General features: G+C 71.7%; 50 protein-coding genes and 1 tRNA gene. 37 read left to right on the top strand and 14 right to left on the bottom strand.

Annotated elements, in window-relative coordinates; translation table 11 throughout:
* Positions 1–107 precede the first annotated feature (107 nt).
* Entirely contained in the window at positions 108–2549 is a 2442-nt protein-coding gene (lon, locus tag ABD385_RS13500) for an endopeptidase La (protein ID WP_344575429.1), read from the top strand.
* Positions 2550–2635: 86 nt separating this feature from the next.
* On the opposite strand, the gene ABD385_RS13495 is transcribed toward lon, so the two are convergent.
* Complete coding sequence (locus ABD385_RS13495) at positions 2636–3496, bottom strand: lysozyme (RefSeq protein WP_344575428.1); 861 nt, start codon at positions 3494–3496, stop codon at positions 2636–2638.
* Positions 3497–3786: 290 nt separating this feature from the next.
* Here ABD385_RS13495 and ABD385_RS13490 point away from each other — a divergent pair, with 290 nt between their 5' ends.
* A complete protein-coding gene (locus ABD385_RS13490) occupies positions 3787–4278 on the top strand; it encodes a MarR family winged helix-turn-helix transcriptional regulator (protein WP_425585397.1) in 492 nt (163 codons plus the stop codon).
* Between the two features lie 57 nt (positions 4279–4335).
* Here the strand turns inward: ABD385_RS13490 and ABD385_RS13485 are convergent, their stop codons facing one another.
* The gene (locus ABD385_RS13485; protein ID WP_344575427.1) at positions 4336–5181 is read right to left on the bottom strand and encodes a hypothetical protein; all 846 of its coding nucleotides are present in this window, start codon (positions 5179–5181) and stop codon (positions 4336–4338) included.
* Positions 5182–5802: 621 nt separating this feature from the next.
* Between ABD385_RS13485 and ABD385_RS13480 the strand changes: the two genes are divergently transcribed.
* The 5 genes from ABD385_RS13480 (at position 5803) to ABD385_RS13460 (ending at position 11706) form a co-directional block, all read left to right on the top strand.
* Positions 5803–8856 carry a sensor histidine kinase gene (locus ABD385_RS13480; RefSeq protein ID WP_344575426.1) on the top strand — a complete coding sequence of 1018 codons (3054 nt, stop codon included), beginning with the start codon at positions 5803–5805 and terminating at the stop codon, positions 8854–8856.
* Entirely contained in the window at positions 8853–9347 is a 495-nt protein-coding gene (locus tag ABD385_RS13475) for a roadblock/LC7 domain-containing protein (protein ID WP_344575425.1), read from the top strand. Before ABD385_RS13480 ends, ABD385_RS13475 begins: the two co-directional genes overlap by 4 nt.
* Positions 9344–9745, top strand: a complete 402-nt coding sequence (locus tag ABD385_RS13470; RefSeq protein ID WP_344575424.1) for a DUF742 domain-containing protein — start codon at positions 9344–9346, stop codon at positions 9743–9745. The genes ABD385_RS13475 and ABD385_RS13470 overlap by 4 nt, the downstream gene beginning before the upstream one ends.
* 88 nt (positions 9746–9833) lie before the next feature.
* Positions 9834–10394, top strand: a complete 561-nt coding sequence (locus tag ABD385_RS13465) for a GTP-binding protein (protein WP_233657105.1) — start codon at positions 9834–9836, stop codon at positions 10392–10394.
* 55 nt (positions 10395–10449) lie between these two features.
* Positions 10450–11706, top strand: coding sequence for a styrene monooxygenase/indole monooxygenase family protein (locus ABD385_RS13460; protein ID WP_344575423.1), 1257 nt, complete (start codon positions 10450–10452; stop codon positions 11704–11706).
* Positions 11707–12029: 323 nt separating this feature from the next.
* Here ABD385_RS13460 and ABD385_RS13455 read toward each other — a convergent pair whose 3' ends face one another.
* The 5 genes from ABD385_RS13455 to ABD385_RS13435 form a co-directional block, all read right to left on the bottom strand.
* Positions 12030–12386: a hypothetical protein gene (locus ABD385_RS13455; RefSeq protein WP_344575422.1), complete on the bottom strand. Its 357-nt coding sequence runs from the start codon at positions 12384–12386 to the stop codon at positions 12030–12032.
* Between the two features lie 990 nt (positions 12387–13376).
* Complete coding sequence (gene tpx / locus ABD385_RS13450) at positions 13377–13877, bottom strand: thiol peroxidase (protein ID WP_344575421.1); 501 nt, start codon at positions 13875–13877, stop codon at positions 13377–13379.
* An 86-nt stretch (positions 13878–13963) separates the two neighbouring features.
* Positions 13964–14230, bottom strand: a complete 267-nt coding sequence (locus ABD385_RS13445; RefSeq protein ID WP_344575420.1) for a hypothetical protein — start codon at positions 14228–14230, stop codon at positions 13964–13966.
* Positions 14231–14240: 10 nt separating this feature from the next.
* Positions 14241–14981 carry a TetR/AcrR family transcriptional regulator gene (locus ABD385_RS13440; RefSeq protein ID WP_344575419.1) on the bottom strand — a complete coding sequence of 247 codons (741 nt, stop codon included), beginning with the start codon at positions 14979–14981 and terminating at the stop codon, positions 14241–14243.
* 73 nt (positions 14982–15054) lie between these two features.
* Positions 15055–16002: an AurF N-oxygenase family protein gene (locus ABD385_RS13435; RefSeq protein WP_425585396.1), complete on the bottom strand. Its 948-nt coding sequence runs from the start codon at positions 16000–16002 to the stop codon at positions 15055–15057.
* Between the two features lie 186 nt (positions 16003–16188).
* Between ABD385_RS13435 and ABD385_RS13430 the strand changes: the two genes are divergently transcribed.
* Positions 16189–17298 (top strand): ferritin-like domain-containing protein, encoded by a 1110-nt coding sequence (locus ABD385_RS13430; RefSeq protein WP_344575418.1) that lies wholly within the window; start codon positions 16189–16191, stop codon positions 17296–17298.
* Positions 17295–17783: an ADP-ribosylglycohydrolase family protein gene (locus ABD385_RS13425; RefSeq protein ID WP_344575665.1), complete on the top strand. Its 489-nt coding sequence runs from the start codon at positions 17295–17297 to the stop codon at positions 17781–17783. Before ABD385_RS13430 ends, ABD385_RS13425 begins: the two co-directional genes overlap by 4 nt.
* A gap of 34 nt (positions 17784–17817) precedes the next feature.
* Here the strand turns inward: ABD385_RS13425 and ABD385_RS13420 are convergent, their stop codons facing one another.
* Complete coding sequence (locus ABD385_RS13420; protein WP_344575417.1) at positions 17818–18717, bottom strand: alpha/beta fold hydrolase; 900 nt, start codon at positions 18715–18717, stop codon at positions 17818–17820.
* A 221-nt stretch (positions 18718–18938) separates the two neighbouring features.
* Between ABD385_RS13420 and ABD385_RS13415 the strand changes: the two genes are divergently transcribed.
* Positions 18939–19364 (top strand): MarR family winged helix-turn-helix transcriptional regulator, encoded by a 426-nt coding sequence (locus ABD385_RS13415; protein ID WP_344575663.1) that lies wholly within the window; start codon positions 18939–18941, stop codon positions 19362–19364.
* Between the two features lie 24 nt (positions 19365–19388).
* Here ABD385_RS13415 and ABD385_RS13410 read toward each other — a convergent pair whose 3' ends face one another.
* The 4 genes from ABD385_RS13410 to ABD385_RS13395 form a co-directional block, all read right to left on the bottom strand.
* Positions 19389–20255: an ABC transporter ATP-binding protein gene (locus ABD385_RS13410; RefSeq protein ID WP_344575416.1), complete on the bottom strand. Its 867-nt coding sequence runs from the start codon at positions 20253–20255 to the stop codon at positions 19389–19391.
* A gap of 128 nt (positions 20256–20383) precedes the next feature.
* Positions 20384–20866 (bottom strand): HD domain-containing protein, encoded by a 483-nt coding sequence (locus ABD385_RS13405; RefSeq protein WP_344575415.1) that lies wholly within the window; start codon positions 20864–20866, stop codon positions 20384–20386.
* Between the two features lie 43 nt (positions 20867–20909).
* Entirely contained in the window at positions 20910–22364 is a 1455-nt protein-coding gene (locus ABD385_RS13400) for a penicillin-binding transpeptidase domain-containing protein (RefSeq protein WP_344575414.1), read from the bottom strand.
* Entirely contained in the window at positions 22361–23758 is a 1398-nt protein-coding gene (locus tag ABD385_RS13395; protein ID WP_344575661.1) for an FtsW/RodA/SpoVE family cell cycle protein, read from the bottom strand. The genes ABD385_RS13400 and ABD385_RS13395 overlap by 4 nt, the downstream gene beginning before the upstream one ends.
* 448 nt (positions 23759–24206) lie before the next feature.
* Here ABD385_RS13395 and ABD385_RS13390 point away from each other — a divergent pair, with 448 nt between their 5' ends.
* Positions 24207–25505 (top strand): cytochrome P450, encoded by a 1299-nt coding sequence (locus ABD385_RS13390; protein ID WP_344575413.1) that lies wholly within the window; start codon positions 24207–24209, stop codon positions 25503–25505.
* Between the two features lie 259 nt (positions 25506–25764).
* Here ABD385_RS13390 and ABD385_RS13385 read toward each other — a convergent pair.
* Positions 25765–25836 (bottom strand) — tRNA-Arg (locus tag ABD385_RS13385).
* A gap of 234 nt (positions 25837–26070) precedes the next feature.
* Between ABD385_RS13385 and ABD385_RS13380 the strand changes: the two genes are divergently transcribed.
* The 25 genes from ABD385_RS13380 (at position 26071) to ABD385_RS13260 (ending at position 52900) form a co-directional block, all read left to right on the top strand.
* Complete coding sequence (locus ABD385_RS13380; RefSeq protein ID WP_344575412.1) at positions 26071–26652, top strand: response regulator; 582 nt, start codon at positions 26071–26073, stop codon at positions 26650–26652.
* 145 nt (positions 26653–26797) lie between these two features.
* The gene (nrtL, locus tag ABD385_RS13375) at positions 26798–27817 is read left to right on the top strand and encodes an ArgS-related anticodon-binding protein NrtL (protein ID WP_344575411.1); all 1020 of its coding nucleotides are present in this window, start codon (positions 26798–26800) and stop codon (positions 27815–27817) included.
* Positions 27818–27932: 115 nt separating this feature from the next.
* Positions 27933–29324 (top strand): diaminopimelate decarboxylase, encoded by a 1392-nt coding sequence (lysA, locus tag ABD385_RS13370; RefSeq protein WP_344575410.1) that lies wholly within the window; start codon positions 27933–27935, stop codon positions 29322–29324.
* A 157-nt stretch (positions 29325–29481) separates the two neighbouring features.
* Complete coding sequence (locus ABD385_RS13365; RefSeq protein WP_344575409.1) at positions 29482–30774, top strand: homoserine dehydrogenase; 1293 nt, start codon at positions 29482–29484, stop codon at positions 30772–30774.
* A gap of 8 nt (positions 30775–30782) precedes the next feature.
* Positions 30783–31868: a threonine synthase gene (thrC, locus tag ABD385_RS13360; protein WP_344575408.1), complete on the top strand. Its 1086-nt coding sequence runs from the start codon at positions 30783–30785 to the stop codon at positions 31866–31868.
* A 348-nt stretch (positions 31869–32216) separates the two neighbouring features.
* The gene (gene thrB / locus ABD385_RS13355; protein ID WP_344575407.1) at positions 32217–33134 is read left to right on the top strand and encodes a homoserine kinase; all 918 of its coding nucleotides are present in this window, start codon (positions 32217–32219) and stop codon (positions 33132–33134) included.
* A gap of 374 nt (positions 33135–33508) precedes the next feature.
* Positions 33509–35536, top strand: coding sequence for a transcription termination factor Rho (gene rho / locus ABD385_RS13350; RefSeq protein WP_344575406.1), 2028 nt, complete (start codon positions 33509–33511; stop codon positions 35534–35536).
* Between the two features lie 369 nt (positions 35537–35905).
* A complete protein-coding gene (locus ABD385_RS13345) occupies positions 35906–37030 on the top strand; it encodes an LCP family protein (RefSeq protein ID WP_344575405.1) in 1125 nt (374 codons plus the stop codon).
* A gap of 152 nt (positions 37031–37182) precedes the next feature.
* Entirely contained in the window at positions 37183–37407 is a 225-nt protein-coding gene (gene rpmE / locus ABD385_RS13340) for a 50S ribosomal protein L31 (RefSeq protein ID WP_344575404.1), read from the top strand.
* A 169-nt stretch (positions 37408–37576) separates the two neighbouring features.
* Positions 37577–38656 (top strand): peptide chain release factor 1, encoded by a 1080-nt coding sequence (prfA, locus tag ABD385_RS13335; RefSeq protein ID WP_344575403.1) that lies wholly within the window; start codon positions 37577–37579, stop codon positions 38654–38656.
* A gap of 36 nt (positions 38657–38692) precedes the next feature.
* The gene (gene prmC, locus ABD385_RS13330) at positions 38693–39538 is read left to right on the top strand and encodes a peptide chain release factor N(5)-glutamine methyltransferase (protein ID WP_344575402.1); all 846 of its coding nucleotides are present in this window, start codon (positions 38693–38695) and stop codon (positions 39536–39538) included.
* Positions 39539–39620: 82 nt separating this feature from the next.
* Positions 39621–40268, top strand: coding sequence for an L-threonylcarbamoyladenylate synthase (locus ABD385_RS13325; protein ID WP_016570918.1), 648 nt, complete (start codon positions 39621–39623; stop codon positions 40266–40268).
* The gene (locus ABD385_RS13320) at positions 40268–40951 is read left to right on the top strand and encodes an arsenate reductase/protein-tyrosine-phosphatase family protein (protein ID WP_344575401.1); all 684 of its coding nucleotides are present in this window, start codon (positions 40268–40270) and stop codon (positions 40949–40951) included. Before ABD385_RS13325 ends, ABD385_RS13320 begins: the two co-directional genes overlap by 1 nt.
* A 235-nt stretch (positions 40952–41186) precedes the next feature.
* The gene (locus tag ABD385_RS13315) at positions 41187–42575 is read left to right on the top strand and encodes a serine hydroxymethyltransferase (protein WP_344575400.1); all 1389 of its coding nucleotides are present in this window, start codon (positions 41187–41189) and stop codon (positions 42573–42575) included.
* Positions 42576–42719: 144 nt separating this feature from the next.
* Positions 42720–44060, top strand: a complete 1341-nt coding sequence (locus tag ABD385_RS13310; protein WP_344575399.1) for an MraY family glycosyltransferase — start codon at positions 42720–42722, stop codon at positions 44058–44060.
* A gap of 288 nt (positions 44061–44348) precedes the next feature.
* Positions 44349–44786, top strand: a complete 438-nt coding sequence (locus ABD385_RS13305) for a Cg1360 family ATP-synthase-associated protein (protein ID WP_016570922.1) — start codon at positions 44349–44351, stop codon at positions 44784–44786.
* A 279-nt stretch (positions 44787–45065) separates the two neighbouring features.
* Positions 45066–45860, top strand: coding sequence for a F0F1 ATP synthase subunit A (gene atpB, locus ABD385_RS13300; protein ID WP_344575659.1), 795 nt, complete (start codon positions 45066–45068; stop codon positions 45858–45860).
* Between the two features lie 77 nt (positions 45861–45937).
* Positions 45938–46207 (top strand): ATP synthase F0 subunit C, encoded by a 270-nt coding sequence (gene atpE, locus ABD385_RS13295; RefSeq protein ID WP_016570924.1) that lies wholly within the window; start codon positions 45938–45940, stop codon positions 46205–46207.
* A 43-nt stretch (positions 46208–46250) separates the two neighbouring features.
* Positions 46251–46817 (top strand): F0F1 ATP synthase subunit B, encoded by a 567-nt coding sequence (locus tag ABD385_RS13290; RefSeq protein ID WP_016570925.1) that lies wholly within the window; start codon positions 46251–46253, stop codon positions 46815–46817.
* On the top strand, positions 46814–47629 hold the full coding sequence (locus tag ABD385_RS13285) for a F0F1 ATP synthase subunit delta (RefSeq protein ID WP_344575398.1): 816 nt from the start codon (positions 46814–46816) through the stop codon (positions 47627–47629). The genes ABD385_RS13290 and ABD385_RS13285 overlap by 4 nt, the downstream gene beginning before the upstream one ends.
* A gap of 208 nt (positions 47630–47837) precedes the next feature.
* A complete protein-coding gene (atpA, locus tag ABD385_RS13280; RefSeq protein ID WP_344575397.1) occupies positions 47838–49430 on the top strand; it encodes a F0F1 ATP synthase subunit alpha in 1593 nt (530 codons plus the stop codon).
* Positions 49431–49450: 20 nt separating this feature from the next.
* Positions 49451–50368 carry a F0F1 ATP synthase subunit gamma gene (locus ABD385_RS13275; RefSeq protein ID WP_344575396.1) on the top strand — a complete coding sequence of 306 codons (918 nt, stop codon included), beginning with the start codon at positions 49451–49453 and terminating at the stop codon, positions 50366–50368.
* A gap of 5 nt (positions 50369–50373) precedes the next feature.
* Positions 50374–51816 (top strand): F0F1 ATP synthase subunit beta, encoded by a 1443-nt coding sequence (gene atpD, locus ABD385_RS13270; protein ID WP_344575395.1) that lies wholly within the window; start codon positions 50374–50376, stop codon positions 51814–51816.
* A gap of 105 nt (positions 51817–51921) precedes the next feature.
* Positions 51922–52305: a F0F1 ATP synthase subunit epsilon gene (locus tag ABD385_RS13265; protein WP_344575394.1), complete on the top strand. Its 384-nt coding sequence runs from the start codon at positions 51922–51924 to the stop codon at positions 52303–52305.
* A 145-nt stretch (positions 52306–52450) separates the two neighbouring features.
* Positions 52451–52900, top strand: a complete 450-nt coding sequence (locus ABD385_RS13260; protein WP_016577952.1) for a DUF2550 domain-containing protein — start codon at positions 52451–52453, stop codon at positions 52898–52900.
* Positions 52901–52961: 61 nt separating this feature from the next.
* Here the strand turns inward: ABD385_RS13260 and ABD385_RS13255 are convergent, their stop codons facing one another.
* The gene (locus tag ABD385_RS13255; protein WP_344575393.1) at positions 52962–54176 is read right to left on the bottom strand and encodes a cytochrome P450 family protein; all 1215 of its coding nucleotides are present in this window, start codon (positions 54174–54176) and stop codon (positions 52962–52964) included.
* Between the two features lie 729 nt (positions 54177–54905).
* On the opposite strand from ABD385_RS13255, the gene ABD385_RS13250 reads away from it, so the two are divergent.
* On the top strand, positions 54906–57321 hold a 2416-nt coding region (locus tag ABD385_RS13250), incomplete at its 3' end, for a type I polyketide synthase (RefSeq protein ID WP_344575392.1).

The raw sequence follows: 57321 nt of genomic DNA, 5'->3' as shown, positions 1-57321 counted from the left end.
CGAGTTGCCCGCAGGTGATCGCTCACAGCGAACACGCCCGGGGGAACAACGCCGCACCCACCGGCATTGAGTGAGTAAAGCTCAACTTGCTTGCCGAAGGGGAGATCATGACTGCTGAGTCCACGGCGTCCACCACGCTGACCCTGCCCGTGCTGCCCCTCGACGACGAGGTCGTCCTGCCCGGCATGGTGGTGCCCCTGGACCTGTCGGATGCCGAGGTGCGGGCCGCGGTGGAGGCCGCCCAGTCCGCCGTCACCTCCGAGGCGTCGGGCGGCAAGCCCAGGGTGCTGCTGGTGCCGCGGATCGACGGGGCGTACGCGGCGATCGGCACGCTCGGGCGGATCGAACAGGTCGGTCGACTGTCCGACGGCGACCCCGGGGCGCTGATCCGCGGCCTGGGGCGGGTGCGGATCGGATCCGGCACCACCGGGCCGGGCGCCGCGCTCTGGGTGGAGGGCACCCCCGTCGAGGAGACCGTCCCCGACCCGCTGCCCGGCTCCGTCGGCGAACTCGTCACCGCGTACAAGGCGCTGGCCACCAGCTGGCTGCGCAAGCGCGGCGCCTGGCAGGTCGTCGACCGCGTCACCGGCATCGACGACGTCCCCACGCTCGCCGACAACGCCGGGTACCTGCCGTTCCTGACCGGCGAGCAGAAGCGCCAACTGCTGGAGACCACCGACCCGGTGGCCCGCCTGAAGTACGCCACCGACGTGCTCCGCTCCCACCTGGCCGAGCAGGACGTCGCCGAGTCCCTCGCCAAGGAGGTCCAGGAGGGCGTCGACAAGCAGCAGCGGGAGTTCCTGCTCCGCCGCCAACTGGAGGCGGTCCGCAAGGAGCTGGCCCAGCTCAACGGCGACCCGGAGGACGAGGGCGACGACTACCGCGCCCGCGTCGAGGCCGCCGACCTGCCGGCGGAGGTCCGCAAGGCCGCCCTGAAGGAGGTCGAGAAGCTGGAGCGGGCCAGCGACCAGAGCCCCGAGGGCTCCTGGATCCGGACCTGGCTGGACACCGTCCTGGAACTGCCGTGGAACGAACGGACCGAGGACGCCTACGACATCGCCGGCGCCAAGCGGGTGCTGGACGCCGACCACGCCGGGCTGGAGGACGTCAAGGAGCGGATCACCGAGTACCTGGCGGTGCGCAAGCGGCGGGCGGAGCGCGGGCCGGGCCCGGAGTCCGCGGGCGCCTCCGGGCGGCGGGCCGGCGGCGCCGTGCTGGCCCTCGTCGGACCGCCCGGCGTCGGCAAGACCTCGCTCGGGGAGTCCGTGGCCCGGGCCATGGGGCGGACGTTCGTCCGGGTCGCCCTCGGCGGCATCCGGGACGAGGCGGAGATCCGCGGCCACCGGCGGACGTACGTGGGCGCGCTGCCCGGGCGGATCGTGCGGGCCATCAAGGAGGCCGGGTCGATGAACCCGGTCGTCCTCCTCGACGAGATCGACAAGGTGGGCTCCGACTACCGGGGCGACCCGTCCGCCGCCCTCCTGGAGGTGCTGGACCCGGCGCAGAACCACACCTTCCGGGACCACTACCTGGAGGTCGAACTGGACCTGTCCGACGTGGTGTTCCTGGCCACCGCCAACGTCCTGGAGGCGATCCCCGCGCCGCTGCTGGACCGGATGGAACTGGTCCGGCTGGACGGCTACACCGAGGACGAGAAGGTCGTCATCGCCCGCGACCACCTGCTGCCGCGCCAACTGGAGCGGGCCGGTCTGGCCCCCGGCGAGGTCGCCGTGACCGACGACGCGCTGCGCAAGCTGGCCGGCGAGTACACCCGCGAGGCCGGCGTGCGGGACCTGGAGCGGTCGGTCGCCCGGCTGTTGCGCAAGGTGGCCGCCCAGCACGAACTGGGCGAGCGGGAGCTGCCGTTCACCGTCGCGCCGGACGGGCTGCGCCCGCTGATCGGGCGCCCGCACCACGTCCCGGAGTCGGCCCAGGACCCGGCCGAGCGGCGGACCGCGGTGCCCGGCGTGGTCACCGGGCTGGCGGTCACCGGCGCCGGCGGCGACGTGCTGTACGTCGAGGCGTCGCTGGCCGACGCGGAGACCGGGGCCTCCGGCCTGACGCTCACCGGGCAGCTGGGCGACGTGATGAAGGAGTCGGCGCACATCGCGCTGTCCTTCCTGCGCTCGCACGGCGCCGAACTGGAGCTTCCGGTGGGCGACCTGAAGGAGCGCGGGGTCCATCTGCACGTGCCGGCCGGTGCCGTCCCCAAGGACGGCCCCAGCGCGGGCATCACGATGACCACCGCACTGGCCTCGCTGCTCTCCGGCCGTCCGGTCCGGCCGGACGTCGCGATGACCGGTGAGGTCTCGCTCACCGGGCGGGTGCTGCCGATCGGCGGCGTCAAGCAGAAGCTGCTGGCGGCGCACCGGGCCGGCCTCACCACGGTGATCCTCCCCCAGCGCAACGCACCGGACCTGGACGACGTCCCGGCCGAGGTCCTCGAAGCGCTCGACGTCCACCCGGTGGCGGACGTCCGGCAGGTGCTGGAGCTGGCCCTGACGCCGGCCGCGAACGGCGCGCGGCCGGTGGTCCCGGTCGCCGCCTAGGGCGTCAGAAACGCCCTAGCCCGGTCCGGCCACCGGTGCGCACGGCCGGCCCGCCCCTGGAGGGACGGGCCGGCCGCGCCGCGGCGTCAGCCGTTGGCCAGCGCCTGGAGCCGGTCGTAGGCCCCGTTGAAGCGGTTGTGGTCACCGACCGTCGGGCCGGTCGAGGTGTACTGCCAGAGGGTGTGGAAGCCCCAGCCGGCCGGGAGTTCGCCGACCGACGAGCCGTAGCGCGGGACCCACAGCGGGTTGGTGCCGCCGAACGCAGCGGAGTTGCCGGTGCACTGCTTCCACCAGCTGGTGGAGGTGTAGATGACGGCGTCCCGCCCGGTGCGCGCCTTGTAGGTGGCGAACCAGTCCTTCATCCAGTTCACCAGCCCGGCCGCGCTCAGCCCGTAACAGGTCGCGCCGTAGGGGTTGTACTCCATGTCCAGTGCGCCGGGCAGCGTCTTGCCGTCCTTGGACCAGCCGCCGCCGTGGTCGACGAAGTAGTTGGCCTGGGCGGCGCCGCTGGAGGTGTCCGGCGTGGCGAAGTGGTAGGAGCCGCGGATCATGCCGGAGTTGTAGGAGCCGTTGTACTGCTGCGCGAAGGACGGGTTGGTGTAGCTGGTGGACTCCGTCGCCTTGACGTAGGCGAACTTCACGCCGGCGTTCCACAGCGTCGACCAGGCGACGTTGCCGTTGTGGCTGCTGACGTCCACGCCCTCGACGGACGCGGTCAGCGAGGGCAGCGGCGGCAGCACGCCGCCCTTGGTGCCCTCGTGCCGGGCGATCTGGGAGCCCGCCCAGTCCAGTTCCGGGTGGCGGGGCTCGGGCGCGCGCGCGGCGGCCGCGGCACCGGCGGTGCCGGGCAGGCCGACGAGGAGGGAGACGGTCGCGAGGAGGGTCCCGGCCACGCTGGCGCGCGAGCGCAGGGAACGGTGGGGGGAGCCGGATCTGAGCACGGGCATTGCGTGCCTCCGTAGATCTCGGTGGATCTCGGTCGGTGACTTTGCGGAGAAGTGACCTTGAGAGGGGGGAGAAACCGGGGCCACACTTGGTGTGGCCATGCCACAAATGACGATACGCGCGTAGACCCCCGTGACAAAAGGGGGTCGGGAGCTGCCGTTGGTCTAATCCTGCGAAATACTGTCCCAACTGCGGGTCCGTCCGGCCGGGAAGGAAAATTTCAGGCGACGGAAACGCACGGGGGCACAACGGGGGAATTGCTGGATGGGACGACGCGGGAAAGGGCGCTGACGTGCACGACACCGGAGCCGGCGGAACCACGGCGGACGGCGAGCCGATGGGAGTGGACCCCGCATTCCTGTCCCTGGAGCGCGAATTGGCGGTGTTCCTGCGCCGCGCCCGGGCCTCCTCCGGCGAACTCGCCCGCGAGGTCCACCCCGACCTCGAACCGGCCGCCTACGGGCTGCTGGTGCGGCTCGCCGACGCCGGCGCCCAGCGCGCCACCGACCTCGCCGCCTTCTTCGGCGTCGGCAAGGCGACCATAAGTCGCCAGTTGAACGCCCTGGAGAAGCTCGGCCTGGTGGCCCGCGCCCCCGACCCGCACGACGGGCGCGCGGTGCTGGTGCGGATCACCGACGAGGGCCGGAACCGCTTCAACCGCGTCCGCACCGCCCGCCGCGCCCGCTACGCCCGCAACCTCGTCTCCTGGGACCGCGCCGAGGTCGCCGAACTCGCCCGCCTGCTGCACCGGCTGAACGCGGAGCAGGAGGGCGAGGAGGGGTAGGGCGCCGGCCCAGGGGCGGTGGGACCCCGCCCCTTAGGCACGGCCGCCGCGTCCGGGTCACGGTGCGACGCGGACCACCGCCGCGTCGTCCCGGACCTTGCCCCGCGGATGCGCGGCGCACTCCGGGTCCGCCGCCTCCAGGGCCCGCACCCGGTCGATCAGGGCCTGCGGCCCGGCCCCGGCGACCAGCGCCGCGCACTCGGCCCAGGAGCCCGCGCGGAAGACCTCCACCCAGCGGCCCGCGCCGTCGCTCAGCGCGGTCAGCCCGCGGACCTCGGCGCGCGGGGTGGTGCCGGTGACAGCGCGGACGGCCACCGACGGATCGGCCGCCGCGGTGAAGAAGCCGCCCTCGGCGTTCCGCAGCGCCTCCACCGCACGGACGTACTCCCGGGCCGCGGCCGCGCGTTCGGTCGAGCCGGGGGGCAGCGCCCGGACCGCCGCGCGCCGGGCGCGGACCGCGGGCGGCTGCGCGTCGAGCCGGGTGTCGCGCACGGGATGCACCGAGCCGTCCGCCTTCTCCAGGAGCAGTACGGAATCGGACAACACCAGGTGTTCCACGACCTCGCGGGACCAACGGGCGGCGACCACCGTCGCCTGCGGCGTGCGGGGGTGAGAAAGGTCACAGGTGGCGCGGTGCGTGTCGGCCGTTCTGGCGAGCGCAGCGGCGAGGACCTCAGTCAGCGTCATGTCGCGGCGTGAAACCGACAGTTCGAGCATTGCGCCCCCGAGCCGTGCGGTGAACCACGGCACGGAATGGACGCAGCCGTCGTCCCCCTCCGGCGGGGTCACCCCGTCCAGCAGCACCAGGGCGCCGCCTTCCCCGGAGGCAGGTAGGGCGACCGACGCGTAGTCCTCGTTGGGGCGTTGGGGATCCCCCGGCTCGGTGGCGAGTTCGATGCGCATGTCGCAAAGTCTGCCGGAGGTGGCTGGAATCGAGCGGTGGCCGACGGTCGTGGCGGGCGGCGGGGTACCGGCGGCCCGGTCGGCCGCGGCGGGCCCGGGCGGCGGCTGCGGGCGGGCATCCTTCCAGGACCGGCACACATCTCCAAACCCGTCCGGGGGTTGCGCGGGGTTGCGGCCGGAGCGGGCGGCGCACGGAAGTTGATGGTCAAACTCCGATTGTTGTTCACTCGTTCAGGTGGCCGGACATGTGTTGCCGAGCCACTGCGCGGCACCGGTGGAATGGTCGTTTCCCGGATCAACCGGGGTGGTCAGGACGTCCGTCGCGACGTGCAGAGCCGGGCTGTTCCCCTTCGCGGAATTGTGCGCTGCCGCGGTCTTCGCGCAGATCCGCCCCGCGAGTGGTGAGCGAATCGGGTCCGCGACGCCAACACGGCGTGGGCAGGCGAGACAGGAATGCGAGCAGCGGTGCGGAAGAAGCGGCTTCGGGGCGGCGCAGGCAAGCCGGGGTCACCGGCCGGATCGGTCTCGGTACCGGGCACGGGCCCCGGTGCGGGACCGGGGACGGCGGGCGGCGCCGGGGACGGCGCGGGACGGCGTCCCGCGCGGGTCCGCAACCGGCTCATGGGAGCCGTCGCGGTGGTCGCGGTGGCGGTGCTGGGGGCCGGCGCCCCCGCCCTGATGACGGCCGTCCACGACGCGGGCGACAGCCAGCACCTGGTCGACCTGGCCGGGGTGAACTCCCAGGCCGTCACCCTCGCGCACACCCTCGCCGACGAGCGCGACGCGATGACCGCGTACGTCGCCGCCGGCCGCACCGGCCGCAACGTCTCCGCGGCCCCCACCGAGTCCCAGCGCGCCCAGGTGGACCGGCAGATCGACGAACTGCGCAGCCAGGCCCAGGGCGTGGCCGGCGACACCGTCGCGTTCGCCGCCGCCGACAAGCTCCTCAAGCAGCTGCCGGAGACCCGCCAGAAGGCGCTCGCCGGGCCGTCCACGGCCGAGCAGGTCTACGACGCCTACAGCGAGGCCGTCCAGGCGCTCGGCACGATCAGCGACGACATCGCCCGCGGCCTGCCCGCCCGGGCCGACGCCGGCGCCGCCGACACCCGCGCCCTGCCCGCCCTCGGCCGGGCCGTCGACCAGGCCGCCGCCTCCCGCGCGCTGCTGCTCGCCGGCCTGAAGGCGGGCGGCGCCCAGCCCCGGCTGACCGCCGCCGCACAGGTCGCGCACGTCCGCGAGCAGGGCGCGCTCGGCGACTTCAACCAGGCCGCCAGCCAGGACGCCCGGGACCGCTACCAGCGCACCGTCAACGGCACCGACGTCGACACCGCCGAGCGCTACCTCACCAAGCTGACCGACCAGCCCTACCTCGACGCCGGGGACATCGCCCTGAGCCGGCGCCGGGTGGAGTCGGCGCTGACGTCCCGCGTCGGCCTGATGCGCGGCGTCGAATCGGCCATCGCCACCGCCGAGGTCCAGCGCCTGGGCCAGCTGCGCGACGACGACGTGACGGACATGGAGATCGTCATCGCCCTGGAGGGGCTGTGCCTCCTGGTCGCCGTCGGCACCGGCATCTGGGCCGCCCGCACCCTCACCCAGCCGCTGGCCGCGCTGCGGATCGGCGCCAAGCGGCTGGCCGCCGACCCCGGCCACGAGGACCCCATCGGCTACAAGGGCCGCAACGACGAGTTCGCCGCCACCGTCCGGTCCGTCAACGCGCTGCACGCCCAGATCGCCGACACCGCCCGGCGCACCGCCGAGATGGAGGGCGAGCGCAAGCGGCTGGTCGGCGGACGGCAGCGGCTGGTCGCCGAGCGGGAGGTCCTCCAGGAGCAGGCCGAAGCGCTCAAGGAAGAGGTCGCCGCGCTCAACGAGCGGTTGGCGGTGCTGCGCACCGGCGTGCACGGCCGGTTCGTCAACCTCTCGCTGCGCACCCTGGGCCTGGTGGAGCGTCAGCTGGCGGTCATCGAGACGCTGGAGGAGTCCGAGCAGGACCCGGAGCGGCTGGACACCCTATTCAAGCTGGACCACTTCGGCGCGCGGATGCGCCGCAACAGCGAGAACCTCCTGGTGCTGGCCGGCGCCGAACAGCACGGCAGCAGCCACACCGGGCCGGTGCCGCTGCTGGACATGCTGCGCGCCGCGGTCAGCGAGATCGAGCGGTACGAGCGGGTCCGCATCACCTCGCTGCCGCCGCACGCCCAGGTCGCCGGGTTCGCCGCCGACGACATCAGCCACCTGGTGGCCGAACTCCTGGAGAACGCCACCGCGTTCTCCCCGCCGGACGCCCACGTCGAACTCTCCGGCTGGCTGCTGGAGAGCGGCGAGCTGATGCTCTCGGTCGAGGACGAGGGCATCGGGATGACCGCAGACCGGCTGGCGGAGGTCAACGAGCGGCTCGCGGACGCCGAGGCCGCCTCGACCTCCGAGACCGTGGACGAGGCGCTGGGCCTGGGCCTGTACGTGGTGGTGCGGCTGGCCGCCCGGCACGGCGCGCGGGTCCAGCTGCGGGACCGCGCGCAGGGCGGCGTCACCGCCGTCGTGGTGCTGCCCGGCTCGATCCTGCCGAACCGTCCGGGGCCGGTGCCCGCCGCCCCCGCGGCGAACCGTGCCGCGGCGGCCGCGCCGACCCTCCCGGGCTCGATCGCGGAGGCCAACTCCAACACCCTGCAGACCCGCACGAACCGGCTTGAGGCGGCCGCACCGCCGGCCGCCGCGGCACCCGCGGCGCCGGTCCCCGCCCCGGCGGCGGACGCCCCGCCCGCCGAGGCCGCGCCGATCGCCGAGGCCGCGCCGGAACCGGAGCCCGCCGACCGGACACCGGCCGGCGGCCGCGGGCTCGCCGGCGACCCGTTCGTCGCGGCGGCCGAGCGGGCCATCGACGCGGCGGGGCTCGGCACCCAGACCGCGGCTGAAGCCGCGCCGGCGACCGCACCGAAGGCACCGAACGCCCCGGCGGAACCGGTCGTACCAGCCGTACCGGCAGCACCGGCCGTACCGGCCCAGTCGCAGGGCCCGGCCACGCCGCCCACCGCCCACGACGCCGCCGCCGACGCCGAACCGAGCCCGTACGGCCCCCAGTCACCCGGCCCGTACGCGGCCGGGACCGTCGCCGGCACCACCGGCGAGCACACCCGTCCCGGGGAGACCACGCCGCCGGCCGAGGGCACGTCCCCGGCCGAGGGCGCCCCGGTCGTCCCGGCCCCCGGCAAGCGGCGGCACGCGGCCCCGGCGCCCGCCGACGCCGATCCCTACGCGATAGGCCCCGACCAGCACACCCGCCCGGCACCGGAGGGGACCCCCGACCGGGCCCCGGAGCCGGTCACCGCCCCGGACCCCGAACCCGCCGACCCGGAACTCCCGGGCCAGGCATCCCCGGCGCAGGCACCCGGTGCGCCCCGGCCGCAGCGCCGGACCACCACCGGGCTGCCCAAGCGCACCCCCAAGAACGTGGCGCAGAAGAAGGCGCCCGCCGCGCCCCGCAAGATGGGCTCCGCCAACGCCGAGGCACTGCGCCGCCGGCTCGGCGGCTTCCAGCAGGGGGCGCGGGACGGCCGCCGCGACGTGGCGGCCGAGATCGCGGATCACACCGCGGAGCAGACCATCCCACAGACGGACACCGACGGAGCGGGGGCCCCGGGAGAAAGCCATATCGGCGAGGAGGCACGCGATTGAAGGCGCAAGCGCCCACTGCGTATGGACACGGGCTGAGCACCCAGGCACGTAACCTGCACTGGCTGTTGGGGAACCTGGTCGACGAGGTGCCCGGCATCCACTCGGTCACGGTGGTCTCCTCCGACGGTCTGATGCTGCTGTCCTCCGACCCCGACCGGGCGGAGGACCTCGCGCCGGACGCCGGCACCGACGGCCCCCTGGGTTCCAGCGCCGACCTCGCGACCATCGTGTCCGGGCTCGGCAGCCTGACCAACGGCGCGGCGAAGCTGATGGACGGCGGAGCGGTCAAGCAGACGATGGTCACGATGGACGAGGGCAGCCTGTTCGTCATGTCGATCAGCGACGGCTCGCTGCTCGGCGTGCACGCCACCCCCGACTGCGACATGAGCGTCATCGCCTACCACATGGCGCTCTTCGTCGGCCGGGCCGGCCACGTCCTCACCCCCGAACTCCGCACCGAACTGCGCAAGTCGATGGAGAACGTCCAGTGAGCAGTACCCCGAAACTCCCCGTGCGCGGCGGGGACCGCAAACCCGCGCGGGTCCGGCCGTATTCGCTGACCGGCGGCCGGACCCGGTTCGGCCACGTGCTCCTCGTCGAGACCTTCGTGGCCGCGCTGGAGGCCCCCGAGGAGCGGCCCGAACTCACCTCGGGCGGCTGGGGGGACCGCGTGATGCCGGAGATGCGCGCGATCGTCGAGCTGTGTCGCCGGATGCGCTCGGTCGCGGAGATCTCCGCGCTGCTCAAGATGCCGCTGGGCGTGGTCCGCGTCCTGCTCAGCGATCTCGCCGACCAGGGAAAGATTCGCGTCTACGGCACCGGGCACGGCACCGGCCGGCCCGAACGCGCGCTGCTCGAAAGGGTGCTGAGTGGACTTCACAGGCTCTGACACGATAGCGACCGGGACGGGGCCGGCCGCCGGCTCCGCGGCACCGGCCGGCCCGGACACCGCCGACGCGGGGTTGCAGAGCTGGCAGATGGACCGGGCGCAGGCGCCGGTCGCCACCAAGATCGTGGTGGCCGGTGGCTTCGGCGTCGGCAAGACCACCTTCGTCGGATCGGTCTCGGAGATCACCCCGCTCCAGACCGAGGCGGTGATGACCGAGGCCAGCGAGGCGACCGACGACCTGACGGCGACGCCGGAGAAGACCACGACCACGGTCGCCATGGACTTCGGCCGGATCACCCTCGACCAGGAACTGGTGCTGTACCTGTTCGGCACGCCGGGTCAGCAGCGCTTCTGGTTCATGTGGGACGACCTGGTGCGCGGCGCGATCGGGGCGATCGTGATGGCCGACACCCGCCGGCTGGAGGACTGCTTCCCGGCGCTGGACTACTTCGAGAGCTGTGGCCTGCCCTACGTCGTCGCGGTCAACCACTTCGAGGGCACCGAGCGGTACGACGTGGCGGACGTCCGGGACGCGCTGACCGTGCCGGAGCAGGTGCCGGTCGTGGTGATGGACGCGCGGCGCCGGTCCACGGTCATCCAGGCGCTGCTCGCGCTGGTCGGTCACGCACTGGACGTCACGCCCGAATAGCCTCCTGTCGCCACCCCTCAGCACCCCGAACAGCAGGAACAGAGAAGAGCCCGCCATGCGGAAGATACTCATCGTCGGAGCCGGCCAGTCCGGTCTCCAACTCGCCCTCGGCCTCCAGTCCCAGGGCTACGAGGTCACCTTGATGTCCAACCGCACCGCCGACGAGATCCGCTCCGGCCGGGTCATGTCGACGCAGTGCATGTTCCACACCGCCCTCCAGCACGAGCGCGACCTGGCCCTGAACTTCTGGGAGAGCCAGGCGCCGCGCATCGAGGGCCTGGGCGTCTCGGTCGCCGCCCCCGGCAGCCACGCCGAGCCCGGCGGCACCCAGCGCGCCATCGACTGGGTGGGCAAGCTCGACGGCTACGCCCAGTCCGTCGACCAGCGCGTGAAGATGGCCGGCTGGATGGAGACCTTCGCGCAGCGCGGCGGCCAGCTCGTCATCCACGGTGCGGCCGTCTCCGACCTGGACTTCTTCGCGCAGCGCTACGACCTGACGCTGGTCTCGGCCGGCAAGGGCGAGCTGGTGTCGATGTTCGGCCGGGACGCCGCCCGCTCGCCGTACGACGCCCCGCAGCGCGCGCTGGCCGTCGCCTACGTGCACGGCATGGGCCCGCGCCCGGAGCACCCGGAGTACGACGCGGTGCGCTGCAACATCGTGCCCGGCGTCGGCGAACTGTTCGTGATGCCGACCCTGACCGTCTCCGGCCGCGCCGACATCCTCTTCTGGGAGGGCATCCCCGGCGGCCCGGTGGACGCCTTCCAGGGCGTGCGGGACCCCCGCGAGCACCTGGCGCTCACGCTGGACCTGATGAAGACGTTCCTGCCGTGGGAGTACGAGCGCAGCGCGGACGTCGAACTGACCGACGCCAACGGCACGCTGGCCGGCCGCTACGCCCCCACCGTCCGCAACCCGATCGGCACGCTGCCCTCCGGCGGCCTGGTCCTGGGCGTCGCGGACGTGGTGGTCGCCAACGACCCGATCACCGGCCAGGGCTCCAACTCGGCGTCCAAGTGCGCCGCGGCCTACCTCTCCGCCATCGTCGAGCACGGCGACCGGCCGTTCGACGCGGACTGGATGCGGGCCACCTTCGACCGCTACTGGGACACCGCCCGGCACGTCACCAAGTGGACCAACGCGATGCTGGCGCCGCCGCCGGAGCACGTGCTGAACCTGCTCGGCGCCGCCGGCCAGCTCCAGCCCGCCGCCGACCGGTTCGCCAACGGCTTCAACGACCCGTCCGACTTCGAGAACTTCTTCTTCGAGCCGGAGAAGACCGGCGCCTACCTGGCGTCGCTGACCGGGGCCTGACCGGCTTCTGACCAGTATTCTCGCGGTCGTTGTCGGTCGTTGTCGGTCGTCATCGGCTCTTGCCGGGCGGCCCGGAGACGGCCCGGGCGGGGTCGCTGACGTCAGCGACCCCGCCAGCGGCAAGTGGGCCTGTGGGCCAGCGAGTTGGCGGTTGCCGGGCCCGCTGTGCTGGTGGCCATGAGCGGCGCCAAGGGCGGCCTGCTCGGGCCGGCCAAGGTGCTGTCGCCAACCCTTCGAGCCCGGTCGCTGAAGACTCAGCGGCACGCAGAGCTACTGGGTAGTGGGGTGCTCGCCCCACTACCCAGTAGCGGCTACCAGAACCGTCAGCCTGCGGGCGTCGCGCAGAGGGCGTACGCCTGCTGCTTGTCGGCGAAGGCGGCCTGGATCTGCCAGCCGGTACCGTCGTCCGTGGGGGCGTTGACCAGCACGTTCAAGGGAACTGACCCGCCGCTGACGGGCTTCGAGGCGGCGGTGTAGCCGCCTCCGACAACGCGGGTTCCCGCAGGGCAGGTTGCCACGCTGATCTCGGAAGGCACCCTCACACGCTTCTCGATCAGGTTCCCCTTCACCACGATGGGCTCGGGCTGACTGCCGGCATGGGCAGCAGGGACGGCGAAGAAGGCTGCAGTGGCCAGCACGGCTCCGCCGAGGGCTCCAGTGAGGTATGCACGCTTGCTCATGATTCGGTTGATCTCCTTTTCCGACTGACGTCAGGAATTGGAACGATCAGCAGGTGATGGCGTCACCTTTGTGCGGGCGAGCGGCCGTCGATCAAGCCACCGGCGGCCATTTCTTGCGCCAGGGAGGTGGGGAGGGGTGCAGAGGTTCTCCCTGACTGCTTCCCGGCCCTGACTCTCCAACCTGAACTGCGATTTCTGGTGTTCAGGGAGCCGAGGGAGGTGCCTGCCAGCGGGGCTCTGGAAGGGCCCGTGCCGAGTGCCTGGCAAGGGTGTCCTCGCCCTACGGATTCAGGTGGCGATCACACCCTTCCGCGGCGCCGGCGTGACGGTGTCGGTGTCGGCAGAGCGGGAACTTCGTGAATCTGCCCGGCTCGCTCGGCTCAACTCCAGGTCGGGGCCATGCCCCCGGGTGTGCGTCGCCCGGCTCAACCCCGGCCCGGCGATCCCGTTCGCCGCCGACGGGGTGTGCTGCATTGGGCAGTGGCCTCCGCAGAGGTGCCGTCCGATAGGTGCGGCCGATTGTGGTGCCCTCGTCATGCAGAGAGTGACCACAGTGATGTGGGGGCTTCCGGCAGTCCCCTCCCGCAGACCTCCCCCGCCTTGTGGGGTGCCCGCGCGGCGGCGGGAGGTGCCGACCTCCATGTGGGCGGCGAGAACACCAAGGCCGTCAGCGAGTACCTGGGGCACGTGGATGCCGGGCTGGCGCTGCGGATCCACGCATCACCTGGTGCCGAGCTGTCAGGAGCGGACGCGGGCAGCGATCGCGCCCGTCTACGGCAAGGCCCAGAATCCGCGTTGACGGCCCAGAGACGGCCCACGGGGCGCAGTAGGCCCGCTGCTTGCCGGGAAATCGCAGGTAGCGGGCCTGCGGGCCCTTCGCCTACTTCTCCGAGCCGGAGAAGACCGGCGCCTACCTGGCGTCGCTGACCGGGGCCTGACCGGCCGGGACCGGGCGCCCGCCCCGCAGGGCGGGGCGGGCGTGATCGGGACCTACTTCAGGACGGCAAGGGCCGCGTCGTAGTCGGGCTCCTCGCTGATCTCCGGCACGAGCTGCGCGTGCAGGACCGTGTCGTTCTCGTCCAGCACGACGACCGCACGGGCGGCGAGCCCGGCGAGCGGGCCGTCCGCGATCGCCACGCCGTACTCGGCGCGGAACTCCGGGCTGCGGAAGAGGGAGAGGCTCTTCACGTTCTCCAGCCCCTCGGCGCCGCAGAAGCGGGCCTGGGCGAAGGGGAGGTCGGCGGAGATGCAGAGCACCACCGTGTTGGCGAGGTCGCCGGCCTTCTCGTTGAACGTGCGCACGGAGGACGCGCAGGTCGGGGTGTCGACGCTGGGGAAGATGTTGAGGACCTTGCGCTTGCCGGCGAAGTCCTTCAGCGACGCGTCCGCCAGCCCGTCGGCGACGAGGGTGAAAGCCGGCGCCTGGCTGCCGGCGCCCGGCAGCTCGCCGTTGACCTGCACCGGGTTGCCCTTCAGCGTGACCTGAGCCATGGGGCTCCTCCTTCGGTAGACATGTGGAAACCCCGTTGATCGTACTGTGGGCGGGGGCGCGGCCGCGGAGAGCGGGGCGCGGACCGTCAACTCCGCTTCTGCCAGGGCCACTTGGGTCCCGTACTGCCGGACCGGCCCGCCGGGTCGTACGCGTACCGCCAGCCGCGGGGCAGCCCCAGGCGGCCGGTGGGTCCGGGGATCCGGCGGTAGACGTGCAGCTCGGGTGGCCGACCGTCGTCGCGGGGCACCGGGATCTCGTAGGTCTTCGGGGGCAGGCCGGTGGGGCCGACCAGGACGGGGAGGACCCGGCCGTCCAGGGGACCGCCGACGAAGAGGGTGTTCTCGCTGCGCACCACCCCAGTCTCACAGCAGGTGGGCGGCCTCGCTCACCACGGGGAGGATCCGACGCGCCAGCTCGCCGGCCGGCCCGTCCGGGGCCTCGCCCTTGAGCGCCGCCCGGATCACCCGCGCGGTCTGTGCGTCCCGGGCCGCGGTCGCGGTCAGCAGCGCGACGAAGTGGTCCACCAGCCACCCCCGCAGCTCGTCGAGGGCGTGCTGCCTGCCCTCGTCGAGCCAGATCAGCGAGGCGGCCTCGACCGCGGTGATCCACATCCGGACCGTGGTCCGCAGCCGCGTACCCGGCGCCGGCTCGCCGAGGTGGTGCAGGATCTGCTCGGCGGCGGCCCGCCGCACCTCGTCCACGATCGCGGAGGTCCGGGACGTCTCCACGACGCTGCCGCCCTGGAGCAGGGCGCTGAATCCGGCGGCGTGCTGGTCGACGAAGGCCAGGTAGCGGTCCAGGGCGTGGCCCAGCCGCTGGGTGAGCGGCCCGGACTCCGGCTCCGCGAAGCACTGCTCCAGCTCGTCGGCCGCGCTGCGCAGCACCGCCTCGTACAACTGCTGCTTGCCGCCGGGGAAGTAGCGGTAGACGAGCGGCCGCGAGACCTCGGCGGCGGTGGCGACGTCGTCCAACGAAACGTCCTCCGGCGCGCGCTGGGCGAACAGCCCCAGCGCGGCGGCGAGCAGCTGGCTGCGGCGCTGCTCCACGCTCAGCCTGCGGTAGGCGGGTCTGGGTACTGCTGGGGCGGTGCCGCTGCCGTTCATGAACAGCAGCGTAACCGCCGGGGTTTCCGCTTCGTACAGGTGCTCGGGGCCCGCGCCGGTGCGGGCGGGACGTTCAGGCCAGCAGCCCCGAGCTGCGCCACAGTCGCCGGCCCACCCCGCGCAACACCCCGATCTCGTCCAGGAAGTCGGTCAGGCGCTTGGCGCCGCTCTGCATGACCTCGCGCCGGTGGCCGCTGGCCTTCACCTGCGCCATGGCCGCCCGCCTGTCCAGGCCGACATTGGTGTAGACCTCGGGGTTGATGAAGGCGATGGCGAAGACCCGGGCGAACTCGCCGGAGGTGACCCGGGTGAACTCCTGCGACCACTTCGGCGCGGTCACCATCTGCCGCCGCAGCTCCTCGCGGGCGTAGCGCACGTGCCGGGCCTCCTCCACCACGTGGATCCGGGTCACGCCCCGCACCAGCGGTTGCACCCGTTCGTCGGGGAAGGTCAGCCGCTGCATCCAGTCGAGGACCTCCTCGCCGAGCAGGGTGGCGGTGAACGAGCCCGGGGTGGTGGAGATCGTCTTGAACAGGCGGCCGAGGTTCAGGTGGACCGGGCTGACCGGGTACCAGGGCGTGTCCCCGCGCGAGATCAGCCGGGCGAACATCTTGGAGTGCCGGCACTCGTCCTCGATCTCGGTGAGGGCGTACCGGACGTGCGCGCTGGTGGCCGGCTTGTCGTAGATGTGCCGGACGAGCAGCTGCATCAGGATGATCTCGAACCAGATGCCGAGCGAGGCCAGTGCGGCGGCCTCGTGCTGGGAGAGCAGGATGCGCTGTTCCTCGCTCATCCGCCGCCACATCGGGGTGTCGTAGAGCGACACCAGCTCCGGCGGCCAGAACCACTTGCCCTCCTCGAAGGGCGCGTCCCAGTCGAGTTCGGCGTCGGGGTCGAAGGAGTGCTTGGCGGAGGAGGCGAGCAGTCGCTCGGCGACCTGCTCGCGGTCCTTGAGCTGCCCGAGGGCGTCCCGCAGGACATCGATGTCCGCCTCGGTCATTGCGGTGGGCGCGCTCGTCATGGCTCTGGCTACACCTCACGGTCGAAGTTACCCGCGGTCACATGCGGCTGCCTCTTATGAGACTGCTTGTCAGCAAGGACGTCAATCCCTCGCGCACGACTTATTGACCCGCCGGTAAGAAGCGTGTGAACCTGCCAACGGCCCGCCCGCCACGAGGCGTTCGGCGGGCGAAGGAGGTGCGGCGCGGTGTCGACCCGAGAGCTGTACGTGCAGGATCCAGGCGACTCCCGATGGACCGTGCCGGCCACCGGCGCGGCCCGTTTCACCTGGGAGTACGACGAAGGGCGCGACCGGCTGCTGGCCCTCTACCAAAAGGGCAAGGACAAGCAGTGGGACGCCGCCACGCGGATCGACTGGGACCTGGAAGTGGACCCCGCGGACCCGCTCGGCACCCCCGACGAGTCCCTGTCGCTCTACGGGACGCCCCACTGGGACCGGATGACGGAGCGCGACCGCGGCGACCTCCGGCAGCGCTACGCCGCCTGGCAGTTCAGCCAGTTCCTGCACGGCGAGCAGGGCGCGATGGTGTGCGCCGCGCGGATCGTGGAGTCCGCCCCGGACCTCGACGCCAAGTTCTACTCGGCCACCCAGACCATGGACGAGGCCCGGCACGCGGAGATCTACGCCCGGTTCCTGAAGGACAAGATCGGGATGCTCTACCCGGTCAACGACAGCCTCAAGGCACTGCTCGACGACACCCTCGCCGACTCCCGCTGGGACATGCCCTACCTCGGCATGCAGGTGCTCATCGAGGGGCTGGCGCTGGCCGCCTTCGGCATGATCCGCGACACCACCACCCGGCCGCTGCCGAAGCAGATCCTCGCCTACGTCATGCAGGACGAGGCCCGGCACGTCGCCTTCGGCCGGATGGCGCTGCGCGACCACTACCGGCAGCTCACCGACGCCGAACTCCGCGAACGCGAGGAGTTCGTCATCGAGGGCTGCTACCTGATGCGCGACCGGCTGCGCGGCACGGAAGTGCTGGAGGACTTCGGCATCCCTCCTGCGCAGGCCGCCGAGTTCACCGAACGCTCGGAGTTCCTCCGGCTCTTCCGGAAGCTGCTGTTCAGCCGGATCGTCCCGTGCGTCAAGGACATCGGCCTGTGGGGCCCGCGCCTTCAGCGCGCCTACCTGGACCTCGGCGTCTTCGACCTGGGCGACGCCAACCTGGACCTGCTGATGGCCCAGGACGAGGAACTCGCCGAGCAGATGGACGCCGAGCGGTTCGCCGCCGAGGAGTCGGCCCGCACGGCCGAAGTCGCCCACGCCATCGCCCGCGGCGCGGCCGGGGACTGACGGCCCGCGGATCCTGCGGTGCGCCGCCGCCCACCCCCCCCGGGCGTCGCCGGCGCGGTGGCGGTGGCCGTCGCCGCCGCACTGGCCGCCCGCGGCGCGCCGCCGGCGCTCACCGAGATCGCCGCCCGCACCCCCGACGGGCCGGTCCGCCAGGGCCTGCTGCGCGCCGCCGACCTCCCGTCCGGCACCGGTCCCGAGGAGGCCGCCGCGGCCCTCGGCAGCGGCCACCGGATCCTCCCCCAAGCTCTCAACGAGCAGGGGGGACCCCCATCGACGACACCGTCCCGTTCGCCCTGTGGTGCGCCGCCCGCCACCCGGGCGACCTCCCGGCCGCCCTGTGGACCGCCGCGGCCGGCCTCGGCGACGTGGACACCACCTGCGCCATCACCGGCGGGGTGGTGGGGGCCGGCACCGGGACCGCGGCGCTGGGCCAGGAGTGGGCCCGGCGCCGGGAGCCCCTGCCGGACTGGGCCGACGCCCTGTGAACGGACGGGCGGGCCGGTGCGCGCCGACCCGCCCTCACCCCGTCAGTAACCCCGTCAACTCCCGTTCCAGCTCCGCCGACCGCAGCTCCGGCAACGCGTGGTGCCCGACCCCCGGCAGCGTCACGACCCGCGCCCCCGGCAGCGCCCGCCCGGCCCCCGCCGCCACCCGCCGCACGTCGTGCGCCCGGCTCCGTCCGGCCAGCAGCACCAGCGCGGGCGGCGCGGCGGAGCCCAGCCGCGCCGCCGCCGGCCGCGGCCCGGTCACCGGCCGCCCCCGGAACTCCCGGCCGCCCACGCCCATCAGCCGGACCAGCTCCGGCGCCACCCCCGGCCCGCCGCGGCCCTCCCACGCCAGGAACCGCCGGGCCACGTCCGGGCCGGGCCGTACGAACAGCGGCGCCGCGCGCGCCAAATACGCCGCCCGGAAGCCCGCGAAGCACTGCGTCGGGTCGAGCAGCGCCAGCCGCGCCACCCGATCCGGGGCGTGCACCGCGTACCCCAGCGCGAGCCAGCCCCCGTACGAGTGCCCCAGCAGCGCGGCCCGTTCCGCCCCGAGCGCGTTCAGCACCCCGTCCAACCAGGCCATCAGGTCGGCCGGCCGGCGCAGCGGGCGCCCGCCGGGCACGCTCAGCCCGGGCGTGCCCGGCACCTCCACCGCGTACGCCCGGTGGGTGCGCGCGAGGCCGGCGACCCGGGCGTACCAGCCGGCGGAGGCGGTGCCACCGCCGCCCAGCAGCACCAGCGGCGGTCCGCCGGCCGGCCCGCAGGCGGTGACCCGGGTGGTGCCGAACTCCCCGTCCAGATCGAGCGGTTCGACCGGCACCGGCCAGCGGGCCATGGCCTCCCGGTAGGCGGCCAGGAACGCCGGCGAGGCCGGGCGCGCCGGCGGCCTCCGGGACGCGGCGGTGGTGGGCGGGGTGCGCTTGACGTGCACGGTGCGCCTCCGTGACGGGAAGGGCCGCGGACGGACGGCCGACGGCGGCGGGACGGACGACGGTCACATCACCTCGTCGAGCAAGTATCTTGCTCAGCGAGATAATGAGGAGCGTACGCCGCCCGACCGGCGGCGGTCGACGGTTCAAAGCGCGCGGTCGGGCGCGGGAGGGACGGAGCACCGTGGCGGTGGCGCGGGAACCACAACCGCAACCGGACGGCATGGACCTGGTCCACCTGCTGCGCGAGGTGACGGTCCGACTCGACCTGGCGGGCGCGCGGTTCGCGGCCCGCAACGGCCTGCACCCCACCGACCTGCGGGCGCTCATCGCGCTGCTGGACGCGGCCCGGGCCGGCGAGGAACTCACCGCCGGGCGGCTCGGCGCCCGACTCGGCCTGAACTCCGCGGGCACCACGGCCCTGGTCGACCGCCTGGAGCGGCTCGGGCACCTGCGCCGGGTCCGCGACACCCGCGACCGGCGGCGCGTCCTGCTGGCCGTGGAGCCGCAGGCGATCGCCCTGGGACAGGCGTTCTTCGGCCCGCCGATCGCCCGCGTCCGCAGCCTGCTCGACACCTTCGACGCGGAGGAACGGGCCACGGTCCGGCGCTTCTTGACGGGCGTGCGGGACGCCGCGGACGGCACGTGACGGCGCCGCCCCCGCCACCCGCCGCTACGACACCGACGGCCGCCCGGACCGGGCCAGCCAGCGCCCCTCGTGCCGGGACACCTCGATCGGCCGCCCGAAACAGGCCGTCATCCGCTCGCTGGTCAACACCTGGGCCACCGGGCCGAGCGCCTGCACCCGCCCGTCCCGCAGCAGGACGGCCCGGTCGACGGCCGGGGACAGCTCCTCCAGGTGGTGGGTGACGGTCACCGTCGCCAGCTCCGGCCGTCCCGCGGCCAGCCGGTGCAGGGCGTCGATCAGGTCCTCCCGGGAGGGCAGGTCCAGCGCGTTGAACGGCTCGTCGAGCAGCAGCAGCGAAGGATCGGCCATCAGCGCACGGGCGATCAGGATCCGGGCCCGCTGGCCGCCCGAGCACACGCCGTACGGGCGGTCCGCCAACTCCTTGAGCTCCAACTCGGCCAGCAGCTCGTGCGCCCGCTCCCGCGTCGCCCCGTCGTACGTGCGCCACAGCGGCTGCACGGTGCCGGTCGCGCCGGTCAGCACCACCGTGTGCGCGGTCGCGTCCTGCGGCACCTTCTGCGCGCCGGACACCAGGCCGATGGTGGCGCGCAGCTCCCGCACGTCCACCCGGCCGAGCCGGTGGCCGAGCACCTCGACGGTGCCGACGGTGGGGAACATCTGCGCGCCGATCAACCGCAGGACGGTGGTCTTGCCGGCGCCGTTCGCGCCCAGCAGCGCCCAGTGCTCACCGGAGCGCACGGTCCAGTCGATGCCGTCGAGGATGACCTGGTCGGTGGTGTGGCGGCGGACGCCGACGCCGGTCAGCTCGGCGATCACCCGCCCCGCCGGGCCGTGCAGGGCGTCGGGCCCGGCGGCCGGGGACTGCGGTTCCGAAGGCTGCGTGGGAGTCATCGCGGCAGATTAGCTGTGTACGACACCTTTCGGGGCGGGCGTCCGATGCGTGGAACCGGGCCGGCCGGATCCGGTCACCGAGGCCGCCGGGCGCCCGAGCCGCCCCGACGCCCCGCCGGCGCGACCCGTCAGCCCAGCCCCAGCAGGGCCCGCATCCGGGCGTACTTGGCCGTCAGCCGCCGCCGCGTCGGTGCGTCCAGGACCGCGAGCCGGGCCGGATCGGCGTTGTGCGCCAGGTCCGCCTCCTTGACCAGCAGCGCACCGGGCGTGGCCAGGATGCGCGCGGCGTACTCCTCGACCGGCTCCCCGGGCCGCTTGGTGACCGCCAGGACCATCGCCTTGGTCGCCCCGTCCAGCGCCGCCCCGTCCAGCCACGCGGCGCTCACCGCCCCGTCCTCGACCGCGTCGTGCAACCAGGCCGCGGCGATCTGCGCCGCACTGCCACCGCGCGCCCGCACCCCCGCGGCCACCGCCGCCAGGTGCTCGGCGTACGGCCGGCCCGCCTTGTCGGTCTGCCCCTCGTGCACCCGCCGGGCCAGCGCCGCCACCTCGGCGAGCGAGAGCCGCGCCCGCGCCGCGGGGTCCGGGCAGTGTTCCGCATCACGCACCATGGCGCCATTGTGCCGGCGGGCCCCGCCGCCGCGGCGAGGGGACCTACCGCAGCCCCGCCGCCAGCACCGCCCGCGCGATCGGCCCGGCGCTGCCGCCCCCGCTGACGTCCGCCCGCTCGGCCTCCGCGTCCTCCACGACCACCGCCACCGCCGCCACCGGCTCGTGGCTCTGCCGGTCCCGCACCCACGCGATGAACCAGGCGTACGGCGTCCCCTCGTTGCGCACCCCGTGCTGCGCCGTCCCCGTCTTGCCGCCCACCAGGAACCCGTCGATCGCCGCGGTCCGCCCGCTGCCGTGCTCGACGACCTCGGTCATCAGCTCCTGGAGCTGCTCGGCGGTGGCCGGGTTCATCACCTGCCGGGTCGGCTCCCGCGTCCCGGGCGCGACCAGCACGCCGTGCGCGTCGGTCACCCGGTCGACCAGGTACGGCGGCGTCAGCTGGCCGTCGTTGGCCACCGCCGCCGCCACCATCGCCATCTGCAGCGGAGTGGCGGCGGTGTCGTACTGCCCGATCGCGGAGAGCGCCAGCTGCGCCGGTTCCATCCGGGTGTCGAAGGTGCTCGGCGCGACGGGGGAGGGCAGCCGCAGCCCCCGGTCGTTGAAGCCGAACCGCTCCGCGGCCCCGGCCAGCCGGCGCACCCCGACCGCCACTCCCAGGCGCGCGAAGACGGTGTTGCAGGAGAGCCGGAAGGCTTCCCGCAGCCCCACGTGCGCACAGCCCTCCGCGGGATTGCCCAGCTGGGTGCGGGTGTCCGGCAGGGTGTACGGGTCGGGCACGTCCAGTGGGGCGTCGAGGTCCTTGACCACGCCGCCGTCCAGCGCGGCCGCCGCGGTCACCACCTTGAAGGTGGAACCGGGCGGATAGGTCTGCCGCAGCGCCCGATTGAGCATCGGCCGGTCCGCCGCCGCGTTGAGCCGCCGCCAGGCACCCGTCACCGACCGCCCGTTCCCGGAGAGCACACCGGGGTCGTACGACGGCGAGCTGACCAGCGCCAGCACCCGCCCGCTGCGCGGCTCCACCGCCGCCACCGCGCCCTTGCGGCCGGCCAGCCCCCGGAACGCGGCGCGCTGCATGGCCGGGTCGACGGTGGTCTCCACCCGCCCGCCCGGCGGCCGGCGGCGGATCAACCGGTCCCACCACGGGAACGTCACCAACCGGTCGTCGGTCCCCGCCAGGATGCCGTCCTCGGCGCCCTCCAACAGCGAGGCCCCGTACGTCTGCGAGGCGAAGCCGGTGACCGGCGCGTACAGCGGTCCGTCGGTGTACGTCCGCTCGTAACGCAGCCGGCCGCCGCTGTCCCGCGCGCCGGTCACCGGGCGGCCGCCCACCAGGAGCGCGCCGCGCGGTTGCGCGTACCGGGCGATGGCGGCCCGCCGGTTGGCCGGGTTGCGGGTGTAGTCGTCCGCCTCGAAGACCTGCACCCGGACCGCGTTCACCCACAGCGCGGCCAGCAGCAGCGAGGAGAGCACGGCGGTGTGCCGGACGCCGCGGATCACCGGAGCGCCCCGACGGCGTCCGGGGCGGTGCGGGACGCCGGGGCGTCCTCGTCGCACTGCGGCCCGCGCGCCCGGTCACTGATCCGCACCAGCAGGGCGACGATGATCCAGTTGGTCACCACCGACGAACCGCCCTGCGCCAGGAACGGCATCGCCATGCCGGTCAGCGGGATCAGCCCCATCACCCCGCCCGCGATCACGAACACCTGGAGCGCGGGCAGCGCCGCCAACCCCACCGCCAGCAGACTGCCGAACGGGTCGCGCAGCCCGAGCGCCGCCCGGTAGCCGCACGCCGCGAGCAGCGCGTACAGCAGGAACAGCGCGCTCAGCCCGGCCAGCCCCAGCTCCTCGCCCACCGTCGCCAGGATGAAGTCCGACTTCATCGCGAACCCGATCAGCGACGAGTGCCCCTGCCCCAGCCCGGTCCCGAACGTCCCGCCCGCGGCGAACGCGAACAGCGACTGCGCCAACTGGCCCGGCCCCCGGCCCGCCGCGATCCCGGCGAACGGCGCCCACCAGTCCTGCACCCGACCGTGCACGTGCGGCTCCAGCGTCCCCACCGCCGCCGCCCCGGCCGCCGCCAGCAGCACCCCCACCGCGATCCACCCGGTCCGCCCGGTGGCCACGTACAGCACCACCACGAACACCCCGAAGAAGAGCAGCGACGTCCCCAGGTCCCGCTCCAGGACCAGCACCCCGACGCTCACCAGCCAGATGGCGACGACCGGCCCGAGCACCCGGCCCGCCGGCAGCCGCAGCCGCCACACCTCCTTCCCGGTGTGCGCCAGCGCCTCCCGGTTGGCCGCCAGGTACGCCGCGAAGAACACCGTGATCAGCACCTTGGCGAACTCGCCCGGCTGGAGCGAGAACCCGGCCGCCCGGATCCAGATCCGCGCGCCGTTGACCGCCGGGAAGAGGATCGGCACCACCATCAGGGCCAGCGCCAGCCCCGCGCACCCGTAGGCGTACCGCGCCAGCACCCGGTGGTCCCGCAGCACCGCCACCACCGCGATGAACAACGTCACGCCCACCGCGGACCACACCAGCTGGGCGGGCGCGGCCTGGTCGTCCCGGGTCTCCAGGTCGAGCCGGAAGATCAGCACCAGACCGAGCCCGTTGAGCAGCACCGCGATCGGCAGCAGCAGCGGATCCGCGTGCGGAGCGCCGAACCGCACCACGAGGTGCGCCAGCAACGCCAGCCCGCCCAGCCCCGCCGCGTACCGCAGCGCCCCGGCCGGCACCGCGTGCGACCTGGCCAGCCCCACCACCAGATAGCCGCAGACGCTGATGAGCACGGCACCGACGAGGAGGGCCAGTTCGACGCCCCGCCGCTTGGCCCGCGGCCGCGCCGCCGTCCGGGCCGGGGCCGCACCCGCCCCGGGTCCGCCGCCCACCGCCCTCGCCCCGTTCGCCCGGTCCACCACATCCACACGGGCAACGTAGCAAGCAAAACCGCTCAATTCGCCCATATCACCCCCAAGCAACGCCACCCACCCCTGGCCCCTCCCTCCCACCCTCTCCGCGCCCCGCACCGCCCTGCGAAGCCGGCCCGCTTCCCCTAGGGGGAGAATCAGGGGCCTCATAGGGGTGGGGTGCGGGCCGTTCCGTGACCGCGGTCAACAGCAGTTTGTAAACTCGGTCAGAATGAAAAGCAGAAGGCCGAGCTCGTCACGCTGACGCGGACGACCGATCGCACCGGTCGACGCCATGGACACGCGCCATGGCGCCGCTCGCGAGGGGCTATGGCGTACGACACCGAGCACGCCGAGTGAAGGTCCCGCGCCGTTTCGGCCCACGGGGGCGGCCGAGCGCGGGTGACCGTCCCCCGCGACGAAAGGCAGTATGAGCGCCATGACGACCCTCCGTTCCCGGATCTTCGCCTGGGCCGGCCGCCTCTACCTGGCGAGAACGCGGAAGAAGGGCTTCGACCTCTCCCGCATGTCCTTCCTGCCCGACTCCGTGCTGATGCCGCTGCGCCGCGACGGCCTCGACCCGGTGCCCGACCTCGCCGCCGTCCGGGACCGCGAGCCCATCAGCAAGCTCCCGGTGCCGATAGCCTCCAACGTCTGGCTGGTCACCGGCTACGACGAGGTCAAGGCGGTGCTCGGCAAGGCCGACGCCTTCAGCTCCGACTTCACCAACCTCATCGGCAAGGCCGGCGCCGGCGCCGAGCAGAACCCCGGCGGCCTGGGCTTCGCCGACCCGCCGGTCCACACCCGCCTGCGCCGGCTGCTCACCCCCGAATTCACCATGCGCCGCCTCGGCCGGCTCACCCCCCGCATCCACGACATCGTCGAGGAACGCCTCGACGCCATGGAGCGGGCCGGCCGCAACGGCGACCCGGTGGACCTCGTCGCCCACTTCGCCCTCCCCATCCCCTCCCTCGTCATCTGCGAACTCCTCGGCGTCCCCTACGAGGACCGCGCCGACTTCGAGCGCCTCAGCGCCGCCCGGTTCGACCTCTTCAGCGGCGCCAACGCCTCCTTCGGCGCCATATCGGAATCGCTCTCCTACTTCCGCGACGTCGTCAAGAAGCAGCGCGAGAACCCGGGCGACGGCCTGCTCGGCATGATCGTCCGCGAACACGGCGACTCGGTCTCCGACGAGGAGCTGGCCGGCCTCGCCGACGGCGTCCTGACCGGCGGCTTCGAGACCACCGCCAGCATGCTCGCGCTCGGCGCCCTGGTCCTCCTCCAGGACCCCCAGCACTTCGCCGCCCTCAAGGACGGCGACGACGTCGTCGACCGCTACGTCGAGGAACTCCTGCGCTACCTCACCGTCGTGCAGGTCGCCTTCCCCCGCTTCGCCCGCGAGGAACTGGAGATCGGCGGCGTGCAGATCGCCGCCGGGGACGTCGTCCTGTGCTCCCTCAGCGGCGCCGACCGCGACGGCGAACTCGGCCCCGAGATGGAGCAGTTCGACCCCCACCGCGCCAAGGTCCCCTCCCACCTCGCCTTCGGCTACGGCATCCACCGCTGCGTCGGCGCCGAACTCGCCCGCATGGAACTCCGCGCCGCCTACCCCGCCCTGGTCCGCCGCTTCCCCACCATGCGCCTCGCCGCCCGCCCCGAAGACCTCGCCTTCCGCAAACTCTCCATCGTCTACGGCCTGGACTCGTTGCCGGTGCGCTTGGACGCCTGAGGCGGCACGAGAAGGCTGAGGGGCGGCCACCACCCCGTGAGGCCCGTCCGCCCGAGCTGCGAGTCCCAGGCCCCCGGAACGTTCCGGGGGCCTCCCCGCCCCCGGGCGCCGATCGGGCCGGGCGCTTCGAGTTCCGCTGCGTGAACGGGCCGCACCACGCGCCACGGACGGGCCTTCGCCGCCCAACTCCGCGGAAACAAAAAGACCCCGCCTTCAGCGCTGACGCTGGTGGCGAGGTCTTTCGGCACTTCAAGTGAAGTGCCCCCGGCAGGATTCGAACCTGCGCACACGGCTCCGGAGGCCGTTGCTCTATCCCCTGAGCTACGGGGGCTTTGTCGCTGCTCGTTGCGGCGACGGGTAGAACACTACCAGCTCCGATGGGGTGGTCATGAACGTTTTGGTGGCCGGTCGGTGGAAGGTCTGGCGGGGGTGGTCGGGGCCAAGGAAGGTCGGCCTTACCGCATGTCGAGGGCGGGTCGGAGGTGGTCGTTGAAAGGTCCCTCGCACGGGGGCGGAAGTGGGGAAAACCGGGACGCAGGTGCAGGCGCAGACCTAGTCTCAAGGTGTGCCTGGCTTGTCCGGTCGGATCCTTGTGGTCGATGACAACAAGGTGATCCGGCAGTTGATCAGGGTCAACCTTGAGCTGGAGGGCTTCGAGGTCGTGACCGCGGCTGATGGTGCCGAGTGTCTGGACGTCGTGCATCGGGTGAGACCCGACGTGGTGACCCTGGACGTCATGATGCCGAGGCTGGGCGGTCTGCACACCGCGGCGCGGTTGCGGTCCGACCCGCGGACGTGGGACATCCCGATCGCCATCGTCAGCGCCTGCTCGCAGGGCGAGGTGGACAACGGGCAGTCGGTGGGGATCGACGCGTTCCTGGCCAAGCCGTTCGAGCCGACGGAGTTGGTGCGCACGGTCGGGATGCTGGTGCGGGAGGGGCGGCAGCAGCGGGAGTGCCAGGGGCGCGAGGCGTGCGGGGGCGGGTCCGAGGGGGCCGGCGTCGGTGGTGCGGAGAACGGTGCCGTCGGTGCCGGATCGCGGGATGACGTGTCCACGGCAGGTGGTGGGGCGTCGGCGGACGGCGCTTCCGGGGACGGTGCGGAGCGCGGCGATCCGGGGAGCGGGGGCGGGCGGGCCGCGAGCTGAGGCCGTTGCGCGCGCCGGGCGAGGGGCTTCGCGCCGGCGGTTCGCAGGGTCGGCGGCGGGGCGCGTGCACCGCGGGTCGCGGTGGGTTGTCCACAACGCGGAACCCGTTCGCGTGGGTACCCCGTTCCTCCCATACGCTTGTCCTGTGACCCCGGCCGAGCTCTCCCGTACCGTCCTGCGCTCCGTGCGCGGTGCCGTTGCGGAGCGGGAGCTCTCCGTGCCCGTGCCGGCGCGGATCGTGGTGCAGGCGCCGCCGCGGCCCGGGTGCGGGGACTACGCCTCCAACGTGGCGCTGCAGCTCGCGCAGCAGGCCGGTCGGCCCGCGCGCGAGGTGGCCGAGATCCTGCGGCGGCGACTGGCGGGCAGTGCGGGGATCGCCCGGGTCGAGATCGCCGGGCCGGGCTTCTTGAACTTCACGCTGGGGGATGGCGCGTCGGCCGGGCTCGTGGCGGACGTGCTGGCCCGCGGCGAGCGGTACGGCGAGGCCCCGGAGGCCGGGGCGACGACGGGCGCGGGGCCGGGGCGGATCGTCGAGGCGCCGGCGCTCCACGCGGGGGAGTGGGCCCGGGCCCGGGCGCGCGTGGTGGGCGAGGTGCTCGACCGGCTCGGTCGGGCCGCCGCGCAGCCGGCGCGGCCGACGGACGCCCAGGAGGACGAACTGGCCCGGCTGGTGGCGCGGCTCGGCACGGACGAAGCGCGGTGGGTGCTGCTCAAGCCCGCGGCGCACGACCCGGTGCGGGCGCCGCAGCGGCCGGTGCAGCACGAGGACAACCCGCGGTTCCGGGTGCAGTACGCGCACGCCCGGGCCCGCGCGATGGTGCGCAACGCCGGCGAGCTGGGGTTCGTCGGCGAGCCGGGGGACGTGACGGCCGACGCCGGCCCTGGGGACGTACGGGTCCTCCAGGCGCTGGAGGGCCGTCTTGCCGCGTATCCGACGGTCACCGCGACCGCCGCGCGCCGGTGCGCGCCGGACCGGGTGGTGCGCCATCTGGAGGTCACAGCGGACGCCTATCTGCGCTGGCAGGAGGAGTTCTGGCCGCTGCCCGTCGGCGAGCAGAAACCCTTGGCCGTGCACCGCGCCCGGGTGGCCCTCGCCGAAGCCACGGGGACGGTGTTGGGGAACGGCCTGCGCCTGCTCGGCATCTCTGCTCCTGAACACCTCTGAACCCCATCCACCTGAGTCTGGAAATGTCCGATGCACGCGTCCGAACACCCTCGGGGCGCGCCGACGACTGCCCCGATCAGCACCTCTGAACGATCTTGAGGGGACCGTTTCCGTTATGAGCCGTTCCGCGCATCCCGCAGGGCCCCGGCATGGCGACGTACTGCCCGACGGGCACTACGCCGGGCCGCCCGCCGATCTCAACTCCCTCGACCCGCAGGTCTGGTCCCGTACCGTCCGGCGCAACGCCGACGGTGCGGTGACGGTCGGCGGGCTGGCCGTGACCGCGCTCGCCGAGGAGTTCGGCACGCCGGCGTACTTCCTGGACGAGGAGGACTTCCGGGCCCGCTGCCGGTCCTGGAAGGACGCGTTCGGGCCGGACGCCGACGTCTTCTACGCGGGCAAGGCATTCCTGTCCCGGGCCGTCGTGCGCTGGCTGACCGAGGAGGGCCTCCACCTCGACGTCTGCTCCGGCGGCGAGCTGGCCACCGCGCTGGACGCCGGGATGCCCGCCGAGCGGATCGCGCTGCACGGCAACAACAAGAGCACCGAGGAGATCACCCGGGCCGTCGAGGCCGGGGTGGGACGGATCGTGCTCGACTCCTTCCAGGAGATCGCCCGGGTCGCGCACCTCGCCGAGCGGCTGGGCAAGCGCCAGCGGGTGCAGATCCGGGTCACGGTCGGCGTCGAGGCGCACACCCACGAGTTCATCGCGACCGCGCACGAGGACCAGAAGTTCGGCATCGCGCTGGCCGGCGGGCAGGCCGCCGAGGCGGTGCGGCGCGCACTGAAGCTGGACGGGCTCGAACTCATCGGGATCCACAGCCACATCGGTTCGCAGATCTTCGACATGGCCGGCTTCGAGGTCTCCGCGCGGCGCGTGGTGCAGCTGCTCGCCGAGGTGCGGGACGAGCACGGCGTGGAGCTGCCGGAGATCGACCTCGGTGGCGGCCTGGGCATCGCCTACACCTCCGACGACGACCCGCGCGCACCGCACGAGATCGCCAAGGCGCTGCGCGAGATCGTGGGCCGCGAGTGCGAGGCGGCCGGGCTGCGGGCGCCGCGGATCTCGGTCGAGCCGGGCCGGGCGATCGTCGGCCCGACCGCCTTCACGCTCTACGAGGTCGGCACGACCAAGGAGCTGGAGGGGCTGCGGACGTACGTCTCCGTCGACGGCGGCATGTCGGACAACATCCGCACGGCGCTGTACGACGCGGAGTACAGCGTGTCGCTGGCCTCCCGCACCTCGGACGCCGAGCCGATGCTCTCGCGGGTCGTCGGCAAGCACTGCGAGAGCGGGGACATCGTCGTCCGGGACGCCTTCCTGCCGTCCGACGTGGCGCCGGGGGACCTGCTCGCGGTGCCGGCGACCGGCGCGTACTGCCGGTCCATGGCGAACAACTACAACCACGCGCTGCGGCCGCCGGTGGTGGCGGTCAAGGACGGTGCGGCCCGGGTCATCGTCCGCCGGGAGACGGAGGAAGATCTCCTGCGGTTGGATGTCGGGTAGGGGCGGATCGCCGGGTCCGGGCCCCGGATGAAATAAATGTCTCGGCATCCGGACGAACGGCAGAAACCGCCGTCCGGTGCGTGAGACTGGTGCATGACCAGGAAACTGGTGTGTGACCGAGCATGAAACCGCTGGATCGAAGAAAAGACGAGGTCGAATGATGCGTACGCGTCCGCTGAAGGTGGCGCTGCTGGGCTGTGGTGTGGTCGGCTCAGAGGTGGCGCGCATCATGACGACGCACGCCGACGACCTCGCGGCCCGCATCGGTGCGCCCGTGGAGCTCGCCGGGATCGCCGTCCGCCGCCCGGAGCGGGTGCGGGACGGCGTCCCGGCCGAGCTGATCACCACCGATGCGACCGCCCTCGTCAAACGCGGCGACATCGACGTCGTCATCGAGGTGATCGGCGGCATCGAGCCCGCCCGCGCGCTGATCACCACCGCCTTCGAGCACGGCGCGAGCGTGGTGTCGGCCAACAAGGCGCTGGTGGCGGCGGACGGTGCCGCACTGCACGCGGCGGCCGAGAAGCACAACGCCGACCTCTACTACGAGGCGGCGGTCGCCGGAGCGATCCCGCTGGTCCGGCCGCTGCGCGAGTCGCTGGCCGGCGACAAGGTCAACCGCGTCCTCGGCATCGTCAACGGCACCACGAACTTCATCCTCGACAAGATGGACTCCACCGGCGCCGGCTACAGCGAGGCGCTGGACGAGGCCACCGCGCTGGGCTACGCCGAGGCCGACCCGACCGCCGACGTCGAGGGCTTCGACGCCGCCGCCAAGGCCGCGATCCTGGCCGGAATCGCCTTCCACACCCGCGTCACCATCGACGACGTGCACCGCGAGGGGCTGACCGAGGTCACCGCCGCGGACATCGCCTCCGCCAAGCGGATGGGCTGCACCGTCAAGCTGCTCGCCATCTGCGAGCGGGCCGCGGACGGCGCCTCGGTGACCGCGCGGGTCCACCCGGCGATGATCCCGCTGACGCACCCGCTGGCCTCCGTGCGCGAGGCGTACAACGCGGTCTTCGTGGAGGCCGACGCGGCCGGTCAGCTGATGTTCTACGGGCCGGGCGCGGGCGGCTCGCCGACCGCCTCCGCGGTCCTCGGCGACCTCGTGGCGGTCTGCCGCAACAAGCTCGCCGGTGCCACCGGGCCGGGGGAGTCGGCGTACACGGCGCTGCCCGTCAGCCCGATGGGTGAGGTCGTCACCCGCTACCACATCAGTCTCGACGTGGCCGACAAGCCGGGCGTTCTGGCTCAGGTCGCGACGGTCTTCGCCGAACACGGCGTATCGATCGATACGGTCCGTCAGCAGGGGAAGGACGGCGAGGCGGACCTCGTCGTCGTCACCCACCGAGCGACCGACGCCGCCCTGTCGTCGACGGTCGGGGCACTGCGCGAGCTGGACACCGTCCGCGGTGTCGTCAGCATCATGCGGGTCGAAGGGGAGTAAAGGAACCCATGTCTGCCAATTCCACCGCCACCACTGCGAACGGCCAGTGGCGCGGAATCATCGAGGAATACCGCGACCGGCTGCCGGTCAGCGACACGACCGAGGTCGTCACCCTCCGCGAGGGCGGCACGCCCCTCGTGCCGGCCCAGGTGCTGTCCGAGCGCACCGGCTGCGAGGTGCACCTCAAGGTCGAGGGTGCCAACCCGACCGGCTCCTTCAAGGACCGCGGGATGACGATGGCCATCACCCGCGCCAAGGAGGAGGGCGCCAAGGCGGTCATCTGCGCCTCCACCGGCAACACCTCCGCCTCGGCCGCCGCCTACGCGGTCCGGGCCGGGATGGTCTGCGCGGTGCTGGTCCCGCAGGGCAAGATCGCGCTCGGCAAGATGGGCCAGGCGCTGGTGCACGGCGCCAAGATCCTCCAGGTCGACGGAAATTTCGACGACTGCCTGACGCTGGCCCGGGGCCTCTCCGAGAAGTACCCGGTCGCACTTGTGAACTCCGTCAACCCGGTGCGCATCGAGGGTCAGAAGACCGCCGCCTTCGAGATCGTCGACATGCTCGGCGACGCCCCCGACATCCACGTGCTGCCGGTCGGCAACGCCGGGAACATCACCGCCTACTGGAGGGGCTACCGGGAGTACGCGGCCGACGGCATCGCCGCCCGCACCCCGCGGATGTGGGGCTTCCAGGCGTCCGGCAGCGCCCCGATCGTGCGCGGTGAGGTCGTCAAGGACCCGCACACCATCGCCACCGCGATCCGGATCGGCAACCCCGCCTCGTGGGAGTTCGCCGAGCAAGCCCGGGACGAGTCCGGCGGCCTCATCGACGACGTGACGGACCGTCAAATCCTCGCGGCATACCGCCTGTTGGCCGCGAAGGAGGGTGTCTTCGTGGAGCCCGCCTCGGCCGCCTCGGTCGCCGGCCTGCTCAAGGCCGCCGAAGAGGGCAAGGTCGACCCCGGCCAGCGGATCGTCTGCACGGTCACCGGCAACGGCCTCAAGGACCCGGACTGGGCGGTGGCCGGTGCGCCGCAGCCCGTCACGGTCCCGATCGACGCCGACGCCGCCGCCGAGCGCCTCGGTCTCGGCTGACCGTCCCGGAAGCCCTCCGGGACCTGCGCAGGAGCACGGGGACGACGGGCCCGCCAGCCGTCCGTCGTCCCCCGTGCCGCACCGGGCGCAAAGTCCGGGCAAACGCTGCAAAGGCGGCGTCGAGGCATGGGGTGGCGCGCGACACGCATCGTGCGCCTCCTGTGCGCCCTATGTCGCGACAGAACCTTCCTTCGATAGGCTGGCACCCAACTCCCCTCCCCACGGCATAACGCAGTGGTGCGCAGGGCAGGTCAGAACAGTCCCCAACGAGCCAGCCGGGCGCCTCGGTGTCACGGCGCTGCGCTCGGGGGCAGTACCGCAGCATCAATCAAGGAGAGTCATCGAGCGATGGCCGGTCCCGCGTTCCGCGCCGCCGCCGTCCGGGTGCGCACCCCCGCTACCAGCGCCAATCTCGGCCCCGGCTTCGATGCCCTGGGACTTTCCCTGGGTCTGTACGACGACGTCGTGGTGCGCGTCGCCGACTCCGGTCTGCACGTCGACATCGCCGGCGAGGGGGCCGACACGCTCCCGCGCGACGAGAGTCACCTGCTCGTACGCGCCATGCGCACCGCCTTCGACCTGCTCGGCGGGCAGCCGCGCGGGTTGGAGATCGTCTGCGCCAACCGCATTCCGCACGGCCGCGGTCTGGGCTCCTCGTCGGCCGCCATCTGCGCCGGGATCGTCGCCGCCCGCGCCGTGACCATAGGCGGCGAGCAGAAGCTCGACGACGCCGCGCTGCTGGAACTCGCCACCGAGATCGAGGGCCACCCCGACAACGTCGCCGCCTGCCTGCTCGGGGGCTTCACCCTCGCCTGGATGGACACCGGCACCGCTCGCGCGATCCGGATGGATCCGGCCGATTCCATCGTTCCGGTGGTCTTCGTACCCGGAAAACCGGTACTGACCGAGACCGCCCGCGGACTGCTGCCGCGCACCGTCCCGCACGTGGACGCCGCCGCCAACGCCGGTCGCGCCGCACTGCTCGTCGAGGCCCTGACCAGGCGCCCCGAGCTGCTGCTTGCCGCGACCGAGGACCGACTTCACCAGGAATACCGCGCACCCGCGATGCCGGAGAGCACGGGCCTGGTGAACCGACTGCGCGCGGACGGCGTCCCCGCAGTCATCTCCGGTGCGGGCCCGACGGTGCTCGCACTGGTCGAAGAAGCGGCGGCCGACAAGGTCGCGGCGCTGGCGGGAGAGGGGTGGGCGGCCAACCGGCTGACCCTCGACGCGGTCGGCACGTGCGTGCTGCCGCTCGCCGGGTGATCACACCGAGTGATCGACGATTGCCGGTCTAGAGAGGGGGAATGTTTGTTGGATCCGGTAGTGTTAACCTCAAGTCAGTACTCGACGCCAGTGTGGCGCGGTGCTTCGTGTCCCCCGTCGGGACCACTTTCTTCCGGGAGCCTCCCAAACTGCTTGGAGCTTTTGTCCTGAGCAGTAGTGAGCACGCTCCGGAATCGGCGTGTCGACAACAGTCAGACCCCAGATCTTCACGCCGGAGCCATGAATTGATCTTTCCGCCGTTTCCGGCGGGACCACCGCCCCGGCCCGGTCCGTTAGACCAAGGACCCAGCCGGACAGCACAACCGGTCGCCGAGCCAGACAGGCCGACGCCCGCTCCAGGGAAGGACCCCTTCGTGAGCGACACCACCGATCTGATGGGCGCGCGCACCGATGGCAGTGCCACCACGCCCGCCACGGACGCTCCCGCCGCGCCTGCCACCACGCGACGCCGCCGTTCCGGTACCGGCCTTGAGGGCATGGTCCTGGCCGAGCTGCAGCAGGTTGCCTCCGGCCTCGGTATCAAGGGCACCGCGCGGATGCGCAAGGGCCAGCTGATCGAGGTCATCAAGGAGCGCCAGGCCGCCGGCTCCGGGACTGCCGCCAAGGCCGACGCGCCCGCCGACACCGAGACCAAGCCGAAGCGCCGCACGACCTCCAAGGCCCGTACCGGCGAGGACGGTGCCGAGTCGGCCGCCAAGTCCGAGAAGGCCAAGTCCACCAAGGCCGAGGAGAAGGCGGGCGCCCAGCAGCAGATCGACATCCCGGGCCAGCCGGTCAGCGACGAGGCGCCGGCCGGTGAGCGGCGTCGCCGTCGGGCCACCGCCCCCGCGGGCAGCCCGGACGCCGACGTCCGCACCGAGTCCAAGGCCGAGGCCGCCACCGCGGTCAAGACCGAGGCCCGTACCGACACCGCGACCGCTCCGCAGGAGAGCGGCGAGGGCCGGACCGCCAAGGGCGGCGACCGCCAGGAGCGCGGGGACCGTCAGGACCGCGGCCAGAAGGGCGAGCGGGGCGAGCGCGGTCGGCGCGACCGCGACCGTGACCGTGACCGCGGTGACCGTCGCAAGAGCGACGCGGGCGACGGCGGCAGCCAGGGCGCCAACCGCCAGCGGGATCGCCGGGACGCCGACGAGGAGGACTTCGAGGGCGGTCGGCGCGGCCGGCGTGGCCGTTACCGCGACCGCCGCGGGCGCCGTGGCCGCGAGGACTTCGCCAACGAGCCGCAGGTGGCCGACGACGACGTGCTGATCCCCGTCGCGGGCATCCTGGACATCCTCGACAACTACGCGTTCATCCGGACCTCCGGCTACCTGCCCGGTCCGAACGACGTGTACGTCTCGCTCGCCCAGGTCCGCAAGAACGGTCTGCGCAAGGGTGACCACGTCACCGGTGCGGTCCGCCAGCCCAAGGACGGCGAGCGGCGCGAGAAGTTCAACGCGCTGGTGCGCCTGGACAGCGTCAACAGCATGGCGCCCGAACAGGGCCGCCAGCGTGCGGAGTTCGGGAAGCTGACGCCCCTTTACCCGCAGGAGCGACTGCGGCTGGAGGGCGAGTCGAGCGGCCTGACGACCCGGATCATCGACCTGGTGACGCCGATCGGCAAGGGCCAGCGCGGTCTGATCGTGGCCCCGCCGAAGACCGGCAAGACCATGATCATGCAGGCGATCGCCAACTCGATCACCCGCAACAACCCCGAGTGCCACCTGATGGTCGTCCTCGTCGACGAGCGTCCGGAAGAAGTCACCGACATGCAGCGGTCGGTCAAGGGCGAGGTCATCTCCTCGACCTTCGACCGCCCGGCCGAGGACCACACCACCGTTGCCGAACTCGCCATCGAGCGCGCCAAGCGCCTGGTCGAGCTGGGCCACGACGTGGTCGTCCTGCTGGACTCCATCACCCGCCTGGGCCGCGCGTACAACCTCGCGGCGCCCGCCTCCGGCCGCATCCTGTCCGGTGGTGTCGACTCGACCGCGCTCTACCCGCCGAAGCGCTTCTTCGGTGCCGCGCGCAACATCGAGGACGGCGGTTCGCTGACCATCCTGGCCACCGCGCTGGTCGAGACCGGCTCGCGGATGGACGAGGTGATCTTCGAGGAGTTCAAGGGCACCGGCAACCTGGAGCTCAAGCTCGACCGCAAGCTCTCCGACAAGCGCATCTTCCCCGCGGTGGACGTCGACGCGTCCAGCACCCGCAAGGAGGAGATCCTGATGGGCAGCGACGAGCTGGCCATCGTCTGGAAGCTGCGCCGGGTGCTGCACGCGCTGGACCAGCAGCAGGCCATCGAGCTGCTGCTGGACAAGATGAAGCAGACGAAGTCCAACGCGGAGTTCCTGCTCCAGATCCAGAAGACGACGCCGACCACGGGCAACGGCAACGACTGACGCCCGCGGCCGCGCCGCACGCACGATCGGGCCCCCTCACCCCCTGGGTGAGGGGGCCCGGTGCGTTCCGCGGCCGCCGTCGGGCGCCCGGGTGTGACCCGCGCCGCGCCGCGAGGTGCCCCGCTTGAGACCTTTCGCACAGATCCGTACCGCGTACGCAGTTTCTGTCGAGCCGAGCGTCGGGACGAAAGTCCTGGTGAGAGCGGCCCCGGTGGGCGTGCGGCGAGGCCGGGCGGGACGGCTTTCTAAGAAGACGCTCATGACGCGCTGTGCAACCCTTCCGGACAGCCTCCCGTCTGACAGGGCACTCAACTGCTCGTGGCAGGGGGACGGCCACGAGCAGTCGACCGACGAAGGACTGAGGAACAGATGGCGCAGAGCGACGGGACCGAGCAGCAGGCCGGCGGGCGAGGCCGCCCCCTGCGTGCCACCGGCCAGCGGCGCAAGGCCCCGAGCCGGCGCCGCCGCGTCCTGACCCGCACGCTGTGCGCGCTGGTCGGTGTCGTCCTGCTCGGTGGCGCCGGGCTCGGGTACCTCTACTTCAAGTTCAACGGCAACCTCACGGGCGTCGACATCAACGCCGCCCTCGGCACGGACCGTCCGAAGAACCTCGACAACGGCTCGATGGACATCCTCGTCATGGGTTCCGACTCCCGGGCCGGCAAGAACAGCTCCTACGGCAAGGACGAGGGCGGGGCGCGCTCCGACACCGCGATGGTGGTGCACGTCTACAAGGGCCACCAGAAGGCCAGCGTCGTCAGCATCCCGCGGGACACCCTGGTCACCCGCCCCGACTGCACCAAGGACGGGCGAAACGTCCCCGGGCAGCAGCGGGCGATGTTCAACACCGCCTTCGAGGTCGGCGGCCCGGCCTGCGCCGTCAAGACCGTCGAGTCGATGAGCGGCATCCGCATGGACCACTTCCTCGAAGTCGACTTCACCGGCTTCAAGAAGCTCATCGACGCGCTGGGCGGGGTGGACATCACCACCACCAAGGCGATCGACGACAAGTACAGCCACCTCCACCTCCAGCCCGGCAAGCACACGCTCAACGGGGAGGACGCCCTCGGCCTGGTCCGCACCCGGCACGGCGTCCCCGGCGGCGACGGCAGCGACCTCGGCCGGATCCAGCTCCAGCAGACCTTCATCAAGGCGCTGATGAAGCAGGTCCGCAGCGTCGGAGTGCTCTCCAACCCGGCCAAGCTCTACAACATCGCCGACACCGCCACCAAGGCCGTCACCACCGACACCGACCTCAACTCGGTCACCGCGCTGACCGGCCTGGCCAAGGAACTCGGCGGGATCTCGTCCGACGGCATCGACATGGTGACGCTCCCGGTGACCTACGACCCGGTCAACCCCGACCGGGTGCTGCCGCTCGCCTCCCAGGGCCGCAAGGTCTGGGACGCGCTCCGCCACGACCAGGACATACCCAAGGCCGCCATCAAGGGCTCCGCGGGTGACAAGGGCGGCACGTCCAACTACGTGAAGTAGCCGCCACCCCCCACGAGCTGCCCGGGAATAGCGGTGGCCGTACCCCGGTTTTGGGAGATACGGCCAGTCCTGGCAGACTGGACCGTCAGCCCCGGTTCACGTGACGCAATCCGCGCCACGACCCGGTGCACTCCCGAACCTAGGAGAATCCCTTGAAGCGCGACATCCACCCGGATTACGTCGAGACCCAGGTCAGCTGCACCTGTGGCGCGTCTTTCACCACCCGTAGCACCGTCGCCGGCGGCTCCATCCGCGCCGACGTCTGCTCCGAGTGCCACCCGTTCTACACGGGCAAGCAGAAGATCATGGACACGGGCGGCCGCGTGGCCCGCTTCGAGGCCCGCTTCGGCAAGTCCGCCCAGGCCGCCAAGAAGTAGCGACCCGCAAGGCGCCGGCCTCCGGTCGCCCCTGGACAAGGGGGACCGGACCGGCGTCTTTGTCGTCCGTACCCTCTGCCCTCCGGCCGAGGGGCCGGCCCGCCGCACCGCGGCAACGGGGCACAGCCACCCCGCGAAGCCACACCAGCAGTCAGCAGAGGAACACACGATGTTCGAGGCGGTCGAAGAACTTGTCGGCGAGCACGCCGACCTCGAAAAGCGGCTGGCCGACCCCGCGGTCCACGCGGACCAGCGCGAGGCCATGCGGCTCAACAAGCGCTACGCGGAGCTGACCCCGATCATCACCACGTACCGGGGCTGGAAGCAGACCGGCGAGGACATCGAGACCGCCCGCGAGCTCAGCCACGAAGACCCGGACTTCGCAGCCGAGGTCAAGGAACTCGACGCGCACCGCGAGGAGCTCACCGAGAAGCTGCGGCTGCTCCTCGTCCCGCGCGACCCCAGCGACGACAAGGACGTCATCCTGGAGGTCAAGGCGGGTGAGGGCGGCGAGGAGTCGGCGCTGTTCGCCGGCGACCTGCTGCGGATGTACCTGCGGTACGCGGAGCGGGCCGGTTGGAAGACCGAGATCCTCGACGCCAACGAGTCCGACCTCGGCGGCTACAAGGACGTCCAGGTCGCGGTGAAGACCAAGGGCGGCGGCGGGGCCACCGAACCGGGACAGGGCGTCTGGGCGCGGCTGAAGTACGAGGGCGGGGTGCACCGCGTCCAGCGGGTGCCCGCCACCGAGTCGCAGGGCCGGATCCACACCTCGGCGGCCGGCGTGCTGGTCACGCCGGAGGCCGAGGAGGTCGAGGTCGAGATCGTCGCCAACGACCTGCGGATCGACGTCTACCGCTCGTCGGGGCCGGGCGGCCAGTCGGTCAACACCACCGACTCCGCGGTCCGCATCACGCACCTGCCCACCGGCATCGTGGTCTCCTGCCAGAACGAGAAGAGCCAGCTCCAGAACAAGGAGCAGGCGATGCGCATCCTCCGCTCGCGGCTGCTGGCCGCGGCCCAGGAGGAGGCGGAGCGGGAAGCCTCGGACGCCCGGCGCAGCCAGGTGCGCACCGTCGACCGCTCGGAGCGCATCCGCACGTACAACTTCCCGGAGAACCGCATCTCGGACCACCGGGTGGGCTTCAAGGCGTACAACTTGGACCAGGTGCTCGACGGCGAGCTGGACCCGGTCATCCAGGCGTGCGTCGACGCCGACGCGGCGGCCAAGCTCGCCGCCGCACAGTAAGACTGCAAGACCCAGGACGGATCGGCTGGAGGACCAGTGAACCTGCTGCTCGCGGAGGTGGCCCAGGCCACCCAGCGGCTGGCCGACGCCGGCGTGCCCTCACCGCGCTTCGACGCGGAAGAGTTGGCCGCGCACGTGCACGGCGTCAAGCGCAGCCAGCTGCACACGGTCCCCGACGCGGACTTCGACGCCCGCTATTGGGAGGCCATCGCCCGCCGCGAGGCGCGCGAACCCCTCCAGCACATCACTGGCCGGGCGTTCTTCCGCTACCTCGAACTCGCCGTCGGGCCAGGGGTGTTCGTGCCCCGGCCGGAGACCGAGTCGGTGGTCGGCTGGGCCATAGACGCGGTGCGCGCCATGGACGTCGTCGAACCGCTGATCGTCGACCTGTGCACCGGCTCCGGTGCGATCGCGCTCGCCCTGGCGCAGGAGGTCCCGCGCTCGCGCGTGCACGCCGTGGAGCTCTCCGAGGAGGCCCTGGGGTACGCCCGCAAGAACGTCGAGGGGTCCCGCGTCGTTCTCCACCACGGCGATGCGTTCACCGCGCTTCCCGAACTGGACGGGCAGGTCGACCTGGTGATCTCCAACCCGCCGTACATCCCGCTCACCGAGTGGGAGTACGTCGCCCCCGAGGCGCGGGACCACGACCCGGAGCTGGCGCTGTTCTCCGGCGAGGACGGCCTGGACACCATCCGGGGCATCGAGCGGACCGCTCACCGCCTGCTGCGGCCGGGCGGCGTGGTCGTCGTCGAGCACGCCGACACCCAGGGCGGTCAGGTGCCGTGGATCTTCAACGAGGAACTGGGCTGGGCGGACGCGGCCGACCACCCCGACCTCAACAAGCGGCCCCGCTTCGCCACCGCCCGCCGGGCGACGCCATGAACCGCCCCGCTCCGGCGCCGATGCAGCCGATGCATCCGCAGTTTTCGTTCCGCGTAACCGTTCCGCACGAGGAGGACCGCTAATGGCACGGCGATACGACTGCAGCGACGCGACCGACCGCGCGACCGGCCTGCGTGAGGCCGCCTCGGCCGTCCGCCGCGGCGAGCTGGTCGTGCTGCCGACCGACACCGTCTACGGCATCGGCGCGGACGCCTTCAGCCCGGAGGCCGTCGGCGACCTGCTGGAGGCCAAGGGCCGCGGCCGGGGGATGCCCTCCCCGGTGCTGGTCGGGTCCCCCAACACCCTGCACGGCCTGGTCACCGAGTTCTCCGAGCAGGCGTGGGAGCTCGTCGACGCGTTCTGGCCGGGGGCGCTCACCCTCGTCGCCAAGCACCAGCCGTCGCTGACCTGGGACCTGGGCGAGACCCGCGGCACGGTCGCCGTGCGGATGCCGCTGCACCCGGTCGCGATCGAGCTGCTCAACGAGTTCGGTCCGATGGCGGTCTCCAGCGCCAACCTCACCGGCCACCCGTCGCCGCAGGACTGCGACGCCGCCCAGGAGATGCTCGGCGACTCGGTCTCCGTCTACCTGGACGCCGGCCCGACGCCCGCCGCCGTGCCGTCCTCCATCGTGGACGTCACCGGCAAGGTGCCGGTGCTGCTGCGCGCGGGCGCGCTGAGTGCCGAGGAGCTGCGCAAGGTCGTCCCCGAGCTCGAGGTGGCGAATTGATGCCGCCCCCGGGGCGTGGCATAGCGGGACCAGGCGACGACTTCGGGTCCGTCCCGGTGGACTCCACGGCCTGTTTCCGCATCCTCCACGTCAGCACCGGCAACGTCTGCCGCTCGCCGATCACCGAACGGCTGCACCGCCACGCCCTGGAGGAGCGGCTCGGTGACGGCCGCGGCTGCGGCCTCCTGGTGGAGAGCGCGGGCACCTGGGGCCACGAGGGTGCCCCCATGGAGACGCACGCCGCCACCGTGCTCGCCGACTACGGCGCGGACCCGGCCGGTTTCATCGGCCGCGAGCTGCTCGACGAGCACGTCATCCGGGCTGACCTGGTGCTCACCGCCACCCGCGACCACCGTGCCCAGGTCATCTCGATGGGGCACTCCGCCGGGCTGCGGACCTTCACGCTGAAGGAGTTCAACCGGCTGGTTCGCGCCATAGATCCGGCCACCTTGCCGGCGCCCGACCTGGACCTGCCGGACTGCGGGATGGTGGAGCGCGCCCGGGCCCTGGTCGGCGCGGCCGCCGCGCTGCGCGGCTGGCTGCTCGCCCCCAACCCGGAGTCCGACGAGGTCTACGACCCCTACGGCGCCCCGATCACGTTCTTCCGCTCCATCGGCGACGAGATCAACCGCGCGCTCGATCCGGTGGTCACGGCGCTGACCGGCGTCCCGGCGCCGGCGTAACGCCCCACGGGGCGCCGGGACGGCCCCCGCCCCCGCAACGGCCCGGGAAACGGCCCTGACGGCCCCTCTGCGGCCCGTGGGCCGGCTCCGGGACTCCGATGCCCCGCCCGCCGCGCCCGATCCCCCTGCCGCGCCTACATTGGGATTGGGCCCTGCCCGGGCGATGAGGCTTCGGACGGGCCCTGGGGGCACGAGACGACGTGCCCCTGGTCCCGTACGAGGCCCGGAGCAAGCGATGCCCGCCACCACCGCGTCATCCCGCCGTACGTCCCCCGCCGACCGCACCGCGGCAGCCGAGCCCCGCCTGGCCGCGGTGGCCGAAACCGCACAGCAGCAGGCGACCACCGCCGCCCGCGACGACGTCACCCGACCGCCCGGCTCCCCGGACTTCGCGGCGCTGCTGCGGCAGGACCCGGAGATCGCCGGCGTGCTGCTCGCGGAGAGCGCCCGGCAGAGCGACGGGCTCCAGCTCATCGCCGCCGAGAACTTCGTCTCCCCGGCGGTCCTGGCCGCCCTCGGGTCCCCGTTGAGCAACAAGTACGCCGAGGGCTATCCCGGCGCCCGGCACCACGGCGGCTGCGAGATCGTCGACCTCGCCGAGCGGATCGCGGTGGAACGCGCGAAGGCCCTCTTCGGCGCCGAACACGCCAACGTCCAGCCCCACTCGGGGTCTTCCGCCGTGCTGGCCGCCTACGCCGCCCTGCTGCGCCCCGGGGACACCGTCCTGGCGATGTCCCTGCCGCACGGCGGGCACCTCACGCACGGTTCGCCGGCCAACTTCTCCGGCCGGTGGTTCGACTTCGTGGGCTACGGCGTCGACGCGCGAAGCGGGCTGCTGGACTACGACGCGATCCGCGCCCTGGCCCGCGAGCGGCGGCCCAAGGCCCTGGTCTGCGGCTCGATCTCCTATCCGCGGCACGTCGACTACGCGGCGTTCCGCGACATCGCCGACGAGACCGGCGCCTACCTGATCGCCGACGTGGCGCACCCGATGGGGCTGATCGCCGGACGGACGGCGCCCAGCCCGGTGCCGTACGCCGACGTGGTCTGCGCGACCACGCACAAGGTGCTGCGCGGGCCGCGCGGCGGGATGATCCTCTGCCGCGGGCGGTTGGCCGAGCGCATCGACCGTGCGGTGTTCCCGTTCACCCAAGGGGGCGCGCAGATGAACGCGGTCGCGGCGAAGGCGGTGGCGTTCGCGGAGGCCGCCCGACCGGCGTTTCGGACCTACGCCCAGCAGGTCGTCGCCAACGCCCGGGCGCTGGCGCAGGCGCTGGGCGAACAGGGCCTGGTCCTTGCCACGGGCGGCACCGACACCCACCTGATCACCGCGGACACCGCCCCGCTCGGCGTCGACGCGCGCACCGCCCGCGGCCGGTTGGCCGCCGCCGGCATCGTGCTGGACACCTGCGCGCTGCCGCGTGCCGGGGCGCCCGCGGCGGCCGGCCCCTGCCCGACCGGCATCCGACTGGGCACCGCCGCGGTGACGACGCAGGGGATGACCGAGGCCGAGATGCGCCGGATCGCCGAGCTGATCGGGGCGGCGCTGCGGGAGGACGGCGCGGTGCGGGCCGCGGTCGCCGGTCTGGTCGGTCGGTTCCCGCCCTATCCGGATCAGGACTGAGCGCCAGTCGTCCGGGTCCGGACCGGTTCGGGCGGGTTCCGGAACCGTTCGTGGGCAGGTGGGCGTCCTTCCTGGTGTTCCCCGTATTCACGGCCTGGGGCCGGACGCGCATAAGGTGTGGGGCTGTGATGGCCAGCTATCTCGATGGGGCAGCCCGTGCGTGAATACCTGCTGACGCTGTGCGTCACGGCCGCGGTGACCTACCTGCTGACCGGCCCGGTGCGGAAGTTCGCGATCGCGGCCGGAGCGGTGCCGGAGATCCGCGCCCGTGACGTGCACCGCGAGCCGACTCCGCGGCTTGGCGGGATCGCGATGTTCGGCGGGTTGTGCGCGGGACTCCTGGTGGCAGGGCACCTGACCAACCTCAAGAGCGTCTTCGAGACCAACGAGCCGCGGGCACTGTTGTCCGGCGCCGCGCTGATCTGGATCCTCGGCGTCCTGGACGACAAGTGGGGCGTGGACGCGCTGGTCAAGCTGGGCGGCCAGATGATCGCCGCCGGCGTGATGGTCCTCCAGGGCCTGACGATCCTCTACCTCCCGGTCCCCGGCATCGGCACCGTCGCGCTGACGCCGATGCAGGGCACGCTGCTGACCGTCGCGCTGGTCGTCATCACCATCAACGCGGTGAACTTCGTGGACGGCCTGGACGGTCTGGCATCCGGCATGGTCTGCATCGCCGCGGCCGCGTTCTTCATGTACACGTACCGGCTCTGGTTCGGTTACGGCATCGAGGCGGCCGCGCCCGCCACCCTGTTCTCGGTCGTCCTGATGGGCATGTGCCTGGGCTTCCTGCCGCACAACATGCACCCCGCGCGGATCTTCATGGGCGACTCCGGCTCGATGCTGATCGGCCTGGTGATGGCGGCCGGCGCGGTCTCGCTGACCGGCCAGGTCGACCCGGACCTGCTCAACCAGAAGGCGGGCGGCCTGCGCGAGGCGACCCACGCGATGGTGCCGGTCTACATCCCGCTGCTGCTGCCGCTGACGATCATCGCGGTGCCGGTCGCGGACCTGATTCTGGCCATTGTGCGACGGACCTGGAAGGGCCAGTCACCGTTCGCCGCGGACCGCGGGCACCTGCACCACCGCCTGCTGGAGATCGGCCACTCCCACAGCCGCGCGGTGCTGATCATGTACTTCTGGTCGGCGCTGATCGCGTTCGGCGCGGTCGCGTACTCGGCGAACGACGCCAGCATGTGGATCGTCCTGGGGATCGTGCTGCTCAGCGCGGTCGGCCTGGTGCTGCTCCTGCTGCCGCGCTTCACCCCGCGGGCCCCGATGTGGGCCCAGCGGCTGGTCCCGCCGCGCTACCGCAGGGTCGTGCGGGAGCCGCTGTCGGCGACCGCGGCGGCGGGGGAGGACGCCGTGGACGGCGCGGTCGACGAGGAGCGTCGGACGCCGATTCCGGCCGGGATCCACGGGGCCACGGCCATCGGCGACCGGTCACGCTTCGTGGATCGCCGGAGGGCGGGGAGTCATCACTGAGGCACCTCGTCGTCGCCCGAACGTGCCGTAAGAATCGGGATGGTTGACCCCATACCAGACAATCGACGGCCCGTCAGTGCACCTATGGGCGGCGTCACTCTCACGTGTGACAGGATCCACACGAACCAGGTAAAGACCTCATCAAATAGTTTGTGATACCGTTCACGAAACCCGGCGATAGAGCCGAAGGGCCGTAGTGCGACGGTCCATTGGCCTCAGGTTCTTCCTCAGGCCGGGTCTACGCTCGTCCCTGACGACACCACCCCCACCCATTGCCGGAGCGCCACCATGCAGTCGAATGACGCCCGACTACTCCTCCACGCCGCTGTGCCCACCGTTGCCGCCGGCGCCATCGCCGTTGCCGTGAGCGGGGCGATCGCGGGTGCGACGGGAGCGATCGGCGCCGTCGTCGGCACCGTGCTGGTGGTGCTGGTGATGGGCGCAGGACTCATCGTCCTGCAGCAGACCGCGAAAAAGCTTCCGCAGTTGTTCCAGATGATGGGGCTGCTGCTGTACACCGTGCAGATCCTGTTCGTGGCGGTGTTCCTCATCGCCTTCAAGGACACAAACCTCTTCGACACCAAGGCATTTGCGCTCACTCTGCTCGCTGCCACCCTCGTGTGGATCGCCGCTCAGACGCGCGGTCACATGAAGGCGAAGATTCTGTACGTGGACCCCGACTCCGCGGAGGGCAAGAAGGCGGAGACGGCGGGGTCGCCGACGTGACACGTAGGGCCGAGATAAAAGGCCTCAGGCAGGCCTGCTATCGTCCGGTGCCAACTGCGGCGCTGATGGCGCAGGCGGCTGAGCTCCCGGAGTCCACGCGTAGGAACGGGAAGTTCTCGCGGCCGATGCCTGTGATCCGGTCCGGCCTAGTGTCGACCAGCCGCCCCCTAATCCGTAACACCAGTCCAGTGCCGCTCCGTGGTTCAACGCCGCGCCGACACAACGAGGTTGCCGTACCCATGCGCCACGCTGAAGGAGCTCGCGGTGAGTGCTGAAACGATGCTCGCCTTCGAGACCGATTGCCACATCTTTTCCGGGTGCGGCTTTGATGCCCCCGGGCTTCATAACTTCGTCTTCGAGCCGCTCTTCACCATCGGCGGCTTCGAGTTCAACAAGCCGATGCTGCTGGCACTGCTCAGCACGGTCGTTGTTGTGTGGTTCTTCTGGGCTGCATTCGGCCGGGCCAAGGTCGTGCCCGGAAAGCTCCAGTTGATCGGCGAGGCGGGTTATGACTTCGTGCGCCGCGGTCTCGTCTACGACGCGTTGGGCAAGAAGGAGGGGGAGAAGTACGTCCCCTTCATGGTCTCGCTGTTCTTCTTCGTCTGGATCATGAACATCTGGTCGATCATCCCCGTCGCCGCCTTCCCGGTGACGTCGGTGATCGCCTTCCCCGCGGGTCTCGCCGGGATCGTCTACATCCTGTGGGTCTTCCTCACGTTCAAGAAGCACGGCTTCGTCGGTGCCTTCAAGAACTTCAGCGGCTATGACAAGTCGCTCGGCTGGGTCCTGCCGCTGCTCATGATCATCGAGCTCTTCTCGAACCTGATCATCCGGCCGTTCACCCACGCGGTGCGTCTCTTCGCGAACATGTTCGCGGGCCACCTGCTGATCCTGATGTTCACCATCGCCAGCTGGTACCTGCTGAACGGGATCGGCTTCGTGTACGCCGGTGCCTCGTTCATCATGACTCTGCTGATGACGGCCTTCGAGCTGTTCATCCAGGCCGTCCAGGCGTACGTCTTCGTCCTTCTGGCCTGCAACTACGTCCAGGGCGCGCTCGCCGAGCACCACTGAGCACCCCGCCTCCCACCCCAAATAGCTGTCCGGTGGCCAACCCCCACCGGTACGTGAAACGAGAAGGAAGTAACGGCATGTCCGCTGCTCTCGAGATGGTCAACCACCTCGCCGCCGCCGGCGACTCCGCGAAGACCACGGTCGTCGGCAACGTCGCCGCCATCGGTTACGGCCTCGCCGCCATCGGCCCCGGCGTCGGCGTCGGCATCATCTTCGGTAACGGCACCCAGGCCCTGGCGCGTCAGCCCGAGGCCGCCGGCCTGATCCGCACCAACCAGATCATGGGCTTCGCCTTCTGTGAGGCGCTCGCCCTGATCGGCATCGTCATGGGCTTCGTCTACAAGTAAACCGAAGCCGCATCGACTACCCATCCAGACGGAAGGCACTGATGTGAACGCCCTGGTCAACTTGGCGGCGGAGGTTCCTGAGAACCCCCTCGTCCCGCCGATTCCAGAGCTGGTCATCGGCCTGATCGCTTTCTTCATCGTCTTCGGCTTCCTTGCCAAGAAGCTCCTCCCGAACATCAACAAGGTTCTGGACGAGCGTCGGGCGCAGATCGAAGGCCGGATCGAGGATGCCGAGGCGACTCAGGCCGAGGCCCAGCAGGTTCTCGCGGACTACCGGGCCCAGCTCGCCGACGCTCGTCACGAGGCCGCGCGCCTGCGCCAGGAGGCGCAGGAGCAGGGCGCGACGCTCATCGCCGAGATGCGCGCCGAGGGCCAGCGGCAGCGTGAGGAGATCATCGCCGCCGGTCACGCCCAGATCGAGGCGGACCGCAAGGCGGCTGCGCAGTCGCTGCGCCAGGACGTTGGCACCCTCGCCACCGAACTGGCCGGCAAGCTCGTCGGCGAGTCCCTTGAGGACCACGCCCGGCAGAGCCGGACCATCGACCGCTTCCTCGACGAGCTCGAGGCGAAGGCGGCGTCGGACGCGACGAAGGCTGAGGCCGGCCGATGAATGGAGCGAGCCGCGAGGCACTCTCCTCCGCACGCGAGCGTTTCGACGCGCTGACGGACAACGCGTCCGTCGACGCGGCGAAGCTCGCTGAGGAGCTGGCTGCCGTCACCGCTCTGCTCGACCGTGAGGTGTCGTTGCGCCGGGTCCTCACCGACCCGGCGCAGTCCGGCGAGGCGCGGGCCGAGCTGGTCCGTCGGCTGCTCGGCGGTCAGGTCGGCGAGGCCACCCTCGACCTGGTCTCCGGCATGGTCCGGGACCGCTGGTCGCGTTCGCGCGACCTGTCGGACGCGGTCGAGGAGCTGGCGCACAGTGCCGACCTCGTCGCGGCCCAGCGGGCCGACCGACTGGACGACGTCGAGGACGAGCTGTTCCGGTTCGGCCGGATCATCGCGTCCAACGGTGAGCTCCGCCGTGCGCTGACCGACCAGAAGGCGACGGTGTCCGCCAAGACGGAACTGCTGCACTCGCTGCTGGGCGGCCGGGCCAATCCGGTCACCGAGCGGCTGGTCGTCCGTCTTGTCGCACAGCCGCGGAGCCGTAGCCTGGAGGCGGGGCTCGACGCCCTCTCCAAGCTGGCTGCGACCCGCCGGGACCGGATGGTCGCGGTGGTCACCTCCGCGGCGCCGCTCAGCGACGGACAGCGGCAGCGCCTCGGCGCCGCACTGGCCCAGCTGTACGGCCGGCAGATCCACCTGAACGTCGACGTGGACCCCGAGGTCCTCGGCGGTGTGCAGGTCCGGATCGGCGACGAGGTCATCAACGGGACCATCGTGGAGCGCCTCGACGAGGTGTCTCGGCGGATGGCCGGCTGACCCAGCCACCAACTCAAGAGCTGCACACCCGGCGGCCGCACCCCGGACCCGCCGGACCGACAGGTCCGGCCGCGGTCCGGACGACGCCCCGGGGAACAGCACAAGCACGACGGCGGCCCGAGTTGGGCCGTAGGCGGAGATGTCGGGGGACGAGCCCCCGGACAGCCGCAAGTAACTTCGGGCCCAACAAGGAGAGCAGGGAACCCAGATGGCGGAGCTCACGATCCGGCCGGAGGAGATCCGGGACGCGCTGGAGAACTTCGTCCAGGCGTACAAGCCGGACGCGGCCTCGCGCGAAGAGGTCGGCACGGTCAGCGATGCCGGTGACGGCATCGCGCACGTCGAGGGCCTGCCCTCGGCGATGGCGAACGAACTGCTGAAGTTCGAGGACGGCACGCTCGGTCTTGCGCTGAACCTGGAAGAGCGCGAGATCGGTGCGGTCATCCTCGGAGAGTTCAGCGGCATCGAGCAGGGCCAGCCGGTGCAGCGCACCGGTGAGGTGCTCTCGGTCGCCGTGGGCGAGGGCTACCTCGGCCGCGTCGTCGACCCGCTGGGCAACCCGATCGACGGCCTCGGCGAGATCGAGACCGAGGGCCGTCGTGCCCTGGAACTGCAGGCCCCCACGGTCATGCAGCGCAAGTCCGTCCACGAGCCGATGGCCACCGGCTACAAGGCCGTCGACGCCATGACGCCGGTCGGCCGCGGTCAGCGTCAGCTGGTCATCGGTGACCGCCAGACCGGCAAGACCGCCCTGGCCGTCGACACGATCATCAACCAGCGCGACAACTGGCGCTCCGGCGACCCGAAGAAGCAGGTCCGCTGCATCTACGTCGCCATCGGCCAGAAGGGCTCCACCATCGCGTCGGTGCGCCGCTCGCTGGAGGAGAACGGTGCGCTGGAGTACACCACCATCGTCGCCGCCCCGGCGTCCGACCCGGCGGGCTTCAAGTACCTGGCCCCGTACACCGGCTCGGCCATCGGTCAGCACTGGATGTACCAGGGCAAGCACGTCCTGATCGTCTTCGACGACCTCTCGAAGCAGGCCGACGCCTACCGCGCCGTGTCCCTGCTGCTGCGCCGCCCGCCGGGCCGTGAGGCCTACCCGGGTGACGTCTTCTACCTGCACTCGCGTCTGCTGGAGCGCTGCGCCAAGCTCTCCGACGAGATGGGCGCCGGTTCGATGACCGGTCTGCCGATCGTCGAGACCAAGGCGAACGACGTGTCGGCGTTCATCCCGACCAACGTCATCTCCATCACCGACGGCCAGTGCTTCCTGGAGTCGGACCTGTTCAACGCGAACCAGCGTCCGGCGCTCAACGTCGGCATCTCGGTCTCCCGCGTCGGTGGTTCCGCGCAGCACAAGGCCATGAAGCAGGTTTCCGGCCGGCTCCGCGTGGACCTCGCCCAGTACCGCGAGCTGGAGGCGTTCGCCGCCTTCGGTTCCGACCTGGACGCGGCCTCCAAGGCGCAGCTGGAGCGCGGCAAGCGCATGACCGAGCTGCTGAAGCAGGCCCAGTACGCGCCGTACTCGGTCGAGGACCAGGTCATCTCCATTTGGTCGGGCACCAACGGCAAGATGGACGACGTCCCGGTCGAGGACATCCGCCGCTTCGAGCGGGAGCTCCTCGACTACCTCCACCGTGAGAAGAAGGACCTCCTGACCAGCATCCGCGAGGGCGGCAAGATGTCGGACGACACCCTCGGAGCGATCTCCGAGGCCGTCGACGGCTTCAAGCGGCAGTTCGAGACCTCGGACGGCAAGCTGCTCGGCGAGGACGCCCCGGCCGGCACCGGCAAGTGACGACGGAAGGGACCTGATCCATGGGAGCCAAGCTCCGGGTCTACAAGCGTCGCATCCGTTCCGTCACCGCGACCAAGAAGATCACCAAGGCGATGGAGATGATCGCCGCCTCGCGCGTCGTCAAGGCGCAGCGCCAGGTGGCGGCATCGACGCCGTACGCGAGTGAACTGACCCGCGCGGTGACGGCGGTTGCCACGGGCTCGAACACCCAGCACCCGCTGACGACCGAGGTGGAGAAGCCGGCCCGCGCCGCACTGTTGCTCATCACGAGCGACCGCGGTCTGGCCGGTGGCTACTCCTCCAACGTCATCAAGGCCGCGGACCTGCTCACCGAGCGGCTCAAGGCCGAGGGCAAGGAAGTCGACGTCTACATCGTCGGCCGCAAGGGCGTGTCGTACTACAACTTCCGCGAGCGCAAGGTCGTGGAGGCGTGGACCGGCTTCACCGACAGCCCGACGTACGCGGACGCGAAGAAGATCGCCGCACCGCTCATCACGGCCGTCCAGCAGGACACCGCCGAGGGCGGCGTGGACGAACTCCACATCGTCTACACCGAGTTCGTCTCGATGATGACGCAGACGGCGATCGACAACCGTCTGCTGCCGCTCAGCCTCGACAAGACGGCGGAGTCGGAGGACGTGCCCAAGGGCGAGGTCCTCCCGCTGTTCGACTTCGAGCCGTCGGCCGAGGACGTCCTGGACGCCCTGCTGCCGCGGTACGTCGAGTCGCGGATCTACAACGCGCTCCTGCAGGCCGCCGCCTCCAAGCACGCCGCCACGCGGCGCGCGATGAAGTCGGCGACCGATAACGCAGAAGACATCATTAAGTCGCTCTCGCGGCTTGCCAACGCGGCCCGACAGGCCGAAATCACCCAGGAAATCAGCGAGATCGTCGGCGGCAGTGCCGCACTGGCCGACGCGACCGCGGGGAGTGACTGACAACTATGACCACCACTGTTGAGACGGCCGCTGCCACGGGCCGCGTCGCCCGGGTCATCGGCCCGGTCGTCGACGTGGAGTTCCCCGTCGACGCGTTGCCGGACATCTACAACGCGCTGCACGTCCAGGTCGACGACCCGGCCACCCCGGGCGAGAAGCGGACGCTGACCCTGGAGGTTGCACAGCACCTCGGCGAGGGCCAGGTCCGTGCGATCTCCATGCAGCCCACCGACGGTCTGGTCCGCCAGGCCCCGGTGGTCAACACCGGCGCGGGCATCACCGTCCCGGTCGGCGACATCACCCAGGGCAAGGTGTTCAACACCCTCGGTGAGATCCTGAACGACCCGGAGGCCGCTTCGCAGGTCACCGAGCGTTGGGCGATCCACCGCAAGGCCCCGGCGTTCGACCAGCTCGAGTCGAAGACCGAGATGTTCGAGACCGGCCTGAAGGTCGTCGACCTGCTGACCCCGTACGTCAAGGGCGGCAAGATCGGTCTGTTCGGTGGCGCCGGTGTCGGCAAGACCGTTCTGATCCAGGAAATGATCATGCGTGTGGCGAAGCTGCACGAGGGCGTCTCCGTCTTCGCCGGTGTCGGCGAGCGCACCCGTGAGGGCAACGACCTCATGGACGAGATGGAGGAGGCCGGCGTTCTCGACAAGACCGCGCTGGTCTTCGGCCAGATGGACGAGCCCCCGGGCACCCGTCTGCGCGTGGCCCTGGCCGGTCTGACCATGGCGGAGTACTTCCGCGATGTGAAGAAGCAGGACGTGTTGTTCTTCATCGACAACATCTTCCGCTTCACCCAGGCCGGTTCCGAGGTCTCGACCCTGCTGGGTCGCATGCCCTCGGCCGTGGGTTACCAGCCGAACCTGGCCGACGAGATGGGCATCCTGCAGGAGCGCATCACCTCGACCCGTGGTCACTCGATCACCTCGATGCAGGCGATCTACGTCCCCGCGGACGACCTGACCGACCCCGCGCCGGCCACCACCTTCGCGCACCTGGACGCCACCACCGTTCTGTCGCGTCCGATCTCGGAGAAGGGCATCTACCCGGCGGTCGACCCGCTGGACTCGACGTCCCGGATCCTGGACCCCCGGTACATCGCGCAGGAGCACTACGACACCGCCTCGCGCGTCAAGTCGATCCTGCAGAAGTACAAGGATCTGCAGGACATCATCGCGATCCTGGGCATCGACGAACTCGGCGAGGAGGACAAGATCATCGTCCACCGCGCCCGTCGCATCGAGCGCTTCCTGTCGCAGAACACCCACGCTGCCAAGCAGTTCACGGGTGTCGACGGCTCGGACGTCTCGCTCGACGAGTCGATCACCGCGTTCAACGCGATCGCCGACGGTGAGTACGACCACTTCCCCGAGCAGGCCTTCTTCATGTGCGGCGGCATCGACGACCTGAAGAAGAACGCCAAGGAGCTGGGCGTCTCCTGACCCCACCGGTCCCGGAGGCGGCCCTGGCCGCCTCCGGCCCGTACGACCACTAGTATTTGACCCAACACCTGCCACACCAGGCAGGTGGAGACCCGAGGAGCCATCGTGGCTGAGCTGCACGTCGAGTTGGTCGCCGCGGACCGTCAGGTCTGGTCCGGCGAGGCCAGCCTGGTCGTCGCGCGCACCTCGTCGGGCGACATCGGCGTCATGCCCGGACACCAGCCGCTGCTCGGCGTGCTGCAGTCGGGCCCGGTGACGATTCGTACGACCGGTGAGAGCGGGGACGGCACCGTCGTCGCCGCAGTGCACGGCGGCTTCATCTCGTTCGCCGACAACAAGCTGTCCCTGCTCGCAGAGGTGGCCGAGCTGTCGGACGAGATCGATGTCCAGCGCGCGGAGCGGGCCCTGGAGCGAGCGAAGTCGGCGGCCGACGCGGCCGCCGAGCGTCGCGCCGACGTCCGGCTGCGTGCGGTGACGGGCGTTCACTGAGCCCCGTCACCGACGAGATCGATCCTCAGCCGCGGGCTGCCCGGAGTTCCGGAGCGGTCCGCGGCTGAGGCAATGCAGGTGCGTTTCCCTGCCCCCGGACTCCACCCGGGGGTACCCCCACAGCGAAGCGAGGAGGTCGGTCGAGATGGTCCTCGCTCTGCTTGTGAGCGGCATCGTCGTGGTACTGGTGCTGCTGGGCCTGTTCGTCTTCGGATTGCGGCGCAGGCTCATCCAGAAGTCCGGGGGGACGTTCGACTGCAGCCTCCGGTGGAACGTGCCGGAGGAGAGCGGCGACCCCAGCGGCAAGGGCTGGATCTACGGGGTGGCCCGCTACAACGGTGACCGGGTGGAGTGGTTCCGGGTCTTTTCGTACGCGCCGCGCCCGCGGCGGCTGCTGGAGCGGGCCTCCATCGAGGTGGTCCAGCGGCGCACCCCGCAGGGCGAGGAGGAACTCGCGCTGCTCTCGGACGCCATCGTGCTCACCTGCCGGCACCGCGGGACGCGGCTGGAGCTGGCGATGAGCGAGGACGCGCTGACCGGTTTCCTGGCGTGGCTGGAGGCGGCGCCGCCAGGGCAGCGGGTGAACGTGGCCTGAGCGGCGCCTCGGCGCCGGCCGGTGCCGGTGACGTTCGACCCGCTGCCGTCGGGCGGATGCCTCACACGATGACCGGCAGCTTCTCCAGACCGTGGATGATGGTGCTGAAGCGGTAGGTCAGCTCGTCGAGGGCGACCGCCGGCTTGATGTCGGGGAACCGCGCCAGGAGGCGGCCGAGGGCGATCTCCCCCTCCATTCGGGCCAGGGGAGCGCCGAGGCAGAAGTGCGCGCCGTGGCCGAAGCCGAGGTGACCGCCCGCGGGACGGGTGACGTCCAGGCGGTCCGGGTCCGCGAAGCGGTCGGCGTCGCGGTTGGCGGCCAGCAGGGAGACCACGACGAGTTCGCCGGCGGGGATGGTCACGCCGCTGAAGGTGACGGGTTCCGCGGTGGAGCGGAACGTGGCCGTGTTGATCGGCCCGTCGTAGCGCAGGAACTCCTCGATCGCGCCCGGCAGCAGTGCCGGGTCGGCCCGTAGGGCGGCGAGCTGGTCGGGGTGGCGCAGCAGCGCGAGGACGGAGTTCCCGATGAGGTTGACGGTGGACTCGTTGCCGGCGACCAGCAGCAGCAACGCCATCGAGATCAGCTCGCCCTCGCTGAGCCGGTCCTCTTCGTCCCGGACCTGTACGAGACTCGAGAGCAGGTCGTCGGCCGGGCGGGCGCGCTTCTCGGCGAGGAGTGCGCCGAGGAAGGCGAACATCTGCTGGCCGGCCTCGGCGGTCTCGGCGGCGTCGGCCGAGGAGAGCAGGGCGTTGGACCAGTCGGTGAAGACGCCGCGGTCCTTCGGCGGGACGCCCAGCAGGTCGCAGATGACGATGATGGGGAGCGGGAGCGCGAAGGAGGCGAGGAGGTCCACCTCGCTGCCCCGCGGCAGGTCGTCGAGCAGGTCGTCGGTGACCTCTTCGATGCGGGAGCGCATCGCGGCGACCGTGCGCGGGGTGAAGGCGCGGTTGACGAGCCGGCGGAGTCGGGTGTGGTCCGGCGGGTCGGTGTTCAGGAGGTTGCCGGACAGCTCGTCGACCCAGCTCTCCCGGGCTTCCTGGCTCACCAGGTGGTTGCGCAGCACGCCGTCCACGTCGGACTTGTCGGAGCGCAGCCGTGGGTCGGAGAGGGCGGCGCGGACGTCGTCGTAGCGGGTGAGCAGCCAGACCGCCAATCCCTGCGGCAGCACCACCTTCTGCACCGGCGCCTGGTCGCGCATCTTCGCGTACAGGGCGTGCGGGTCGCGCAGGCTCTCGGGGGTGAAGGCGTCGGCGTGGGGGAGGGAGCTGTTGCTCATGATGCCTCCGTGAAGTGTCGGACGGCCCGGAGGGCCGGAACGCAGGCCGTCACCCCGGCAGTTGCGGACCGTCGGAGGGATGCGCACCGCATCGTGGCAGCGCTCGTGCGAGGGAGTGACGGGACCTGGGGGCGGGCTCCCCGGCGGTGCAGCCCGGTCGGAACGTACGGCGGCGGTGTGCTGTGCAATGGCTAGGTATTGCAATCGCAATGGAATGGTGGCGTCGGGCCTGCCTGCCGTACGGCTATGGATCATAAGGCATGGATTCGGCCGCGAAAAGAGGTCGATCAACTTCCTTTACTTGCGGGAGAGTTGGGGCGGTCGGCGGGGCGCGGTCGGGGTGCGGTGCGGGGGCCGGGGCCGGCTCGGTGCGGGGGCGATGGGGTGGCTGGCCTGGGGATTCCGGGTGACTGCGGGGGGCCGGGGCGATGTCCGCTCGCGGGGCGAACGGGCCGGTGGGTCACCGAAGTTCAGCCTTCCGACCCTTGCGCGTTCCGCCCTCGCGTGGTCCGGATCGCGCCGCATCCGGCGGGGGCCGGTCCGGTCGGCGTGGCGTGGTGACAGCAGAGCGTTCATGTGATCGGAAAGTCCTGGCGCAACGGCGGAATCGATGTATAGGCTGCCCGAGCCGGGGTGGTGACCATCCCCCGTGCCTTCGTAGTGCACCACATCGCCAAAGACTTTCAGCTTGAACGAGCTCGTGTGCCAGCGAAAATGGGGGATAGCAGGGTGGCTGTGTCGTTCGTGCCAGAAGAAGAGTCCGAGCAGACCCCGGACGTCGCAATCGTCGGTATGGTGGGAAGCTTCCCCGGAGCGACCGGCGTCGGGGAACTGTGGGACCTTCTGTGCACGGGGCGCGAGGGATTAACCCACTTCACCGAAGACGAACTCCTGGCGCACGGGCGGGAATCCCACCTGGTTGCCGACCCGCGCTATGTGCGCTCGCACGGCGTCATACCAGACGTCGACCTCTTCGACACGGCCTTCTTCGAGTTCACCCCCGCCGAGGCCGAGATCATCGACCCTCAGCAGCGGCTCTTCCTGCAACATTGCCATGCCGCACTGGAGGACGCGGGATACGATCCCTCCCGTTTCCCGGGACTCATCAGCGTGTATGCCGGCGCGGCCATCAACACGTACCTCCAGAACAACGTCTTGCCGAACGTGGACCAGACCACGACGTCCAACCACTTCGCCGTCATGGTCGGAAACGACAAGGACTATCTGGCGACCCGGGTCGCGTACAAGCTGGACCTCAAGGGCGCCGGCTACACCGTGCAGACCGCCTGCTCCACCTCGTTGGTGGCCATCCACCTCGCCTGCCAGGCACTGGTCAACGGCGAGTGCGACATGGCGCTGGCCGGCGGGGTGACCGTCAAGCTTCCGCAGGAGAAGGGGTACCTGTACGAAGAGGGCGCCATCCTGTCCAAGGACGGCCACGTACGGGTCTTCGACGCCGGGGCCAGCGGGACGGTGCTGGGCAACGGAGTGGGCGTCGTGGTGCTCAAGCTGCTGCGCGACGCGCTCGCCGACGGCGACACCGTGCACGCGGTGATCAAGGGCACGGCGACCAACAACGACGGATCGCTGAAGGTCAGTTACGCCGCGCCGGGCAAGGACGGGCAGGCCGCGGTCGTCGCCGAGGCGCACGCCGTCTCCGGCATCGACCCCGAGACGATCGGGTACGTCGAGGCGCACGGCACCGGGACCCGACTGGGCGACCCGGTCGAGGTTTCCGCACTCAGTCAGGCATTCCGTGCGGCCACCGAGCGAAAGGGCTTCTGCGGCATCGGCTCGGTAAAGTCCAATCTTGGACATCTTGATGCCGCCGCGGGCGTCACCGGGGTCATCAAGACCGCCCTCATGCTGCGCCACAAGGCGCTGGCCCCCACGATCAACTTCGATCGCCCCAATCCCGAAATCGACTTCGCGAACAGCCCGTTCCGGGTCGTCGACGAGTTCCGCCCGTGGGAAAGCGACGGCATTCCGCGTCGGGCCGGGGTCAGCTCCTTCGGAATCGGTGGCACGAATGCCCACGCGATCCTCGAAGAGGCACCGGAGAGCGCTCTCACCGATCCCGGGGCGCCGGAGCAAATACTCGTCCTGTCGGCGAAGACCGCCACCGCCCTGGAGGCGATCACCAGGAATGTGGCGGGCCACCTTCGGGCCCATCCGGACCTTTCCGCGGCCGATGTGGCCTACACGCTGGCGGTCGGCCGACAGCAGTATCCGTACCGTCGCGCGGTGCTCTCCCATGGCGATGCCGGTGCTGCCGCGGAAGCCCTCGAAGCGGCTTTGCGAGAGAATTCCGAGGCGGCTGGGAATTCCGCACCGAAGGCGGTACGGACGGCAATTCCGCTGCATTTCGTCTTCCGGGACGAGCTGGCCGACGCGGCGGCCCTCGCCGCCGAACTTTGCTCAAGTGAAGAACCGTTCAAGAGGTACTACCAGGCTGCGCGGCGGGCCGGGGCCGGCAAGCGGGGCGCGGCCGGTACGGGCTTCGCGGTGCAGTACGCCCGCGGCCGGGTGTGGCTGGAGCGGGGCCTGGTGCCCGCCGTCGCGTACGGGCGGGGGACGGGTGGGTTGGCCGCGGCGTGCGTGGCCGGTTCGCTCACGCTCAAGGACGCGATGGCGCTGCTGGACCAGGGCCCGGGCGCCGTGGACGCGTTCGTGCAGGGACTCGCGGAAGGACGTCCCGAGGGGCGGCGCAGGCCACGGTTCGCGGTGAAGCCGCTGACGGCACAGGGGCGTTCGGCGGACGACGGTGCCGCGGTGGTGCTGGAGGTGGGCGCGGAGGGGCCGCTGGAGACCGTGCGTCGGGTGTGGCTGGCCGGCGGCACCGTCGACTGGTCCGGGCACTTCGCCGACCAGCGACGTCGCCGGATCTCGCTGCCCACCTATCCCTTCGAGGGCCGCCGCGTCTGGATGGACGAGCCGGTGCGCGCGGCCGGGTCGGCCGAGGGGTCAAGTGCGCCCGCTGCCGCGGCTGGTGTGGGTGGGTTGCATCCGTTGGTGGATGCGAATGTGTCGTCGTTGTTTGAGCAGCGGTATGTGGCCAGGCGGGATGGGGGTGAGTTTTATTTGGCTGATCATGTGGTGTTTGGGCGTCGGGTGTGGCCTGCGGTGGCGTATGTGGAGTTGGCGC

It is taken from the genome of Streptomyces lunalinharesii, from assembly GCF_039532155.1.
GTDB classification, from domain to species: Bacteria; Actinomycetota; Actinomycetes; order Streptomycetales; family Streptomycetaceae; genus Streptomyces; species Streptomyces lunalinharesii.
The sequence above is the reverse complement of the archived record's forward strand: the minus strand, read 5'-3'. Positions and strand labels throughout refer to the sequence as shown.

Excerpts from the sequence above, each read along its gene's own strand:
- ABD385_RS13390 (WP_344575413.1), top strand. The coding sequence starts at position 24,207 with ATGAGCGCCATGACGACCCTCCGTTCCCGGATCTTCGCCTGGGCCGGC.
- atpB (WP_344575659.1), top strand. The coding sequence starts at position 45,066 with ATGCTCGCCTTCGAGACCGATTGCCACATCTTTTCCGGGTGCGGCTTT.
- prfA (WP_344575403.1), top strand. The coding sequence starts at position 37,577 with ATGTTCGAGGCGGTCGAAGAACTTGTCGGCGAGCACGCCGACCTCGAA.
- ABD385_RS13415 (WP_344575663.1), top strand. The coding sequence starts at position 18,939 with ATGGACCTGGTCCACCTGCTGCGCGAGGTGACGGTCCGACTCGACCTG.
- ABD385_RS13365 (WP_344575409.1), top strand. The coding sequence starts at position 29,482 with ATGATGCGTACGCGTCCGCTGAAGGTGGCGCTGCTGGGCTGTGGTGTG.
- ABD385_RS13465 (WP_233657105.1), top strand. The coding sequence starts at position 9,834 with ATGGACCGGGCGCAGGCGCCGGTCGCCACCAAGATCGTGGTGGCCGGT.
- atpA (WP_344575397.1), top strand. The coding sequence starts at position 47,838 with ATGGCGGAGCTCACGATCCGGCCGGAGGAGATCCGGGACGCGCTGGAG.
- lysA (WP_344575410.1), top strand. The coding sequence starts at position 27,933 with ATGAGCCGTTCCGCGCATCCCGCAGGGCCCCGGCATGGCGACGTACTG.
- ABD385_RS13315 (WP_344575400.1), top strand. The coding sequence starts at position 41,187 with ATGCCCGCCACCACCGCGTCATCCCGCCGTACGTCCCCCGCCGACCGC.
- atpE (WP_016570924.1), top strand. The coding sequence starts at position 45,938 with ATGTCCGCTGCTCTCGAGATGGTCAACCACCTCGCCGCCGCCGGCGAC.
- ABD385_RS13495 (WP_344575428.1), bottom strand. The coding sequence starts at position 3,496 with ATGCCCGTGCTCAGATCCGGCTCCCCCCACCGTTCCCTGCGCTCGCGC.
- atpD (WP_344575395.1), top strand. The coding sequence starts at position 50,374 with ATGACCACCACTGTTGAGACGGCCGCTGCCACGGGCCGCGTCGCCCGG.
- ABD385_RS13345 (WP_344575405.1), top strand. The coding sequence starts at position 35,906 with ATGGCGCAGAGCGACGGGACCGAGCAGCAGGCCGGCGGGCGAGGCCGC.
- ABD385_RS13460 (WP_344575423.1), top strand. The coding sequence starts at position 10,450 with ATGCGGAAGATACTCATCGTCGGAGCCGGCCAGTCCGGTCTCCAACTC.
- tpx (WP_344575421.1), bottom strand. The coding sequence starts at position 13,877 with ATGGCTCAGGTCACGCTGAAGGGCAACCCGGTGCAGGTCAACGGCGAG.
- lon (WP_344575429.1), top strand. The coding sequence starts at position 108 with ATGACTGCTGAGTCCACGGCGTCCACCACGCTGACCCTGCCCGTGCTG.
- ABD385_RS13485 (WP_344575427.1), bottom strand. The coding sequence starts at position 5,181 with ATGCGCATCGAACTCGCCACCGAGCCGGGGGATCCCCAACGCCCCAAC.
- thrC (WP_344575408.1), top strand. The coding sequence starts at position 30,783 with ATGTCTGCCAATTCCACCGCCACCACTGCGAACGGCCAGTGGCGCGGA.
- ABD385_RS13410 (WP_344575416.1), bottom strand. The coding sequence starts at position 20,255 with ATGACTCCCACGCAGCCTTCGGAACCGCAGTCCCCGGCCGCCGGGCCC.
- ABD385_RS13435 (WP_425585396.1), bottom strand. The coding sequence starts at position 16,002 with ATGACGAGCGCGCCCACCGCAATGACCGAGGCGGACATCGATGTCCTG.
- ABD385_RS13305 (WP_016570922.1), top strand. The coding sequence starts at position 44,349 with ATGCAGTCGAATGACGCCCGACTACTCCTCCACGCCGCTGTGCCCACC.
- ABD385_RS13285 (WP_344575398.1), top strand. The coding sequence starts at position 46,814 with ATGAATGGAGCGAGCCGCGAGGCACTCTCCTCCGCACGCGAGCGTTTC.
- ABD385_RS13320 (WP_344575401.1), top strand. The coding sequence starts at position 40,268 with ATGCCGCCCCCGGGGCGTGGCATAGCGGGACCAGGCGACGACTTCGGG.
- ABD385_RS13405 (WP_344575415.1), bottom strand. The coding sequence starts at position 20,866 with ATGGTGCGTGATGCGGAACACTGCCCGGACCCCGCGGCGCGGGCGCGG.
- ABD385_RS13455 (WP_344575422.1), bottom strand. The coding sequence starts at position 12,386 with ATGAGCAAGCGTGCATACCTCACTGGAGCCCTCGGCGGAGCCGTGCTG.
- ABD385_RS13310 (WP_344575399.1), top strand. The coding sequence starts at position 42,720 with ATGGGGCAGCCCGTGCGTGAATACCTGCTGACGCTGTGCGTCACGGCC.
- ABD385_RS13275 (WP_344575396.1), top strand. The coding sequence starts at position 49,451 with ATGGGAGCCAAGCTCCGGGTCTACAAGCGTCGCATCCGTTCCGTCACC.
- ABD385_RS13480 (WP_344575426.1), top strand. The coding sequence starts at position 5,803 with ATGGGAGCCGTCGCGGTGGTCGCGGTGGCGGTGCTGGGGGCCGGCGCC.
- ABD385_RS13260 (WP_016577952.1), top strand. The coding sequence starts at position 52,451 with ATGGTCCTCGCTCTGCTTGTGAGCGGCATCGTCGTGGTACTGGTGCTG.
- ABD385_RS13255 (WP_344575393.1), bottom strand. The coding sequence starts at position 54,176 with ATGAGCAACAGCTCCCTCCCCCACGCCGACGCCTTCACCCCCGAGAGC.
- ABD385_RS13325 (WP_016570918.1), top strand. The coding sequence starts at position 39,621 with ATGGCACGGCGATACGACTGCAGCGACGCGACCGACCGCGCGACCGGC.
- ABD385_RS13440 (WP_344575419.1), bottom strand. The coding sequence starts at position 14,981 with ATGAACGGCAGCGGCACCGCCCCAGCAGTACCCAGACCCGCCTACCGC.
- thrB (WP_344575407.1), top strand. The coding sequence starts at position 32,217 with ATGGCCGGTCCCGCGTTCCGCGCCGCCGCCGTCCGGGTGCGCACCCCC.